Source organism: Frigoribacterium sp. AC394 (genome assembly GCF_979258095.1).
On record NZ_OZ409834.1, the window covers coordinates 1,942,219 to 1,998,328 of the forward strand.

General features: G+C 72.2%; 53 protein-coding genes, 3 tRNA genes and 2 pseudogenes. 29 read left to right on the plus strand and 29 right to left on the minus strand.

Features of this window, described 5'->3' with window-relative positions:
- Nucleotides 1–448: 448 nt before the first annotated feature.
- Complete coding sequence (locus tag ACZZY9_RS08975) at nt 449–814, plus strand: substrate-binding domain-containing protein (protein ID WP_463463833.1); 366 nt, start codon at nt 449–451, stop codon at nt 812–814.
- Nucleotides 815–925: 111 nt separating this feature from the next.
- Here the strand turns inward: ACZZY9_RS08975 and ACZZY9_RS08980 are convergent, their stop codons facing one another.
- The 3 genes from ACZZY9_RS08980 to ACZZY9_RS08990 form a co-directional block, all read right to left on the minus strand.
- A complete protein-coding gene (locus ACZZY9_RS08980; protein WP_192061182.1) occupies nt 926–1,423 on the minus strand; it encodes a CarD family transcriptional regulator in 498 nt (165 codons plus the stop codon).
- Between the two features lie 4 nt (nt 1,424–1,427).
- Nucleotides 1,428–1,763: a histone-like nucleoid-structuring protein Lsr2 gene (locus ACZZY9_RS08985; protein ID WP_463463834.1), complete on the minus strand. Its 336-nt coding sequence runs from the start codon at nt 1,761–1,763 to the stop codon at nt 1,428–1,430.
- A gap of 183 nt (nt 1,764–1,946) precedes the next feature.
- The gene (locus ACZZY9_RS08990) at nt 1,947–2,948 is read right to left on the minus strand and encodes an AraC family transcriptional regulator (protein WP_463463835.1); all 1,002 of its coding nucleotides are present in this window, start codon (nt 2,946–2,948) and stop codon (nt 1,947–1,949) included.
- Between the two features lie 277 nt (nt 2,949–3,225).
- On the opposite strand from ACZZY9_RS08990, the gene ACZZY9_RS08995 reads away from it, so the two are divergent.
- Both ACZZY9_RS08995 and ACZZY9_RS09000 read left to right on the plus strand, forming a co-directional pair.
- Entirely contained in the window at nt 3,226–3,999 is a 774-nt protein-coding gene (locus ACZZY9_RS08995) for a glucosamine-6-phosphate deaminase (protein ID WP_463463836.1), read from the plus strand.
- Complete coding sequence (locus ACZZY9_RS09000) at nt 3,996–5,213, plus strand: N-acetylglucosamine-6-phosphate deacetylase (RefSeq protein ID WP_463463837.1); 1,218 nt, start codon at nt 3,996–3,998, stop codon at nt 5,211–5,213. Before ACZZY9_RS08995 ends, ACZZY9_RS09000 begins: the two co-directional genes overlap by 4 nt.
- Before the next feature lie 160 nt (nt 5,214–5,373).
- On the opposite strand, the gene ACZZY9_RS09005 is transcribed toward ACZZY9_RS09000, so the two are convergent.
- Nucleotides 5,374–6,396, minus strand: coding sequence for a LacI family DNA-binding transcriptional regulator (locus ACZZY9_RS09005; RefSeq protein ID WP_463463838.1), 1,023 nt, complete (start codon nt 6,394–6,396; stop codon nt 5,374–5,376).
- 164 nt (nt 6,397–6,560) lie between these two features.
- Between ACZZY9_RS09005 and ACZZY9_RS09010 the strand changes: the two genes are divergently transcribed.
- From ACZZY9_RS09010 to ACZZY9_RS09040, 7 genes and pseudogenes are all read left to right on the plus strand, one after another.
- Nucleotides 6,561–7,817, plus strand: a complete 1,257-nt coding sequence (locus ACZZY9_RS09010) for a sugar ABC transporter substrate-binding protein (protein WP_463463839.1) — start codon at nt 6,561–6,563, stop codon at nt 7,815–7,817.
- Nucleotides 7,818–7,903: 86 nt separating this feature from the next.
- Entirely contained in the window at nt 7,904–8,878 is a 975-nt protein-coding gene (locus tag ACZZY9_RS09015) for a carbohydrate ABC transporter permease (RefSeq protein WP_243215684.1), read from the plus strand.
- A gap of 116 nt (nt 8,879–8,994) precedes the next feature.
- The gene (locus ACZZY9_RS09020; RefSeq protein WP_243215687.1) at nt 8,995–9,756 is read left to right on the plus strand and encodes a carbohydrate ABC transporter permease; all 762 of its coding nucleotides are present in this window, start codon (nt 8,995–8,997) and stop codon (nt 9,754–9,756) included.
- A 4-nt stretch (nt 9,757–9,760) separates the two neighbouring features.
- A complete protein-coding gene (locus ACZZY9_RS09025; protein WP_463463840.1) occupies nt 9,761–11,749 on the plus strand; it encodes a glycoside hydrolase family 127 protein in 1,989 nt (662 codons plus the stop codon).
- A gap of 66 nt (nt 11,750–11,815) precedes the next feature.
- Nucleotides 11,816–11,911 (plus strand): annotated as a pseudogene (locus tag ACZZY9_RS09030) (DivIVA domain-containing protein); the annotation flags it as partial.
- A pseudogene (locus tag ACZZY9_RS09035) lies at nt 11,909–12,067 on the plus strand (DivIVA domain-containing protein); the annotation flags it as partial. The pseudogenes ACZZY9_RS09030 and ACZZY9_RS09035, both read left to right, overlap by 3 nt.
- A gap of 103 nt (nt 12,068–12,170) precedes the next feature.
- A complete protein-coding gene (locus tag ACZZY9_RS09040; protein ID WP_463463841.1) occupies nt 12,171–12,758 on the plus strand; it encodes a YdeI/OmpD-associated family protein in 588 nt (195 codons plus the stop codon).
- A gap of 265 nt (nt 12,759–13,023) precedes the next feature.
- Here ACZZY9_RS09040 and ACZZY9_RS09045 read toward each other — a convergent pair whose 3' ends face one another.
- From ACZZY9_RS09045 to ACZZY9_RS09055, 3 genes are all read right to left on the minus strand, one after another.
- Nucleotides 13,024–13,494: a MaoC family dehydratase gene (locus ACZZY9_RS09045; protein ID WP_463463842.1), complete on the minus strand. Its 471-nt coding sequence runs from the start codon at nt 13,492–13,494 to the stop codon at nt 13,024–13,026.
- A gap of 81 nt (nt 13,495–13,575) precedes the next feature.
- On the minus strand, nt 13,576–14,901 hold the full coding sequence (locus tag ACZZY9_RS09050; RefSeq protein ID WP_463463843.1) for an MATE family efflux transporter: 1,326 nt from the start codon (nt 14,899–14,901) through the stop codon (nt 13,576–13,578).
- 1 nt (nt 14,902) lies between these two features.
- Nucleotides 14,903–16,168 carry a uracil-xanthine permease family protein gene (locus tag ACZZY9_RS09055; RefSeq protein WP_192061172.1) on the minus strand — a complete coding sequence of 422 codons (1,266 nt, stop codon included), beginning with the start codon at nt 16,166–16,168 and terminating at the stop codon, nt 14,903–14,905.
- A 41-nt stretch (nt 16,169–16,209) separates the two neighbouring features.
- On the opposite strand from ACZZY9_RS09055, the gene ACZZY9_RS09060 reads away from it, so the two are divergent.
- Nucleotides 16,210–18,174 carry a M13 family metallopeptidase gene (locus ACZZY9_RS09060; RefSeq protein WP_463463844.1) on the plus strand — a complete coding sequence of 655 codons (1,965 nt, stop codon included), beginning with the start codon at nt 16,210–16,212 and terminating at the stop codon, nt 18,172–18,174.
- A gap of 441 nt (nt 18,175–18,615) precedes the next feature.
- Here the strand turns inward: ACZZY9_RS09060 and ACZZY9_RS09065 are convergent, their stop codons facing one another.
- Complete coding sequence (locus tag ACZZY9_RS09065; protein WP_463463845.1) at nt 18,616–19,890, minus strand: glutamyl-tRNA reductase; 1,275 nt, start codon at nt 19,888–19,890, stop codon at nt 18,616–18,618.
- 159 nt (nt 19,891–20,049) lie between these two features.
- On the opposite strand from ACZZY9_RS09065, the gene ACZZY9_RS09070 reads away from it, so the two are divergent.
- The 12 genes from ACZZY9_RS09070 (at nt 20,050) to hemL (ending at nt 31,054) form a co-directional block, all read left to right on the plus strand.
- Nucleotides 20,050–21,057 (plus strand): NADP-dependent oxidoreductase, encoded by a 1,008-nt coding sequence (locus tag ACZZY9_RS09070; RefSeq protein WP_463463846.1) that lies wholly within the window; start codon nt 20,050–20,052, stop codon nt 21,055–21,057.
- A 103-nt stretch (nt 21,058–21,160) separates the two neighbouring features.
- Nucleotides 21,161–22,261 (plus strand): uroporphyrinogen decarboxylase, encoded by a 1,101-nt coding sequence (hemE, locus tag ACZZY9_RS09075; protein WP_374231402.1) that lies wholly within the window; start codon nt 21,161–21,163, stop codon nt 22,259–22,261.
- A gap of 44 nt (nt 22,262–22,305) precedes the next feature.
- Nucleotides 22,306–23,769: a protoporphyrinogen/coproporphyrinogen oxidase gene (locus tag ACZZY9_RS09080; protein WP_463463847.1), complete on the plus strand. Its 1,464-nt coding sequence runs from the start codon at nt 22,306–22,308 to the stop codon at nt 23,767–23,769.
- Nucleotides 23,770–23,820: 51 nt separating this feature from the next.
- Entirely contained in the window at nt 23,821–24,099 is a 279-nt protein-coding gene (locus ACZZY9_RS09085) for a hypothetical protein (protein ID WP_463463848.1), read from the plus strand.
- Nucleotides 24,096–24,557, plus strand: coding sequence for a phage holin family protein (locus ACZZY9_RS09090; protein WP_192061166.1), 462 nt, complete (start codon nt 24,096–24,098; stop codon nt 24,555–24,557). The genes ACZZY9_RS09085 and ACZZY9_RS09090 overlap by 4 nt, the downstream gene beginning before the upstream one ends.
- Nucleotides 24,558–24,604: 47 nt before the next feature.
- Nucleotides 24,605–24,832 carry a DUF3618 domain-containing protein gene (locus ACZZY9_RS09095; RefSeq protein WP_192061165.1) on the plus strand — a complete coding sequence of 76 codons (228 nt, stop codon included), beginning with the start codon at nt 24,605–24,607 and terminating at the stop codon, nt 24,830–24,832.
- Nucleotides 24,833–24,931: 99 nt separating this feature from the next.
- Complete coding sequence (hemQ, locus tag ACZZY9_RS09100) at nt 24,932–25,714, plus strand: hydrogen peroxide-dependent heme synthase (RefSeq protein ID WP_192061164.1); 783 nt, start codon at nt 24,932–24,934, stop codon at nt 25,712–25,714.
- Nucleotides 25,711–26,934 (plus strand): ferrochelatase, encoded by a 1,224-nt coding sequence (locus ACZZY9_RS09105; protein WP_243215011.1) that lies wholly within the window; start codon nt 25,711–25,713, stop codon nt 26,932–26,934. Before hemQ ends, ACZZY9_RS09105 begins: the two co-directional genes overlap by 4 nt.
- Nucleotides 26,935–26,938: 4 nt before the next feature.
- Nucleotides 26,939–27,925 carry a hydroxymethylbilane synthase gene (hemC, locus tag ACZZY9_RS09110; RefSeq protein WP_463463849.1) on the plus strand — a complete coding sequence of 329 codons (987 nt, stop codon included), beginning with the start codon at nt 26,939–26,941 and terminating at the stop codon, nt 27,923–27,925.
- Nucleotides 27,922–28,704, plus strand: coding sequence for a uroporphyrinogen-III synthase (locus ACZZY9_RS09115; protein ID WP_243215013.1), 783 nt, complete (start codon nt 27,922–27,924; stop codon nt 28,702–28,704). Before hemC ends, ACZZY9_RS09115 begins: the two co-directional genes overlap by 4 nt.
- Nucleotides 28,704–29,693: a porphobilinogen synthase gene (gene hemB / locus ACZZY9_RS09120; RefSeq protein WP_243215014.1), complete on the plus strand. Its 990-nt coding sequence runs from the start codon at nt 28,704–28,706 to the stop codon at nt 29,691–29,693. The genes ACZZY9_RS09115 and hemB overlap by 1 nt, the downstream gene beginning before the upstream one ends.
- A gap of 5 nt (nt 29,694–29,698) precedes the next feature.
- Nucleotides 29,699–31,054 (plus strand): glutamate-1-semialdehyde 2,1-aminomutase, encoded by a 1,356-nt coding sequence (gene hemL / locus ACZZY9_RS09125; protein ID WP_463464661.1) that lies wholly within the window; start codon nt 29,699–29,701, stop codon nt 31,052–31,054.
- Nucleotides 31,055–31,212: 158 nt separating this feature from the next.
- Here the strand turns inward: hemL and ACZZY9_RS09130 are convergent, their stop codons facing one another.
- The 7 genes from ACZZY9_RS09130 to ACZZY9_RS09160 form a co-directional block, all read right to left on the minus strand.
- Nucleotides 31,213–32,046 (minus strand): ABC transporter ATP-binding protein, encoded by an 834-nt coding sequence (locus ACZZY9_RS09130; protein WP_463463850.1) that lies wholly within the window; start codon nt 32,044–32,046, stop codon nt 31,213–31,215.
- Nucleotides 32,043–32,732, minus strand: a complete 690-nt coding sequence (locus ACZZY9_RS09135; protein WP_192061159.1) for a GntR family transcriptional regulator — start codon at nt 32,730–32,732, stop codon at nt 32,043–32,045. The genes ACZZY9_RS09130 and ACZZY9_RS09135 overlap by 4 nt, the downstream gene beginning before the upstream one ends.
- A gap of 152 nt (nt 32,733–32,884) precedes the next feature.
- Nucleotides 32,885–33,574, minus strand: a complete 690-nt coding sequence (locus ACZZY9_RS09140; RefSeq protein WP_463463851.1) for a GntR family transcriptional regulator — start codon at nt 33,572–33,574, stop codon at nt 32,885–32,887.
- 135 nt (nt 33,575–33,709) lie between these two features.
- Nucleotides 33,710–34,783, minus strand: coding sequence for an acrylyl-CoA reductase family protein (locus ACZZY9_RS09145; RefSeq protein ID WP_463463852.1), 1,074 nt, complete (start codon nt 34,781–34,783; stop codon nt 33,710–33,712).
- Nucleotides 34,784–34,793: 10 nt separating this feature from the next.
- Entirely contained in the window at nt 34,794–36,242 is a 1,449-nt protein-coding gene (locus tag ACZZY9_RS09150) for an SPFH domain-containing protein (RefSeq protein WP_463463853.1), read from the minus strand.
- 58 nt (nt 36,243–36,300) lie between these two features.
- Complete coding sequence (locus tag ACZZY9_RS09155) at nt 36,301–36,792, minus strand: NfeD family protein (RefSeq protein WP_243215020.1); 492 nt, start codon at nt 36,790–36,792, stop codon at nt 36,301–36,303.
- 96 nt (nt 36,793–36,888) lie between these two features.
- Nucleotides 36,889–37,914: a 6-phosphofructokinase gene (locus tag ACZZY9_RS09160; RefSeq protein WP_243215021.1), complete on the minus strand. Its 1,026-nt coding sequence runs from the start codon at nt 37,912–37,914 to the stop codon at nt 36,889–36,891.
- Nucleotides 37,915–37,991: 77 nt separating this feature from the next.
- Between ACZZY9_RS09160 and ACZZY9_RS09165 the strand changes: the two genes are divergently transcribed.
- Complete coding sequence (locus ACZZY9_RS09165) at nt 37,992–38,600, plus strand: hypothetical protein (RefSeq protein ID WP_463463854.1); 609 nt, start codon at nt 37,992–37,994, stop codon at nt 38,598–38,600.
- 93 nt (nt 38,601–38,693) lie between these two features.
- Here ACZZY9_RS09165 and ACZZY9_RS09170 read toward each other — a convergent pair whose 3' ends face one another.
- Both ACZZY9_RS09170 and trhO read right to left on the minus strand, forming a co-directional pair.
- The gene (locus ACZZY9_RS09170) at nt 38,694–39,179 is read right to left on the minus strand and encodes a pyridoxamine 5'-phosphate oxidase family protein (RefSeq protein ID WP_192061153.1); all 486 of its coding nucleotides are present in this window, start codon (nt 39,177–39,179) and stop codon (nt 38,694–38,696) included.
- Complete coding sequence (trhO, locus tag ACZZY9_RS09175) at nt 39,176–40,069, minus strand: oxygen-dependent tRNA uridine(34) hydroxylase TrhO (RefSeq protein WP_463463855.1); 894 nt, start codon at nt 40,067–40,069, stop codon at nt 39,176–39,178. Before trhO ends, ACZZY9_RS09170 begins: the two co-directional genes overlap by 4 nt.
- Nucleotides 40,070–40,179: 110 nt before the next feature.
- Between trhO and ACZZY9_RS09180 the strand changes: the two genes are divergently transcribed.
- The gene (locus tag ACZZY9_RS09180) at nt 40,180–40,866 is read left to right on the plus strand and encodes a GntR family transcriptional regulator (RefSeq protein ID WP_463463856.1); all 687 of its coding nucleotides are present in this window, start codon (nt 40,180–40,182) and stop codon (nt 40,864–40,866) included.
- 12 nt (nt 40,867–40,878) lie between these two features.
- On the opposite strand, the gene ACZZY9_RS09185 is transcribed toward ACZZY9_RS09180, so the two are convergent.
- From ACZZY9_RS09185 to ACZZY9_RS09205, 5 genes are all read right to left on the minus strand, one after another.
- Entirely contained in the window at nt 40,879–41,547 is a 669-nt protein-coding gene (locus ACZZY9_RS09185) for a sugar transferase (protein WP_463463857.1), read from the minus strand.
- Entirely contained in the window at nt 41,544–42,230 is a 687-nt protein-coding gene (locus ACZZY9_RS09190; protein WP_463463858.1) for a GntR family transcriptional regulator, read from the minus strand. Before ACZZY9_RS09190 ends, ACZZY9_RS09185 begins: the two co-directional genes overlap by 4 nt.
- A 117-nt stretch (nt 42,231–42,347) precedes the next feature.
- Nucleotides 42,348–43,625 carry a Na+/H+ antiporter NhaA gene (gene nhaA / locus ACZZY9_RS09195; RefSeq protein ID WP_463463859.1) on the minus strand — a complete coding sequence of 426 codons (1,278 nt, stop codon included), beginning with the start codon at nt 43,623–43,625 and terminating at the stop codon, nt 42,348–42,350.
- Nucleotides 43,626–43,691: 66 nt separating this feature from the next.
- Nucleotides 43,692–43,862 (minus strand): hypothetical protein, encoded by a 171-nt coding sequence (locus ACZZY9_RS09200; protein WP_192061149.1) that lies wholly within the window; start codon nt 43,860–43,862, stop codon nt 43,692–43,694.
- A gap of 40 nt (nt 43,863–43,902) precedes the next feature.
- Nucleotides 43,903–44,694, minus strand: coding sequence for an NAD-dependent epimerase/dehydratase family protein (locus tag ACZZY9_RS09205; RefSeq protein ID WP_463463860.1), 792 nt, complete (start codon nt 44,692–44,694; stop codon nt 43,903–43,905).
- A 126-nt stretch (nt 44,695–44,820) separates the two neighbouring features.
- Between ACZZY9_RS09205 and ACZZY9_RS09210 the strand changes: the two genes are divergently transcribed.
- Nucleotides 44,821–45,768, plus strand: a complete 948-nt coding sequence (locus ACZZY9_RS09210) for a DNA-3-methyladenine glycosylase family protein (RefSeq protein WP_463463861.1) — start codon at nt 44,821–44,823, stop codon at nt 45,766–45,768.
- 37 nt (nt 45,769–45,805) lie between these two features.
- On the opposite strand, the gene ACZZY9_RS09215 is transcribed toward ACZZY9_RS09210, so the two are convergent.
- Nucleotides 45,806–46,252 carry a MarR family winged helix-turn-helix transcriptional regulator gene (locus tag ACZZY9_RS09215; protein ID WP_463463862.1) on the minus strand — a complete coding sequence of 149 codons (447 nt, stop codon included), beginning with the start codon at nt 46,250–46,252 and terminating at the stop codon, nt 45,806–45,808.
- A gap of 81 nt (nt 46,253–46,333) precedes the next feature.
- On the opposite strand from ACZZY9_RS09215, the gene ACZZY9_RS09220 reads away from it, so the two are divergent.
- Entirely contained in the window at nt 46,334–49,864 is a 3,531-nt protein-coding gene (locus tag ACZZY9_RS09220) for a proline dehydrogenase family protein (RefSeq protein ID WP_463463863.1), read from the plus strand.
- 668 nt (nt 49,865–50,532) lie between these two features.
- Here the strand turns inward: ACZZY9_RS09220 and ACZZY9_RS09225 are convergent.
- Nucleotides 50,533–50,970, minus strand: a complete 438-nt coding sequence (locus ACZZY9_RS09225) for an Lrp/AsnC family transcriptional regulator (RefSeq protein ID WP_192061143.1) — start codon at nt 50,968–50,970, stop codon at nt 50,533–50,535.
- A 124-nt stretch (nt 50,971–51,094) separates the two neighbouring features.
- On the opposite strand from ACZZY9_RS09225, the gene ddaH reads away from it, so the two are divergent.
- Complete coding sequence (ddaH, locus tag ACZZY9_RS09230) at nt 51,095–51,949, plus strand: dimethylargininase (protein WP_463464662.1); 855 nt, start codon at nt 51,095–51,097, stop codon at nt 51,947–51,949.
- A gap of 37 nt (nt 51,950–51,986) precedes the next feature.
- On the opposite strand, the gene ACZZY9_RS09235 is transcribed toward ddaH, so the two are convergent.
- The 4 genes from ACZZY9_RS09235 to ACZZY9_RS09250 form a co-directional block, all read right to left on the minus strand.
- The gene (locus tag ACZZY9_RS09235; protein WP_463463864.1) at nt 51,987–53,510 is read right to left on the minus strand and encodes a glycosyltransferase family 39 protein; all 1,524 of its coding nucleotides are present in this window, start codon (nt 53,508–53,510) and stop codon (nt 51,987–51,989) included.
- 118 nt (nt 53,511–53,628) lie between these two features.
- Nucleotides 53,629–53,701 (minus strand) — tRNA-Phe (locus tag ACZZY9_RS09240).
- Nucleotides 53,702–53,779: 78 nt separating this feature from the next.
- Nucleotides 53,780–53,856: transfer RNA gene (locus ACZZY9_RS09245), tRNA-Asp, on the minus strand.
- A gap of 49 nt (nt 53,857–53,905) precedes the next feature.
- A tRNA-Glu gene (locus tag ACZZY9_RS09250) sits at nt 53,906–53,978 on the minus strand.
- A gap of 234 nt (nt 53,979–54,212) precedes the next feature.
- On the opposite strand from ACZZY9_RS09250, the gene ACZZY9_RS09255 reads away from it, so the two are divergent.
- On the plus strand, nt 54,213–55,517 hold the full coding sequence (locus ACZZY9_RS09255) for a peptidoglycan DD-metalloendopeptidase family protein (RefSeq protein ID WP_463463865.1): 1,305 nt from the start codon (nt 54,213–54,215) through the stop codon (nt 55,515–55,517).
- A 70-nt stretch (nt 55,518–55,587) separates the two neighbouring features.
- Here ACZZY9_RS09255 and ppa read toward each other — a convergent pair whose 3' ends face one another.
- Nucleotides 55,588–56,079, minus strand: coding sequence for an inorganic diphosphatase (ppa, locus tag ACZZY9_RS09260; protein ID WP_055799285.1), 492 nt, complete (start codon nt 56,077–56,079; stop codon nt 55,588–55,590).
- Nucleotides 56,080–56,110: the final 31 nt, after the last annotated feature.

Below are 56,110 nucleotides of genomic sequence, written 5' to 3' on the forward strand. Positions count from 1 at the left end.
TCCGCGACCCGGTCAACGTGGCCATGCTCGACGGGCTCGCCGACGTCACGGGCCCGGCCGACAACTCGCTGCTGCTGCTGACCGAGACCGGACCGGAGCAGTCGCGACTGATCGACGCGCCCGTCGACGCCGTGGTGCTCTTCGGCTGCAGTCTGCGGCTCGACGAGTCGGTGGCCGTCGTGCGTCGTCGGGGCATCCCCGTCGTGTCGATCGAGGCGCGGGCGATGGAGGGGGTGCTCGACATCGGTCTCGACAACGTCGACGCGTCTCGCGCCCTCGCCCGGCACCTGCACGACCTCGGTCACCGCGACGTCGCCGTGGTCGCGCTCCAGCTCGGCCCCACGCGCATCCTCGGGCCGATCACCGACGAGCGCATCGCGACGGGGACGACGCACACCGCGCTGCAGCGCCTCCAGGGGGTCCGCGAGGTCTTCCCCGGGCCCGCGGCGTGGTCACGGCGGGCAGCTGGACGTCGGAGGGGCACCGGGCCGGTCGGGCGCTGCTCGACGTCGCCCCCGACCAGCGCCCCACGGCGATCGTCGCCCAGAGCGATCTGCTCGCGTCGGGGGTCATCGCCGCGGCGTCCGAGCTCGGACTCGAGGTGCCGCGCGACCTCAGCGTCGTCGGCTTCGACGGCATCAGGTTGGACGATCCCCGCGCAGCCGACCTGACGACGATGCGGCAGCCCGCGGTCGAGAAGGGGCGTGCGGCGGGCCGGGCGCTGCTCGACCTGCTGGCCGGCGCACCCGCCGAGTCGACGACGTTCACGAGCGTGTTCCATCGCGGGTCGACCACGGCGCCGCCGCGTCGCTGACCGGCGCCGCGCCTCCTGCAGGTTCCGCCTCGGGATGCCCGGGGATGAGGAGAGGGGCGCCGCGCCGCTGGGATCAGCGGTGCGACGCCCCTCTTCGCAGGACGCGGCGTGTCAGCCGGCGGGGGTGGCGAGCACGCCCTCGAGGGCCTTGTCGGCCTCTTCGGAGGTCGTGTTCAGCGCCAGAGCCAGCTCGGAGACGAGGATCTGCCGAGCGCGACCGAGCATGCTCTTCTCGCCGGCGGAGATGCCCTTGTCTTGATCGCGACGCCAGACGTCGCGGACGACCTCGGCGACCTTGTAGACGTCACCGCTCGTCATCTTCTCCTGGTTGCTCTTGTAGCGACGCGACCAGTTGCCGGCCTCTTCGACCTCGGAGGTGCGGAGCACGTCGTAGACGCGCTCGACACCGGCCTGGTCGATGACCTCGCGCACACCGATGTCGGTGGCGTTGCCGGTGGGGATCTGGATGACCAGCTCGCTCGTGTGCACGCGCAGCGACATGTACTCGGTGGGCGAGCCCTTGATGTTCTTGGTGGTCAGGTCGGTGATCGTGACGGCGCCGTGGTGCGGGTAGACCAGCGTCGTGCCGACTTCGTATGTCGTAGTCACCGTTCTAGTGCGCAGCGTCGTAAGCGTCGCGGACGGTGGCGGCGATGCGGCCGCGGTCGGACACGTCGTGCCCGTTCGCCTTCGCCCATTCGCGGATCTTCTGCAGATCGTCGGAGTTCGACTTGGTCGGGCCGGTGCGGGCCGGGGTCTTTCGCCCGGTCTTGCGCGCCGCTCCGACGAAGGGGGCCAGAGCCTCGGTGAGCTCGTCGACGTGCGCGTCGCTCAGGTCGATCTCGTACGAGACGCCGTCGAGCGACAACGAGACGGTCTTGCCCTCGCCGTCGGCGATGGGGGTGCCGTCGAGGTCGTCGACGAGCTGGATGAGTGTTTTCTGGGCCAACGGAGTCTCCTGAAAAAACAATGAAAAAGCGTCGCGGATAAACGCGCGACGGCGTGCTAAGGGTCAAGTGTAATTCATGGTTCTCCGTATGACATCCCTATCCCGCTCCGCAGGCCGCTGACGCACCTCCTAATCGTTTATGCGCACGCATTCATGCGAGGGTGAGGAAAGCGATTCTCGACGTCACCAGCGGCTGAGCGTGTCTCGCGGGTACTCGCCGAAGCGCGCCGCGTAGGCCGCGGAGAAACGCCCCAGATTGCCGAAGCCCCAACGGCGCGCGATGCCGGCCACGAAGTCGGAGCCGGGGTCTGCCGCGAGGAGGTCCTGACGCGCCCGGTCGAGGCGCACGTGGCGGAGGTAGGTCGTGGGGCTCGATCCGAGGTGCTGGCTCATCAGCTGCTGCAATGTGCGGGTGTGCACTCCGGCCGCCGCCGCGATGTCGCCCGCGGTGATCGGCTGGTCGGCGAAGGCGTGAACGTACTCGGCGGCCTGGCGGAGCTTCCGGGTGTGCTCGGTGCGGAGCGCCTCGGGGACGTCGACGGCCTGCCACGGGAAGAGGTCGAGCAGGGCCCGGGCCAGCGACGCCTGCGCCGAGTGCCGGGCGAGAGGGGGTGTCGCGGGCGCGACGATCAGAGGCGTCGCGGCGCCGAGCGCGGCCTGCCAGGCGGAGAGGGCCGGCGCGTCGGGGACGGCGGCGTAGTCGAAGACGATGCGCTGCGGCGGACCGCCGTGTCGCTCGGTCGCGACGTCTTCGAGGAACGACGCCCCGAAGTGCACGATGCCGTGCCGGTGCGGCGTCATCGTGAACGAGTACGACGTCTCGCTCGGCGTCAGGAAGGGCCGCGAACCGTCGCTGCTGAGCTGGCCGCCCGGGTGGTCGATGGTGACCGCGCCCGAACGGAACCACGACACGATGTAGTCCTTCGACCAGGGGATGACCCCTTGGATGTGCGCGAGGAACGTCCCGCTCTGCAGGCTGAGACGCGAGTCGCCCGCCGACGCGAATCGGTACGAGAAGGGCATCTCCGCACGTCGGGCGCGGAATTCGCGACCTTCGAGACTGGTCTCGAGACCGGCCCGCGCCTCCTCGAGATCCTCTCCCGACATCTGGAATCGATCGAAGCCGCCCGTCGGCGGAGAGGGCTCGGCGGCGGAGGCGTCGTGGGGCGTGTACGTGCTGGTCATGGGTGTCTCCTGGTCCTGAGCCTTCGGCAGCGCGCGCTGGTGGGGCGTGCGGCTGCATGTATCAGGACGAGGCTGGAGGCGTCATCGTCACGAACACGCAGGGCGTGAGCTCATCCCTCCACGGTCGCGCATCCGGGGCGAGTCCGCGCGCCCCCAAAACGCGGGTCGCCGATGCTAGCGTCGTCTGCGGCGCGAGATCGCGTGCGGGTCCGTGCGCCAGGACCCACCCCACGCCTCCACCCCTGCCTCAGCCCTCGCTTCGAAAGGCCCGACCGCCATGGCCGAAGTCGTCATCGTCACCGACGCGGAGGCCGCGGGCCGTCTCGCCGCCGACGCGATCCTCCGTCGCTTCGCGCGCATCGATCGACCCGTGCTCGGGGTCGCCACCGGCTCGACCCCGCTCACGACCTACCGAGCGCTCGCGTCGGCCGGCGCCGACCTGAGCGGGGTGCGCTGCTTCGCGCTCGACGAGTACGTCGGCCTGCCCGACGGACACCCCGAGAGCTACCGCGCCGTGCTCGAACGCGAGGCCGTCGAACCGCTCGGGCTCGACCCGGCCCTGCTCGCCGTGCCCGACGCGTCGCCCGCGACCCTCGCCACGGCCGGGGAGCGCTACGAGGCGGCCATCACCGCCGCCGGCGGCGTCGACGTGCAGCTGCTCGGCATCGGCACCGACGGGCACATCGGCTTCAACGAACCCGGCTCGAGCCTCGCGAGCCGCACCCGGGTCAAGACCCTGACCGCCCAGACCCGCGAGGACAACGCGCGCTTCTTCGACTCGATCGACCAGGTGCCGCTGCACTGCCTCACGCAGGGCCTCGGGACGATCCGCGACGCGCGCCACCTCGTGCTCCTCGCGTTCGGGGCGAACAAGGCGGCCGCGGTGTCCGCCGCCGTCGAGGGCCCGGTCAGCAGCGGCGTGCCCGGCTCGCTGATCCAGCTGCACCCGAGCGTCACGGTGCTGGTCGACGAAGCGGCGGCGAGCGAGCTGCAGCACGCCGACTACTACCGCCTCGCCTACGAGAACAAGCCCGAGTGGCAGGAGCTGTGACCGCTTACGCGAGTGCCGACGCCGGTGCGGGTGCGCTGTTCGTGCACGACGCCGTTCTGATCGACTCGGCGGGGCGACGGCCGGGCTGGCTCCGCACCGAGGGCGGGGTCGTCGTCGAGGTGGGGGTCGGGGCTGGGGCTCGGGCTGGGGCCGGGGCTGGGGCCGGTGCCGGTGTCGGGTCGCGCGCCGAGCCGCCGGCCGGCGTCCGCACGATCGATGCGCGGGGCCGGGTCGTCACCCCCGGTTTCATCGACCTCCACGGGCACGGCGCGGCCGGGATCTCGTACGACGACGACGCCGACCTCGCACCCGCCCTCGCGCACCACCGCAGGCACGGCACGACGCGGCAGGTGCTGAGCCTCGTCTCGGCGCCGATCGACCGGCAGGAGGCGGCGCTCCGGCGGGTCGCGGCGCTCGCGGCGTCGGACCCCCTCGTGCTCGGCTCGCACCTCGAGGGCCCCTATCTCGCGCCGACGCGCAAGGGCGCGCACGACGAGACGGTGCTCACGACGCCGACCGCCGAGTCGATCGACCGCCTGCTCGCCGCGGCGGCCGGGTCGTTGCGGATGGTCACGATCGCGCCCGAGCTCGACGGTGCCGCCGACGCCCGGAGTCGTCTCGTCGAGGCGGGGGTCGTCGTCGCCGTCGGGCACACCGCGGCCGACTACGACTGCGCCCTCGACGCCTTCCGCCGGGGCGCTCGCGCGCTCACCCACGCCTTCAACACCATGCCCCCGCTGCTGCATCGCGAGCCCGGGCCCGTGCTGGCGGCCGTCGATGCCGACGCCGTGCTCGAGCTCATCGTCGACGGCGTGCACCTGCACCCGGCCGTGACCCGCGCGGCTTTCCGCCTCGCCCCGGGGCGCGTGGCGCTCGTGACGGACGCGATGAGCGCCACGGGCAGCGCCGACGGCGCGTACCGCCTCGGCGGGCTCGACGTCGTCGTCTCGGACGGGGAGGCGCGGCTCGCCGACTCGGGCGCGCTCGCCGGGTCGGTGCTCACGCAGGACGTCGCTCTGCGCCTCGCCGTCGAGTCGGGCGTCGACCCGGTCGCGGCGGTAACCGCGCTCACACGCACCCCGGCCGATCTGCTCGGCCGCGGCGATCTCGGGCGCTTCGAGGTCGGTGCCCGGGGGGACCTCGTCGTGCTCGGCGCCGACTGGACGCCCGACGTGGTCGTGGCCGAGGGCGCGGTGCTGTTCTCGGTGCCGTGAGGGTGCGGCGGGTCGCCGTCATCGGTGGCGGGTCAGCGCTGACCCGCCGCGAGTGACAGGAACCCGCCGAACCTCCCGCGGGTGCGTGCGCAGGGGGCGGGTGCGTGCGCAGGGCGCGGGTGCGTGCGCAGGATGCGCGGGTCGGGTGCAGACCGTCGAGTCACGCCGAGTCGCGCACCACGAGTCGCACCGGCCCCGCCACCACGCCGGGCGACGGCGCCCCGCCGATCGCGTCGACGAGGTGCTGCGCCGCCGCCCGCCCGAGCTGCTCGAGCGACATGTCGACGCTCGTGAGGGTCGGGCGCGACTCGCGCACGAGGAGGTCCCAGTTGTCGAACCCGATCACGGCGACGTCGTCGGGCACCCCGACGCCCTCGTCGCGCAGCGTGTCGATGACCCCGCGGGCGATGTGGTCGCTGCCGCCGATGATCGCGTCGACCGCTTCGCCGCCCCGGACGAGGAGGCGCGCGCAGTCACGCCCCCACCCCTCGCCCCACTGCCCGAACAGCGACGTGCCGCCCACGAGCTCGAGCCCGGCCGCCTCGACGGCCTGCTGCACCCCGGCGGCCCGGTCACGTGCCGCGGCGTACGAGGCCTCGCCGTTGACGAGGGCGATGCGCGTGCGACCCGTCGCCAGCAGGTGCTCGGCGGCGAGGCGGCCGGCCTGCACGTTGTCGGGCGTGAACGACGCGTCGGCGGGGTCGGTCGACGGCGCGTAGACGTACACGACGGGCACATTGGCCATCAGGGGCACGGGTGGTCTCGGGTTCGTCGTCCGCCCGACGATCAGCAGGCCGTCGACGCGCCGGGTCAGCAGCGTCTGCAGGTGCAGCTGCTCGCGCAGGGCGTCGTCGCGGGCGTCGGCCAGCAGCACCGAGAGCGAGCCCGAGCCGAAGGCGTCCTCCGCCCCGAGCAGCACCGGCAGCACGAACCGGTTGTCGAGGTCGCTGGTGACCATGCCGATGGTGCCGGTGCGCGGCGAGTTGAGCGCCTGGGCGAAGAAGTTGGGGGTGAACGACAGCGCGGCCGCGGCCTCCTGCACCTTGACCCGCGTGCTCTCGCGCACCTGGGCGCGACCGTTCAGGGCCTTCGAGGCCGTCGCCACGGAGACCCCGGCGGCACGCGCCACGTCGGCGAGCGTGACCGTCGATGCGGGGCCTCTGCCACCTGCTGCGTTGGACATGTTCCGAAAATAGTTCACAAAGTCGTTGACGAGCAACCAGGCCGCGTGTAACTTCACTCCCGAAACCAGTTTCGGTCTCACGTTCTCGACGACGAGCACCCGCGCCGCACCTCCGGCCCGGCTCTCTGACGGAGCACCCGCAGCAGTTCAGAGAGGAACCTCCTGTGATCTCCCCCTTCCACAGCAAGAAGGCCGCCGTCGCGCTCGTCGGGCTCGCAGCGGTCTCGCTCGCCCTCACCGGCTGCTCCGGTGGCGGCTCGTCCGCCGGCGGCGACGCGGCCACCGGCACCTACACCTTCTGGGACCCGTACCCCCAGTTCGACGGCGCGTCCGACTGGACGAAGCTCGTCGAGTCGTGCGGCACCGAGGCCGGCGTCACCATCGAGCGGACCGGCTACGACACCTCCGACCTGACGAGCAAGGCGCTCCTCGCCGGTCAACAGGGCAACAGCCCCGACCTGCTGCTCGTCGACAACCCGGTGGTCTCCACCCTCGCCGAGGCGGGTCTGCTGACCGACACCGACGAGACCGGCGCCGACACGGCCGACATCGAGGAGAACATCCTCGCCGCGGGTCAGGTCGACGGGAAGACCTACGGCGTTCCGATCGGGGCCAACACCCTGGCGCTCTACTACAACAAGGCGATCCTCGACGAGGCGGGCGTCGACCCGGCGTCGATCACCGACTGGGACTCCCTGACGAGCGCCCTCGAGAAGGTCACGGCGGTCGGCAAGAAGGGCATCACGTTCTCGGCCATCGGCACCGAGGAGGGCAGCTTCCAGTTCCTCCCCTGGTACTGGGGCAGCGGGGCCGACCTGACCGAGCTCGACTCCGACGACGCCGTCTCGGCCCTCGACCTCTGGACCGGCTGGCTCGAGAAGGGGTACGCCCCCAACTCGGTGATCAACAACACCCAGACCACGACGTGGCAGGAGTTCATGACCGGCGAGTACGCGTTCGGCGAGAACGGCACCTGGCAGCTCGCGGGCATCAAGGCGTCCGACATCGACTACGGCATCATCTCGATCCCCTCGAAGGACGGCGGCGCGGCCCCCGCACCGACCGGCGGCGAGTTCCTGACCGTGCCGGTGCAGAGCGACGACGCCCGCTACGAGGTCAGCGAGAAGATCCAGGCCTGCCTCACGAGCACCGACAACCTCGTCGCGACCGACACGACCCTGTCGTACGTCGCCCCGACGAAGGACGCCCAAGAGGCGCAGCTCGCCGCCGATCCCGACCTCGAGCCCTGGGTCACCGCGGTCGGCGAGGCCAAGGGGCGCACCAGCGACGACCTCGGCACGGACTACCCGAAGATCTCGGAGCAGCTCTGGAAGGCCGTGCAGAACAGCCTCAGCGGGTCGGCGAGCCCCGAAGAGGCCCTGAAGGAGGCGCAGACCGCTGCGTCCTCCGCCACCGAGTAGCACGCCGCCGCCGCGCAGCACCGGCAGCACCCGCAGCACCGCACCACCGCACCACCCCGACACCGCCGAACGACGACAGGAGCACCATGAGCACCGACACGATGGAACGTCGTGAGGCCGTGTCCCCGGCGGGGACGGGCGGCACGCCCGCCCCCGCCGGCCCCACCCGACGGCGCCGCCCCGACACGGGGCAGCTGGCCGCCTGGGCGTTCCTCGCCCCGGTCGTCGCCTACCTCGCCGTCTTCTACGTCTGGCCGCTGGTCCGCAACGTCGACCTGTCGACGCACGACTACACGGTCCGCTCGTTCATCGACGGGAACGCGCCCTTCATCGGGTTCGAGAACTTCGCCGACGTCTTCACCAGCCCGACCTTCGGGCCGGCGCTGATCAACACGCTGCTGTTCACCGGCATCTCGATCGCGTTCCAGTTCTCGATCGGCATGGCGCTCGCGGTGTTCTTCTTCCAGAGGTTCCCGCTCTCGGCGACGCTCCGGGCGCTGTTCCTCGTGCCGTGGCTCCTCCCCCTGATCGTCAGCGCCTCGACCTGGTCGTGGATGCTCAACAGCGAGAGCGGCGTCGTCAACTCGGTGATCCGCACCCTCGGCGGCGACCAGGTGAACTGGCTCACCTCGCCGCAGTGGGCTCTGACCAGCGTCATCATCGCCAACATCTGGATCGGGATCCCGTTCAACCTCGTGATCCTCTACAGCGGGCTGCAGAACATCTCGGGCGACATCTACGAGGCCGCCGCCCTCGACGGCGCGAACGCCTGGCAGGTCTTCTGGCGCATCACGTTCCCGCTGCTGCGGCCGGTGTCGGCCATCACGATCCTGCTCGGCCTCGTCTACACGCTGAAGGTCTTCGACATCATCTGGATCATGACGCGGGGCGGCCCCGGCGACGCCTCCACCACCTTCGCCATCTGGTCGTACCAGCTCGGCTTCGGCTCCACCCTCCCCTCCTTCGGACCGGCCGCGGCCGTCGGCAACCTGCTGATCGTCATGGCCCTCGTCTGCGGCTTCGTCTACCTGCGCGTGCAGAGGAAGCAGGACCAGTCATGACCACCGCCGTCCGCCCCGCCGCGGCCCCCCGATCGGAGGCGCGCCGCGCCTCCTCGGGGAGAGCCGGTCGTCGCAGTCTCGCCACCACCGTGATCGGCGTCGTCCTCACCGCGATCATGCTGTTCCCGATCTACTGGATGATCAACGTCTCGCTCACCCCGACCGCGCAGATGCGGCAGAGCCCGCCGTCGTGGTTCCCCGCCGCGCCGACGCTCGACGGCTACCGGGCCGTGGTCGCCGACCAGCTGCCGTACCTCGGCACGAGTCTGCTGGTGGGGATCGGCACCGTGGTCGTGACGATCGCGCTCGCCGCGCCTGCCGCGTACTCGCTCGCGAAGCTGCGACCCCGGGGAGGAGGCGCGCTGAGCTTCGTCCTGCTGGTCGCGCAGATGATCCCCCAGGTGATCATGGCCATGGGCTTCTACGCGATCTACCTCAACCTCGGGATCCTCGACGAGTGGTGGGGGCTGGTCATCGCCGACTCGACGCTCGCCGTGCCGTTCGGGGTGCTGATCTTCACCGCCTTCATGCGGGGGATCCCCGACGAGCTGATGAGCGCCGCGAAGCTCGACGGCGCCGGCGCCTGGCGCACCTTCATCTCGATCGTGCTGCCCGTCAGCCGCAACTCGGCGGTCACCGTCGGACTCTTCGCGTTCCTCTGGGCCTGGTCGGACTTCGTCTTCTCGTCGACGCTCAACAGCGGCGGCGACGCGCAGACGATCACCCTCGGCATCTACCGCTACATCGGCAACAACAACCAGGAGTGGAACTCGATCATGGCCACCGCCGTCGTCGCCTCCATCCCCGCCACCGTCCTGCTCGTCGTCGCCCAGCGCTACGTGGCCGCCGGCGTCACCGCAGGCGCCGTGAAGGACTGACGACATGACCGCCACCCACCCCTCGAGGAGCACTCCCGTGACCACCGTCCAGACCTCGACGTCCGCCCTCGGCGGCCCCGTCGCCCCGCGCAGCTCGGCGCTGACCCCCCTCGACTCGAGCGAGATCCGTCTGACCGGCGGCTACTGGTTCGAGAAGCAGCAGCTCAACGCCCACGTGGTGCTGCGGCACTGCGAGGACTGGATGGAGCGCATCGGCTGGACGGCCAACTTCGACCGGGCGGCGTCGAGCGGGACCGGCTGGGAGCACTCCGGCATCGAGTTCGTCGACAGCGAGGTCTACAAGCTGCTGGAGGGCATGGCGTGGGAGCTCGGCCGGTCGCACGACGCCGATCTGGCGGCCCGCTACGACCGACTCGTCTCGCGCGTCGCCGCGGCGCAGGACGACGACGGCTACCTGCACACCAGCTTCGGCCGCCCCTGGCAGCCGGCGCGCTACTCGAACCTCGAGTGGGGGCACGAGCTCTACAGCTTCGGGCACCTGATCCAGGCGGCCGTCGCGGCGGCGCGCTCCGGTCTCGACAGCGCGCTCGTCGACGTCGCGCGTCGCCTGGCCGATCACCTCTGGGAGGCGTTCGGGCCGGAGGGGCGGGTCGCCGTCTGCGGGCACCCCGAGATCGAGGTCGCCCTGGTCGAGCTGGGTCGGGCTCTCGACGAGCCCCGTCACGTCGAGCTCGCCCGCCTCTTCGTCGAGCGTCGCGGCCACGGGCTGCTCGCACCGATCGAGTACGGGCCGGAGTACTTCCAGGACGACGTGCCGGTGCGCGAAGCGGACGTGCTGCGGGGTCACGCGGTCAGGGCGCTCTATCTGGCCGCCGGTGCGCTCGACGTCGCGGTCGAGACGGGTGACGCCGAGCTCGCCGACGCCGTCCGCCGTCAGTGGGAGGCGACCGTCGCGCGACGCACCCACGTGACCGGCGGCATGGGCTCGCACCATCAGGACGAGTCGTACGGCGCCGACTTCGAGCTGCCGCCCGACCGCGCGTACTCCGAGACCTGCGCGGGCATCGCGTCGAACATGCTGTCGTGGCGGCTGCTGCTGCAGGACGCCGACCCCCGGTACGCCGACCTGATCGAGCGCACGCTGCTGAACAACGTGATGGCCTCGCCCCGTGACGACGGCCGCGCGTTCTTCTACACGAACACGCTGCACCAGCGCACCGACGGCGTCGCGCCCGACGAGGCCGCGTTGAACGCGCGCGCCCTCTCGAGTCTCCGGGCCCCCTGGTTCGAGGTGTCGTGCTGCCCGACGAACGTGGCGCGCACGCTGGCGAGCGTCGAGTCGACCTTCGCGACGACGACGCCCGGCGGGCTGCAGCTGCACCAGTACGGCGACTACGACGTCGACACCGCGCTCGCCGACGGCACGGTCGTCGCGGTCTCGGTGCGGAGCGGCTACCCGTACGCGGGCGACGTGACCGTCACCTGGCGCGAGGACACGGGGCGCGAGGTCGAGCTCGACCTGCGCATCCCGTCGTGGGCCGGGTCGGCGCGGGTCGGGCGTGGTGGTGGGGTCGGCGAGGCCGCGGACGTCGCCGCGGACGGCGGGGCCGCCGACGTCGCCGCGGACGTGCGCGTCGGGCGCACGACGACCGTCTCCGGGCGGTTCCGCGCCGGCGACGTCGTGACCGTCGAGTTCCCGCTCGAGGCGCGCTGGGTCACCCCCGACCCGCGCATCGACGCGGTCCGAGGGCAGGTCGCCGTGCAGCGGGGCCCGCTGGTGCTCGTGCTCGAGTCGACCGATCTGCCGAGCGGAGACGTGAACGACGTCGTGGTCGACACCGGCGCGACCCTGGAGACCACCGCGACCGGCGCCTCCGTCGACATCGCCCGATTCGCGGACGAGACGGTCGACTGGCCCTACGGGGAGTCCGGCGGGCGGGTCGTGCCCCTGGGCCGGGTCGACCTCGTGCCCTACGCCTCGTGGGCGAACCGCGGGCCCTCGACGATGCGCGTCTGGCTGCCCACGGCCTGACCCCCGGGCCGCGAGCGTGGCAGGCCGCGACCCGTGGGAGTATCGAGGCACGAACGAGGGGGAGACATGCTCGCACAGGACGTCGTCGCGACGAGATTCACACCGACCCGATTCCGGGAGGGCTACGACCAGGATCAGGTCGACGATCTGCTCGACAAGATCACCGCGACGTTCGCGGCCGTCGAGCAGGGGCGCGGCCCGGGCCCCCTCACCGCCGACGAGGTCGTCGCGGCGAGGTTCCAGCCGACGAAGTTCCGAGAGGGGTACGACCAGGATCAGGTCGACGCGTTCCTCGACCAGGTCGTCACCGCCCTGCGCGCCGTCGAATCGCCCGCCGCCGATTGACCACGGAGCCGAGGAGGCGCGGGTCGGGGAGGCGCGGGTCGCCACTCGCCGACGGACCCGGCCCCGAGAGGGAGACATGAGCGACGACCGCCTCACCGTGCCCGACGCCGCCGCCTGGCGTGCCTGGCTCGACGCCCACGAGTCGACCTCGGACGGCGTGCGTCTCGTGCTCGCGAAGAAGGGCACGTCGAGCCCCACGTCGCTCACCTACGCCGAGGCGCTCGACGAGGCGCTCTGCAGCGGCTGGATCGATGGGCGCCGCAACGCCATCGACGAGGCGACCTTCCAGCAGCACTTCACTCCGCGTCGAGCACGCTCGATCTGGTCGGTGCGCAACGTCGACCACGTCGCCCGCCTCGTCGACTCGGGCCGGATGCGCCCGCGGGGCCAAGCCGAGATCGACCGGGCCAAGGCCGACGGACGCTGGGATCGCGCCTACGCGGGCCAGGCGGACATGGAGCCGCCCGCCGACCTGGCGGCCGCGATCGCGGACTCGACCCGCGCCTCCCGGGCGTTCGCCGGGCTGAGCCGGTCGGCCCGCTACTCGGTCATGCACCCGGTGCTGACGGCGGCCACCGAGGAGGCGCGGGTCGGCCGCATCGCCCGCGCCGTCGCCCGGCTCGAGGCCGGCGTCGAGCCGCCCGGCGTCGCCCCGGCCGACTGACGCCCACCCTGGTCGGAAGACGCCCTTCCCGGCGCGGCGAAGGGCGCTTTCCGCCCACCGTGTCCCGGGCGGGTCTGACGTTGGTCGGAAGACGCCCTTCAGCGCCTCACGAAGGGCGCCTTCTGCCCACCGTGGGCCGGGACGCCTGGACGCCGTGTGGCCGGGCTGCGGCTCTGACGTTGGTCGGAAGACGCCCTTCAGCGCCTCACGAAGGGCGCCTTCTGCCCACCGTGCCCACGAGAGGGAGGCGGGCCGGCGCCCACCGCTACCCGCGGCGACGGATCAGGTTCATCATCACCTGCGACATGACGACCTCGTCGCGCTGATTCAGCATCTCGATGCGGGTGCGGACGATGCCGCGGTCGGGTTTGGTCCGCGATGCCCGGGCCTCGAGCACCGTGAACCGCGCGCGCAGCAGATCACCGGGGCGGACGGGCAGGTGCCAGCGCAGCTCGTCGACGCCGGGAGACGCGAGGCTGGTCCGCTCGTTCAGGAAGTTGTCGACCATCAGCCGCATCATCACGGCTGTCGTGTGCCAGCCGCTGGCGATCAGCCCGCCGAAGGGGCCGTCGGCAGCTCCGAGGGGATCCAGGTGCATGGTGTGCGGGTCGAAGTCGGCCGCGAAGCCCACGATGGAGCTCTCGGTCACCTCGACGGGGCCGTACGTCCCACCGTCGCCGGGCCGGTAGTCGTCGAAGTGGCGGTCACGCAGCGGGGTCTCGTCGAAGGAAGGCACGAGAGGAGACGCTACACATCGCGCAGTCTCCTGGTCGGGGGCTGGACGGACGTGCGGAGGGCCCCGCTGCTGCGGAGGTGCTCAGCGCGCCCCGACCACCATCCAGCGCGACCCCGCCGCCCGCACCCCGAGCGTGACGGCGCGGATGCCGATGTAGCCCAGTCCGAACGCGAGCCACAACGCCACGGTCGATCCCGCTCCGTCGCCCACGGCGCGTTCGACCGGCACGAGGATCGCCAGGTACACGACCACGTTCACGATCCCGGCCAGGGCGAGGTACCGGGCGTCGCCCGCGCCGAGCAGCACCCCGTCGAGCACGAAGACGAACCCGGCCAGCGGGATGCCGACGGCCATCGCGAGCACCACGTCGGGCAGCAGCGCCCGCACGCCCTCGTCGGTCGTGAACACCGGCCCGAGCACGCCCGACAGCGCCGCGACGAGCCCGCCGAGCAGCACCCCGCCGCCGACCCCGAACACCATCAGCCGCCGGGTGACGGCACGAACGCGGTCGCGGTCGCCGGCGCCGAGCGAGTGCCCGATCATCGCCTGCCCGGCGATCGCCAGGGCGTCGAGCGCGAACGCGAGCGTGCTGAACAGCGTCAACGCGATCTGGATCGTCGCCAACCCCGTCACCCCCGAGGAGGCGGCGGTCGCCACGGTCGCGATCATCGCGACCCGAAGACTCGCGTTCCGCACCAGCAGCCACGCGCCCGACCGGGCGGTGCGTCCGACCCCCGCGAGCCCCGGGCGCAGGTCGGTGCCGACGGCGCGGGCCGCCCGCACGGCGATGACGACGTAGACGGCCGCCATGCCCCACTGCGCCACGACCGTGCCGGCCGCCGAGCCGGCGACGCCCCAGCCGAGACCGTAGATGAACACGACGTTCAGGCCCGCGTTCGCGGCGAACCCTACGCCGGCCACGATCAGCGGGGTGCGGGTGTCCTGCAGTCCACGCAGCAGACCCGTCGCGGCGATCACGATCAGCATGCCCGGCAGCCCGATCATCGACACCGTGAGGTAGGTCGTCGCGGCGGCCTCGACGGCCGGCTCCGTGCCGAACAGCCCCACGAGCGCGGGTGCCGTGAACGCCCCCACGACGGCGAGCACCACGCCGAGCAGCAGCGCGAACCAGAGCCCGTCGACGCCGGCCCGGATGGCACCGGCGCGGTCACCGGCGCCGAGCCTCCTCGCCACCGTCGGCGTCGTCGCGTACGCCAGGAAGATCAGCAGCCCGAGCGCGGTCTGCAGGATGACCCCGGCGACCCCCAGCCCCGCCAGCGGCACCGACCCGAGATGCCCGATCAGGGCCGTGTCGGTCAGCAGGAACAGCGGTTCGGCGATCAGCGCGCCGAGCGCCGGCAGGGCGAGGCGGACGATCTCGCGATCGAGGGGGTTCCGGAGGCGCACCTCAGTCGGTGCCGCGGGCGCGGCCGACCAGCGTCATCAGGTGGTAGACGACGATGGCCGCGACCGTCCCGAGGATGATGCCGCCGAACGTGGCGCCGCCGAGCGACAGCGTGAAGTCCGCGATGCCCATGATGAGGGCGATGCCGGCGGTCAGCTGGTTCTTCGGGCGGCTGAAGTCGACCTTGTTCTCGACCCAGATGCGGATGCCGATCACGCCGATCAGACCGTAGAGGGCGGTGGTCACGCCGCCGAGCACGCCCGGGGGGATCGTGAAGATGACGGCGCCGATCTTCGGCGACAGCCCCAGCAGGATCGCGACGATGCCGGCGACCCAGTAGGCCGCGGTCGAGAACACGCGCGTGGCGCTCATCACGCCGATGTTCTCGCCGTAGGTCGTGGTGGCCGACCCGCCGCCGAGCCCGGCGAGCACCGTGCTGAGACCGTCGGCGAACAGTGCGCGACCGGTCAGCGGGTCGAGGTTGCGCTTGGTGAGCTGGCCGACGCCCTTCACGTGCCCCACGTTCTCGGCGATCAGCGCGAGCACGACCGGCAGGAACCCGAGGTAGACGGGCAGCGCCGACAGGTCGAAGGCCGGGGCGGTGAACGTCGGCAGACCGACCCACGGGGCGTCGCGCACGGCGTCGAAGCTCACCTCGCCGAGCAGGACGGCCGCGACGTAGCCGACCACCACGCCGACGAAGATCGAGAGGCGACCGAGCAGGCCTCGGAACAGAACGGCGCTCAACACGACCGCGGCCAAGGTGATGACCGCGGTGAGCGGGGCGAGCGCGAAGTTGTCGCGGGCCGCCGGCGCGAGGTTGAAGCCGATCAGGGCGACGATCGCGCCGCTGACGACCGGGGGCAGCAGCGAGTCGATCCAGCGGGTGCCCGCGAGATTCACCACCACGCCGATGATCGCGAGCAGCGCCCCGACGACGATGATGCCGCTCAGCGCCAGCGGGATGCCGCCGACCTCCTTCGCCGCCGCGATCGGTGCGAGGAACGCGAACGACGACCCGAGATAGCTCGGCAGCCGGTTCTTCGTGATGATGAGGAACAGCAGCGTGCCGATGCCCGAGAAGAGCAGCGTCGTGCTCGGCGGGAACCCGGTGAGGATCGGCACCAGGAACGTCGCGCCGAACATCGCGACGACGTGCTGACCGCCCAGGCCGATGGTGCGCGGCCAGGTGAGCCGCTCCTCCGGCGCCACGATCTCGGTGGAGTCCACCGTCTTTCCGTCACCGTGCAGAGACCAGGGGAGTGCCATGCTCAGAACTGTAGCGGCGGCGCGGCCGTAGGCTGACGGCCATGACCAGCGACGCCCTCTCCTCCGGAATCCTGACCGACGAGCTCGACCCGGGGGTGCGTCCTCAGGACGACCTCTTCCGTCACGTGAACGGGCGGTGGATCGCCCGCACCGAGATCCCCGAGGACAAGGCGCGCTACGGCTCGTTCTACGTGCTCGCCGAGGAGGCCGAGGCGGCCGTCCGCGACATCATCCACGAGTCCCAGGACGCCGAGCCCGGCACCGAGGCCCGCAAGGTCGGCGACCTCTACACGAGCTTCCTCGACGAGCAGCGGGTCGAGGCGCTCGGCGCCGAGCCCATCCGCCCCCTGCTCGACCCCGTCGACGACGTGACCGACGTCGACGGCCTCCTACGCCTCCTGGGCTCGTTCGAGAAGCAGGGGCTCGCGAGCTTCGTGCAGCTCTTCGTCGACAACGACCCGGGCGACCCCGAGCGCTACGTCCTGTTCGTCGAGCAGGGCGGTCTGGGGCTGCCCGACGAGTCGTACTACCGAGACGAGAAGTCCGAGTCGATCCGCACCGCCTACGTCGCCTTCGTCGCCCGCATGCTCGAGCTCGCCGGCTTCGACGAGGCCCACGACCGCGCCGCCCGCATCATGGCGCTCGAGACCGAGCTGGCCTCGCACCACTGGGACAACGTCGCCACCCGCGACAGCGACGCCACCTACAACCTGCTGCCCTGGGCGGGGTTCGAGGCGCTCGCCGACGGCGTCGACCTGACCGTCTGGCGCGACGCCGTGGGCGCGCCCGAGCGCGTGTTCGACGAGGTCGTCGTCCGGGAGCCGTCGTTCGTGACCGGTCTGGCGTCGCTGCTGACCGGAGCGCGCCTCCTCGACTGGCAGGACTGGCTGCGCTGGCAGATCGTCCGCTCGTCGGCGGCGTACCTGTCGAGCCCGTTCGTCGAGGCGAACTTCGGCTTCTACGGCCGCACCCTCACCGGCGCACCCGTGCAGCGCGCCCGCTGGAAGCGCGGCGTCTCGCTCGTCGAGGGCGCCATGGGCGAGGCCGTCGGGCGCATCTACGTCGAGCGCCACTTCGCGCCCGCGGCCAAGACCGCCATGGACGTGCTCGTCGCGCACCTCGTCGAGGCGTACCGGCAGAGCATCACCGAGCTCGAGTGGATGACGGAGGAGACCCGCGGCCGCGCGCTCGAGAAGCTCGAGAAGTTCACCCCCAAGATCGGGTTCCCCGACACCTGGCGCGACTACTCGGCCCTCGAGGTCGACCCGGCCGATCTGGTCGGCAACGTGCGGGCGACCGCCGCCGTCGGCTTCGACCGCGAGCTGGGCAAGATCGGTCAGCCGCTCGACCGCGGCGAGTGGTTCATGACGCCGCAGACCATCAACGCGTACTACAACCCCGGCATGAACGAGATCGTGTTCCCCGCCGCCATCCTGCAGTTCCCGTTCTTCGACGAGACCCGCGACGCCGCCGCCAACTACGGCGCGATCGGCGCGGTCATCGGGCACGAGATCGGCCACGGCTTCGACGACCAGGGCTCGAAGTACGACGGCGACGGACGGCTCCGCGACTGGTGGACGGCCGCCGACCGCGAGGCGTTCGAGAAGCTCACCGCCTCGCTGATCGCCCAGTACGACGCGCTGGCCCCCGCCCAGGTGCCCGACCACCACGTCAACGGCGCCCTCACCATCGGCGAGAACATCGGCGACCTCGGCGGGCTGTCGATCGCCTACAAGGCCTACCTGCTGTCGCTCGAGGGGGCCGAGCCGCCGGTGATCGACGGTCTGACCGGGGCCCAGCGGTTCTTCCTCAGCTGGGCGCAGGCGTGGCAGATCACCCTGCGCGACGAGGAGGCCGTGCGCCTGCTGTCGATCGACCCGCACTCGCCGAACGAGTTCCGCTGCAACCAGATCGTGCGCAACATCGACGAGTTCTACGCCGCGTTCGACGTCTCGCCGACCGACGCGGCCTGGCTGCCGCCGGAGGAGCGCGTCACGATCTGGTGACCGTGGTGCCGGTGCCGGTGCCGGTGCCGGTGCCGGTGCCGGTGGTCGGCGGTCGGCGGTCGGCCGAGGAGGCGCGGGTCGTCATCACGACGCCACCAGATGGACATGACACCACCTTTTCTCGTGGCGTCGTGCGCATCTCGTGGCGTCGTAGGTGGCGCGCTGGTCAGCCGGCGCCGTGCGGGGGCGACGCGCGGTCAGCCGGCGTCGCGCGGGGGTGGTGCGCTGGTCGGCTGGCGTCGTGCGGGGGGCGACGCGCCGGTCGGCTGGCGTCGTGCGGGGGGCGACGCGCCGGCGGTCGGCCGAGGAGGCGCGGGTCGTCATCACGACGCCACCAGATGAACATGACGCCACCTTTTCTCGTGGCGTCGTGTCCATCTTCTGGCGTCGTGCGGGGGTGACGCGCTGTTCAGCTGACGTCGCGCGGGGGTGACGCGCTGGTCAGCTGGCGTCGCCGACGGCGCGCAGGTGCGGGGCCGGGGCGGCGGCCGCGCGCGTCTCGGTGAGGCCGAACAGCGCCTCGAGCCCGTCGCGGAACTCCTCGCCGCGGCCCTCGCGGGCCAGCTCTCGCGCCCGCACCGACGGGGTGTGGAGCAGCACGCCGGCCAGGTGACGCAGCGCGGCCTCGGTGCGGTCGGACGAGTCGCCGCGCGACCGTGCCCGCTCGATCTCGGAGTCGAGCAGGTCGAAGACGTGCTTGCGCAAAGCGACGACCGCGGGGGTCAGCGACTGCTCGGCGGCGACGGCCTGGAACTCGGCGGCGGCCGTCGACACGAGCGCGCGGGCGTCGTCGGCGGCGGTGAGCTCGGCGAGCGGAGCGTGCAGGCTGATCGTCTCGAGGTCGAGCAGCTCGACGCCCTCGATCTCGGTGACCAGCGGGTCGACGTTGCGCGGCAGACCGAGGTCGATGACGAGTCGGCGTGCCCCCGGGGTGACGACGTCGGGGGTGACCACGGGCTGGGTGGTCGAGGTGCAGGTGATGAGGACATCGCACCACTCGATGGCGGTCGCGAGGTCGTCGTAGGGGGTCGCGTCGTGCTTCAGCCCGAACCAGGAGGCGCGACCCGACGACGAGTAGACGGCCAGTCGGTCGGCGCCCCGGTCGCGCAGTGCGGCGACCGTGGTGGCCGCGTACTGGCCGGTGCCCACGATCAGCACCCGGGCGTGGGCCCAGTCCGTGACGCGCGAGGAGGCCAGCTCGAGGGCGAGGCGGACGAGCGAGCGACCCGCGCCTCCGACGTTCGTGCGGTTCTTGACGCCCCGCGAGGTGTGCGACGCCTTCTGGAAGAGGCGTTCGAGGTCGGACGACGTCGTGCCGCCCTCGCGGGCCCGCTCGAGGGCGCGACGCACCTGACCCGAGATCTCGTCTTCGCCGATGACGACCGACTCGAGGCCGGAGCTGACGGCGAACAGGTGCTCGACGACCTCGTCGCCGGTGATGACCCGCACGCTGTCGCGGAGGTCGTCGGCCGTGACGTCGCTCGCGTCGCTCATGGTGGCGATGGTGGCCTCGACCGCGACGGCGCTGCCGGCGGTGAGGGGCTCGTCGACGTCGAGGTAGGCCTCGAAGCGGTTGCAGGTCGCGAGCACGACGGCGCCGTTGACGAAGTCGCTGCCGTCGACCAGTGTGCCGACCGCGGAGGGTGCGCCGATGCTCAACTTCTCGAGGAGGTCGAAGCTGGCGTTCCGATGGGACGCCGTCAGGCAGATGAGCACCGATCAAGAGTAACGCCCCCGGGCGCATTCGGCTGGGTGATGGCTCGACGTCGAGCGGAAGCGCGGGGTGATGCTGAGGCACGGGAATGCTCAGCCGGTGTTGCGCATTGCAACACGAGGCCCCGCCGACCACCCGCTCGGCCCGACGACAGGAGAATCATGACCATCAGCACCCAGTGGCAGCTCATCGCCCGCCCCCAGGGCGAGCCCACCCCCGACGACGTGCGCCGTGTCGAGGTGACGCTGCCCGAGCTCGGCGAGGGCGAGGTCCGGGTGCAGAACGAGTTCCTCTCCGTCGACCCCTACATGCGCGGTCGGATGAACGACGTGAAGTCGTACGTGCCGCCTTTCGCCCTGAACGAGACGATGACCGGCGGCGCCATCGGCCGCGTGGTCGAGTCCCGCTCGGGCGACCTGCCCGTCGGCGCGGTCGTGCAGCACGACCTCGGCTGGCGCGACGTGGCCCAGGGAGGCGCTGGCTCGTTCCGTGCCGTGCAGCCCGTCGACGGAGTGCCGCTGTCGGCCTACCTCGGCGTGCTCGGTCTCACCGGGCTGACCGCCTACGTCGGTCTCACGGAGATCGCCGGCATCCGCGAGGGCGACGTCGTCTTCGTCTCGGGAGCCGCCGGCGCCGTGGGCACCATGGTCGGCCAGATCGCCCGTCTCAAGGGCGCCTCGCGCGTGATCGGCAGCGCCGGATCCGCCGAGAAGGTCGAGCTGCTCACCTCGAAGTACGGCTTCGACGCGGCCTTCAACTACAAGGACGGCGACGTCACCGAGCTGCTGCGCGAGGCGGCGCCCGACGGCATCGACCTCTACTTCGACAACGTCGGAGGCGACCACCTCTCGGCCGCCCTCGACTCGTTCCGCGACGGCGGGCGCGCGGCGCTCTGCGGCTCGATCGCGAACTACAACTCGACCGGCGCCCCGGTCGGCATCACCGGCCTGACCAACATGGTCACGCGCGGCCTGATGATGAAGGGCTTCACGCTCGGGAACTACCGTCACGTCGCTCCGGCCTTCCAGGCCGAGATGGGCCCGTGGCTGGCGGACGGCGACGTCGTCCACGACGAGACCGTGGTCGAGGGCATCGACCAGGCCTTCGAGGCGTTCACCGGCCTGATGCGCGGTGCCAACGTCGGGAAGATGGTCGTCAAGGTCGGCTGACCCGCGCCTCCTCGGCCGACCCGCGCCTCCTCGGCTCCGCGGTCGTCGAGGTGACGCGACGAGGGGTCCGTCGCCCAGGCGAGACCCCCGTCGCGTCACCTCGATGCGATGCCCAGCGGGCGATGCGAGAATCTTCCGCGTGACTTCCTCCGCCTTGCCCGACCAGCACCCGCTCGCGACCGGTCTCACCGCCGACTCCCGGCTGGTGCGGGCCCTGCGGGGCGACCGACCCGAGACCCTGCCCGTGTGGTTCATGCGGCAGGCCGGGCGCTCGCTGCCCGAGTACCGCGAGCTGCGCGTCGGCACCAAGATGCTCGACGCCTGCCTGACGCCCGACCTCGCCAGCGAGATCACGCTGCAGCCGGTGCGCCGGCACGGGGTCGACGCGGGCATCTTCTTCAGCGACATCGTCGTGCCGATCAAGCTCGCCGGGGTCTCGGTCGACATCGTGCCCGGGCGCGGCCCCGTGCTCGAGACGCCGATCCGCACCGCGGCCGACGTCGCCGCCCTCCGACCCCTCGACGACGAGGCCCTTGCGCCGATCGCCGCGGGCGTCGCCCAGACCGTCGCCGAGCTGGGCAGCACGCCGCTGATCGGATTCGCCGGGGCGCCCTTCACCCTCGCCGCGTACCTCGTCGAGGGCGGTCCGTCGAAAGACCACATCCGCGCGCGCACCCTGATGCACAGCGATCCCGACACCTGGGAGGCGCTGCTCACCTGGGCGGCGGACGTCACCGGGGCGTTCCTCCGCGCCCAGGTGCTCGCGGGTGCCAGCGCCGCCCAGCTGTTCGACTCGTGGGTCGGGTCGCTCTCGCTCGCCGACTACACGGCGAACGTGGCGCGTCACTCGGCCCGCGCGCTGTCGCACGTGGCCGACCTCGGCGTGCCGCGCATCCACTTCGGCGTCGGCAGCGGCGAGGTGCTGACCGCCATGCGCGACGTCGGCGTCGACGCGATGGGCGTCGACTGGCGCATCCCGCTCGACGAGGCATCCCGGCGGCTCGGCGGCGGCACGCCCCTGCAGGGCAACATCGACCCCGCTCTGCTGCAGGCGCCCTGGCCCGTGCTCGAGGCCCACGTGCGCGACGTCGTCGAACGCGGTCGCGCCGCCCCGGCCCATGTGCTGAACCTCGGCCACGGGGTCAACCCCGACACCGATCCCGACGTGCTGAGCCGCATCGTCGAGCTGGCGCACACGCTCTAGCCGGTCCGCTCTCGCAAGTCCGCTCTCGTAGAAGGGGCACGATCGTGTCCGACCCGCTCCGCACCTCCTCGGCCGGGATCGACCCGGTGCCCGCTGCCGGCACCGCTGCTGCCGGTGCCGCTGCGACCGGTGCGGCTGCGACCGGTGGGTCGCCGGCCGACGCGGTCGTCGTCGGGGGCGGCGTCGCGGGGCTGGTCGTCGCGCGCGAGCTGGCCCGCGGCGGTGCGAGCGTGCTGCTGCTCGAGGCGTCCGACCGTCTCGGCGGCGAGGTCGGTCGGCACACCGTCGCGGGGATCGACCTCGACTCGGGCGCCGAGAGCTTCGCCACCCGCGGCGGCACGGTGGCCGCGTACCTCGACGAGCTCGGTCTCGCCGACGACGTCGTGCTGCCCGACGGCCGCGGCGCCTGGGTGCACGAGGCCGACGGACAGGCCTTCCCGCTGCCCCGCACGGGTCTGCTCGGGATCCCCGGAGACCTCACGGACCCCGACGTGCTGCAGGTGATCGGCGTCGAGGGCGCCGCGCTCGCCGAGCGACTCGACGCGCAGCCGGCCGAGGTGGGCGCCGACGAGACGACGGTCGGCCCGTTCATCCGGGCGCGGATGGGCGACGCCGTGCTCGACCGCCTGGTCACGCCCATCGTCGGAGGCGTGCACTCGCGTCACCCCGACGACCTCCTCGTCGACCGCGTCTCGCCAGGGCTCCGCCGGGCGCTGCTGCGGGAGGGCTCGCTGGCCGCGGCCGTGCTCAGCCTCCGCGCGCTGGCCCCCGCCGGCTCGGCCGTCGCCGGTCTCCGCGGGGGCAACGCCCGCCTGGTCGACGCCCTGGTCGCCGACCTCGAGCGACTCGGCGTCGAGATGCGACTCGGTGCGGTGGTGTCGGCGCTCGACGCGTCGTCCGTCACCGTCGACGGCGAGCGACTCGTCGCCGACGCCGTGGTGCTGGCCGTGGGCGACGGTGCGGGGCGGGCTCTGGCGGGTCGCGCCTCCTCGGCTGCCGGTCTGATCACGCTCGTGACGCTCGTCATCCGCGAGCCGGCGCTCGACACCGGGCCGCGGGGCACGGGGGTACTCGTCGCCCCCGGCGCCCTCGACGTGCGGGCGAAGGCCCTCACGCACGCGACGGTCAAATGGCCCTGGCTCGCCGACCTCGCCGGCGGGCGGCACGTGCTCCGTCTCAGCTACGACTCGCCCGTCGTCGAGCCCGGCACGCCCGACGCCGAGCTGCGGGCCGTCGCGATCGCCGACGCCGCGGTGCTGCTCGGCGTGCCGATCGACCCCGACGCCGTCGAGGGCTGGGCGCGGGTCGCCTGGGACGCCCCGCTCGCCGCACCCGTCACGGACGCCGAGGAGGCGCGGGTCGCCCCCGTCGCCCCCCTCGACGGCGTGCATCGGGTCGGCGGTGCCGTGGCCGGTCGTGGTCTCGCCGCGGTCATCGCGCAGTCCCGGGCGACCGCCGCCGCACTGCTCAGCGGCGGGGTCGGGCAACTCGCGGCGCGCTCGGACTAGATTGGGGACTCGCGCGGCCGTCTGCCGTGCGCAGACCACGAATGGAGCGACATGCGAGGCAAATTGATCTTCGTCGCCGGAGGAGCCCTCGGCTTCGTACTGGGCGCCCGGGCCGGGCGAGACCGCTACGACCAGATCTCGACGACGTCGTCCAAGCTCTGGCACAGCCGCGCGGTGCAGCGTCAGGTCGCCAAGGCGGAGGACTTCGCCGGCGCGAAGACCGCCGACCTCGTCGACGCCGGGGTCAACGGCGCGAAGCTCGTGATCGTGCGGGCCTTCGGCGGGGGCAAGAAGAAGCAGAAGTCGACGACCACCGGTAAGACCCGATGACCGATTCCACCCGAAGCGACCGGATCCGGCACGACTCCGGTTCACGGACGCGCTCGCGGTCGCTCTTCACCCTGCTGCACGACGTCCCCACGCTCGTCACCGATCTCGTCAAGGGCGAGATCGCGCTGCTCAAGAGCGAGATCATGGCGACGCTCAAGGCGTTCGGCCTCGGGGCCGGCTTCGTCGTCGGCGCTCTCGTGCTGGTCTTCGCGGCGCTGGGTGTGCTGCTGACCGCGATCGTGCTGCTGATCGCCATCTGGCTGCCGGGCTGGCTCTCGGCGCTGATCGTGGCCGTGGCCCTGCTGATCGGCGCGGCCATCCTCGGCTGGGTCGGCTACAAGAAGATCAAGGTCGGCCTGCCGGTCGTCCCCGAGAAGACCCTCGCCAGCCTCCAGCGCGACCTGCGTGCCATCAAGGGCGTCGGCACCATCCCGCGCACGCGCCTCGACGAGTCCTGACGCGCTCCCTCCTTCTCCGCACCTCCTCTGCACCGATCGGAACCATCGTGAGCGACACGAACGACATCCAGGGTCACATCGACAAGACGCGCGCCGAGCTGGCCGCCACGTTGAACGAGATCGAAGACAAGCTGAACGTGCCCAAGCAGCTGGGTGCCGCGGGCCAGCGTGCGAAGGCCTCGTACGAGCACGACAAGTGGCCCTGGCTGGCCGGTGCCGGTGTCGTGGCGTTGACCGTCGGCGGCATCCTGGTCGCCGTCGTCAAGCGCCGATAGCCCCTCCCCGGAGGCCCCTCCGCGAAGGGTTCTCCACGGTTCTCTCGAACTGGAAGTACCTGGTTGGGCTCCCAGCCGGGAGAGGGGGAGAATAGCCGCATGAGTACCAGCGCCGACGGGTCGGCACCCGTGTTGCCGACGTCAGATTCACCCGCCGCCCCCTCACCCGAGGCGCCGTCGCCGGCCCCGACCGACGCGTCGTCGTCGGCCGGTGGGGGCGAGCGTCTCGGCTACACCCTGTGGGCCGTCCTCCGACGCGACCTCCAGAACCCGTTCGCACCCGACGAGGCCGACGCCGAGGCGCTCGACGCGGTCGTCGCATCGCTGGCCGCCGACGGGGTCGTCGTCCGGGGGTTCTACGACGTCAGCGCCCTGCGCGCCGACGCCGACATCATGATCTGGCTGCACGGCGAGGTGCCCGAGGCGATCCAGTCGGCCTACCGGCGGCTGCTGCGTACCGACGCCCTCGGTGGTCTCCTCCCGACCTGGAACGCCATGGGCATGCACCGCGATGCCGAGTTCTCGCGCAACCACAGCCCCGCCTTCATGCGCGGCAAAGAGCCCGAGACGTGGCTGACGGTCTACCCGTTCGTCCGCAGCTACGAGTGGTACCTGCTGCCCGAGGCCGAGCGCCGTCAGATGCTGGCCGATCACGGCAAGCAGGGCTCCGAGCACCGCGCGGTGCTGACCAACACCGTCGCGAGCTTCTCGCTCGGCGACTACGAGTGGATCCTCGCCCTCGAGGCACCCGAGCTCGTGCAGCTCGTCGACCTGATGCGCGACCTGCGCTACACCGAAGCCCGCCGTCACGTCCGTGAAGAGATCCCGTTCTTCACCGGCCGACGGATCACCACCACCGAGATCATCGAGGTTCTGTCGTGACCGACACCAGCGGAATCACCAACGGCGAGCTCGTGCGCAACGCCACCCCGGCGGCCGAGCGCGGACCCGAGCACGTCTCCGAGCCGACCGACTACGACGCGATCCTGCTGGCCGGCTTCGGCGGGCCCGAGGGCCAGGACGACGTCATCCCGTTCCTCCGCAACGTCACCCGGGGTCGCGGCATCCCCGAAGAGCGGCTCGAAGAGGTCGCGACGCACTACCGCCACTTCGGCGGCGTCAGCCCCATCAACCAGCACAACCGCGAGCTCAAGGCCGCCCTCGAGGCCGAGCTCGAGCGTCGTGGCATCGACCTGCCCGTCGTCTGGGGAAACCGCAACTGGGATCCCTACATGGCCGACGCGGTGCGCGAGGCCGACAGCCGCGGGTTCCGCAAGCTGATCGCCGTCGCGACCAGCGCCTACTCGTCGTACAGCTCGTGCCGCCAGTACCGCGAGGACTTCGCGATGGCGCTCGACGAGACCGGTCTCGCCGACACCATGCAGATCGACAAGGTGCGTCAGTTCTTCGACCACCCCGGCTTCGTCCAGCCGTTCATCGACGGTGTGCGCGACGCCCTGCTGAAGGCCCGCGCCGAGATCGACGGCCTCGACCTGTCGAGCGAGATCCAGGTGCTGTTCGCGACGCACTCGATCCCGTCGACCGACGCCGCGAAGAGCGGCCCGCAGTCGCGCGGCTTCGACGACGACGGCGCCTACGCCGCGCAGCACAAGGCAGTGGCCGAGGTCGTCATGGCGGCCGCCGAGGCTGCGCTCGAGCTCGAGATCCCCGAGGGCGGCGGCAGCACCGTGCCGTGGCAGCTCGTCTACCAGTCGCGCAGCGGCCCGCCGTCGATGCCGTGGCTCGAGCCCGACATCAACGACGCGATCGACGACCTCGCCGGTGGCCCGACGCGCGCCGTCGTGATCGTGCCGCTCGGCTTCGTCAGCGACCACATGGAGGTCATGTGGGATCTCGACAACGAGGCCCTCGAGACGAGCGAGAAGAACGGCTTCTGGGCCGTGCGCACGCCGACCCCCGGCATCGACCCGAACTACGTGACGGGCCTGGTCGACCTCGTGCTCGAACGCCGTGACGGCGTGCCGGTCGAAGACCGCCCGCACGTAACCGATCTCGGCCCCTGGTACGACGTCTGCCGCCCCGGGTGCTGCGAGAACGTCCGTCTCGGCTTCAAGCCCGCCCTCTCGGGTCTGGTGCCCTAGAGCTGTGACGACACTTCGCATCGGAACCCGCGGCAGCGCACTCGCCGTCGCCCAGTCGACCACGATCGCCGAGCGGCTCGCCCGCGAGACGGGCGCCGACGTCGAGCTCATCCGCATCAAGACCGAGGGCGACCGCACCCAGGCGACGGGCGAGTCGCTCGCCAGCCTCGGGGGCACGGGCGTCTTCGCCAGCGCACTGCGCTCGGCGCTCCTGGTCGACGAGTGCGACGTGGTCGTCCACAGCCTGAAAGACCTGCCGACCGCCTCGCACCCCGGGCTCGTCATCGGCGCGACACCCGGTCGTGCCGACGCCCGCGACGCGCTCTGCGCCCGTGACGGCTTGACCCTCGAGACCCTGCCGCAGGGCTCCCGGGTCGGCACGGGGTCACCGCGTCGCGCCGCCCAGCTGCTGGCACGACGACCGGATCTCGAGGTCGTCGACATCCGCGGCAACGTCGACACGCGCCTCCGCCGGGTCGGAGACGATCTCGACGCCGTCCTGCTGTCCGCCGCCGGTCTGGGGCGTCTCGGGCGCCTCGACGCCGCGACCGACCTGCTCGGTCTCGGCTGGTGGCCCACCGCCCCCGGCCAGGGCTCGCTGGCCGTCGAGGTCCGCGAGGGCGACCCCGACGAGACCCTCGCCCGCGGCCTCGCCGCGATCGACGACCGCGACACGCGTCTGGTCGTCTCGGCCGAGCGTCAGGTGCTGGCGCGGCTCGAGGCGGGGTGCGCCGCGCCGATCGGCGCCTCGGCCGTGGTGGACGCCGGTCTGCTGCTCCTGAGCGCCACGGTCTACAGCCCCGAGGGCGCCGGCACGGTCAGCTCGTCGCACGCCGTCTCGCTCGACGACGGTCCGCTCGAGACGCAGCTGGTCGACGTCGCCGAGGTCGCCGGCCGCGTCGTCGACGAGCTGCTCGAGCTCGGGGCGGCCGAGCTAGCCCCGATCGGCGGCGGGCCCTCCGGCGGAGACCCGGTGGGGAGCGCCTCGTGACGGCCGAGCGGCCGCTCAAGGGCACCCGCGTCCTCGTGCCCCGAGGCGGCAAGTGGGGCGACGGTGTGGCCGCGGCGCTCCGTGCGCACGGCGCCGCCCCGGTCATCGCCCCGATGATCAACTTCGCACCGGCCGAGACGCCCGAGCTGCTCGCGGCGGCCCTGGCACGACTCGAGGCCGGCGTCTACGACTGGCTCGTCGTGACGAGCGCCACCACGGTCGACGTCCTCGTCGGCAACGGCATCCGGCCCCCGGCCTCGACCCGCATCGCCGCCGTGGGCGAGACGACGGCCGCGGCCCTGACGCTGTCGGGGTACCGCGTGGACTTCGTGCCCGAGGGCGACAACTCGGCCCGGGGCCTCGTCAAGGAGTGGCCCCGAGACGACGTCCAGGGTCGCGTGCTCGTGCCCCAGTCCGACCTGGCCGAGCCGACCCTCGTCGCCGGTCTCTCCGAGCGCGGCTTCGACGCCGAGTTCGTCGCCGCCTACCGCACCGTCGGCGTCGAGGTCTCCGAGCCCGTCGCGACCGGCGTCCGCTCGGGCGACATCGGCGTCATCCTCATCACCTCGGGCAGCGTCGCCCGGCAGATCGCGGCGCAGCTCGCCCCGCTGCCCGCCAGCACACTCGTCGCCTGCATCGGGCCGCGCACGGCGTTCGACGCCCGCGCCGCCGGCTTGCCGGTGCACCTGATCGCCGAGACCCGCTCGGCGGCCGCCCTCGTCCAGGCCGTGGTCGACCACGCCCTCGACGGACGCCACTCCGATCCCGAGAAAGACTGATGTCAGAGTTCCCCCGCGTGCGCCCCCGCCGGCTGCGCGCCACCCCCGCCCTCCGCCGCCTGACGGCCGAGACGCGCCTCCACCCGTCCGACCTCGTGCTGCCCATGTTCGTGCGAGAGGGCATCGACTCGCCCGCCGAGATCTCGTCCATGCCGGGTGTCGTGCACCACAGCCTGAGCAGCCTCCCGCATGCGGTCGCCGCGGCCGCCGAGGCCGGTGTCGGCGGCGTCATGCTGTTCGGCGTGCCGCTCGAGAAGGACGCCGTGGGCTCGGGGGCCACCGACCCCGAGGGCATCCTCAACGTCGCGACCCGGGTCGCCGTCGACGCGGCGCAGGGCGCCCTCGTCGTGCAGACCGACCTCTGCCTCGACGAGTTCACCGACCACGGCCACTGCGGCGTCCTCGCGGCGGACGGCTCGGTCGACAACGACGCGACGCTCGAGCGCTACGACGCGATGGCCGTCGTGCAGGCCGAGGCGGGCTCGCAGCTGATCGGCATGAGCGGCATGATGGACGGCCAGATCGGCTCGGCCCGTGACGCCCTCGACGAGGCCGGATTCTCGAACACCGCGTTGCTGGCGTACTCGGCGAAGTACGCCTCGGCGTTCTACGGGCCGTTCCGCGAGGCGGTCCAGTCGACGCTCGTGGGCGACCGCCGCACGTACCAGCTCGACGCGGCGAACGGCCGCGAGGGCCTCCGCGAGGTCGACCTCGACATCGCCGAGGGCGCCGACATCGTCATGGTGAAGCCGGCCATGAGCTACCTCGACGTGCTCGCCGAGACCGCCGCCACGAGCACCGTCCCGGTCTGGGCGTACCAGATCAGCGGCGAGTACGCGATGATCCAGGCCGCCGCCGCCAACGGCTGGATCGACCTCGACGCCGCGTCGTACGAGAGCGTGCTGTCGATCAAGCGCGCCGGGGCCGACGCGATCCTGACGTACTGGGCGACCGAACTGGCCACGCGCCTCCGGGAAGGACGCATCTGATGGGCATCGACCGCGACGACCGCACCAACGACGGCTTCTTCGCCCGAGCGAAGCGCTCCATCCCCGGCGGGGTGAACTCGCCTGTCCGCGCCTACGGCTCGGTCGGGGGCACACCCCGGTTCCTGGTGGGTGCGAAGGGGGCCTACGTCACCGACACCGAGGGTCGCGAGTACGTCGACCTGGTTGCGTCGTGGGGCCCGGCCATCCTCGGCCACACGCACCCCGAGGTGCTCGAGGCCGTGCAGAAGGCCGCCGCGCGCGGCCTGTCGTTCGGGGCGTCGACGCCGGGTGAGACCGAGCTCGCCGAGCTCGTGCGCGAACGGGTCTCCGTGGGCGACGCCCGGCCGATCGGCAAGATCCGCATGGTGTCGACCGGCACCGAGGCGACCATGACGGCCATCCGGCTCGCCCGCGGTTTCACGGGTCGCGACCTGCTGGTGAAGTTCGCCGGTCACTACCACGGCCACTCCGACTCGCTTCTCGCCGAGGCCGGCTCGGGTGTCGCGACGCTCTCGATGCCCGGCTCGGCCGGCATCACCGAGGCGACCGCGGCGCAGACCCTGGTGCTGCCGTACAACGACCTCGACGCCGTCCGCCAGGCGTTCGCCGAGCACGGACCGCGGATCGCCGCCGTCATCGTCGAGGCCGCCGCGGCCAACATGGGCGTGCTCGCCCCGCGACGGGGGTTCAACCGCAGTCTCTCCGAGATCACCCGCAGCAACGGCTCGCTGCTGATCGTCGACGAGGTGCTGACCGGGTTCCGGGTCGGGCCCGCCGGCTGGTGGGGTCTCGAGGCCGCCGACGTCGTCCCCGACGGCAGCGGGTGGGAGCCCGACCTCGTCACCTTCGGCAAGGTCATCGGCGGGGGCATGCCGTTGGCGGCGCTCGGCGGACGTGCCGACGTGATGGACTACCTCGCCCCTCTCGGCCCCGTCTACCAGGCCGGCACGTTGAGCGGCAACCCGGTCGCCGTGGCGGCCGGCACGGCGACGCTCCGACTGGCGACTCCCGAGGTCTACGCGACGCTCGACTCGGTCGCCGACCGGCTGTCGGTCGCCGTCTCGGAGGCCCTGTCGGCCGAGGGCGTCGAGCACACCGTGCAGCGCGCCGGTTCGCTCTTCTCGTTCGCCTTCACACCCGACGCCCCGCGAGACTACGACGACGTGCGCGCCCAGCAGACCTGGCGCTACCCGCCGTTCTTCCACGCGATGCTCGACGCCGGGGTGAACCTGCCGCCGTCGGTGTACGAGGCCTGGTTCGTCACGGCGGCGCACGACGAGACTGCGGTGTCACGCATCCTCGACGCGCTGCCCGCAGCCGCCAAGGCCGCCGCGGCCGCGGCCGCGCCCGCCGCCGACTAGCCGCCGGGCCTCTGATCGAAGTGACCCGAAGGGGGCGTCGGCACCGGCCGAGGGCTCGATTCGGGTCACCTCGATCGGGCTGGGCGCCCGCGGCCCCGACTCGTTCATCGAAGTGACCCAGAAGGGGGCATCGGCACCGGCCGAGGGCCCGTTTCGGGTCACCTCGATGCGGCCGGGCGGCCCCGACGGGTGCGCGCAGACCAGCGGCCGGCGACGCGCTCGATCACCAGCGGGTGGTCGAACGCCGCCGAGACGAGCTCCGAGGTCAGCACGTCGTCGGCCGGCCCCTGCGCGAAGACGCGTCCGTCGCGCAGCAGCACCGCATGACTCGTGCTGGCCGGCAGGTCCTCGAGATGATGCGTCACCGTCACCGAGGCGACGTCGGGGTGGCTCGCCCGCACCTCGTCGAGGGTGTCGAGCAGGTGCTCGCGCGCGGCGACGTCGAGACCCGTCGCGGGCTCGTCCAGCAGCAGCAGCGCGGGCGACGCGAGCAGCGCGCGGGCGATCAGGGCGCGACCCCGCTCTCCTTGCGACAGCACCGACCAGCGGGCCATGGAGCGGGCCCCGAGTCCGACGGAGGCGGTCAGCGATCGCGCCCGCGCCTCCTCGGCGGGTGTCGGCGACCAGCGGGCGACGGGGTCGCTGCTGCCGGTGAGCCCGGTCAGCACCACCTCGAGCACCGTGTTGTCGCGCAGCATGCGATGCCGCGGGTCGACGTGGCCGATGCGTCGGCGCAGCTCGCTCAGGTCGACGCGACCGAGCCGTCGTCCCAGCACGTCGACCGTGCCCGAGGTGGGGTGGCCGAGGGCGCCGCAGAGGGTGAGCAGCGTCGTCTTGCCTGCTCCGTTCGGGCCGATGAGGGCCCAGTGCTCGGCGGCCCGCACGCGCAGCGAGACACCGGCGAGCAGATCGCGACCCGCACGGGCGACCCGGACGTCGGCCACGTCGAGCACCACCGGTGCGGTGCTCGACGTGATCGACGTCGGCGTCACGAGAGGTAGACGCCCGCCTCGCGGACCTGCTCGTGGAACTCGGCCAGACGCTCGGGCTGCGTGCGGACCGCCTCGGCCGCGGCCTGAGCGTCACCCTCGGCCACCGCGTCGCGCAGCGTCTTCGTGAATGCGAGGGCGGCGTCGAAGTCGAACAGACCCTGCGACGACGGGCGGCGGATGAGGAGAAGGAGGCGCGGGCCGGTGTTCGCCCACAGTCGCGCCAACGAGGTGCTCGCGCTGGCCTCGAGCAGCAGCTCGTTGAAGCGGACGAGCGCGCGGTCGTCTTCGGGCTTCTTCGCCGCGAACGCCTTCGCGCGGGCGTCGAGGATCTTCAGGGCCTCGGTGCGCTGAGCGGCACCCAGACGCGCGACACCGCGCTCGACGAAGAGCGCCCAGACGGCGTAACCGACATCGATGGTGTCGACGAACTCGTCGAAGGTGGGGTGCACGATGCGCGTGTACCGGTTCGCCTCGATGTCGACGAGCGCCTGGTCGGCGAGCTTCGCGATGGCCTCGCGGACGGGCGTGCGCGAGACGCCGAGCCAGGCGACCAGCTGGTCGTCGTTCAGTCGTTCGCCGAACTCGAGGGTGCCGTCGATGATCGCGTCGAACATCTTGTCGTAGACGACGTCGCGCAGCAGGCGGCGGGGGGCGGGCGGCTGGTCGGTGAGCGTGGGGATCGGCATCGGGCACTCCTGGGTCGGGCGGAGGGTGGGAGGTGCGGGCCGACTTCCCTGCGTCGGCCCGCACATGAGGCGGTGCTGTGGTGCGGTGCTGCGGTGGTGCGGTCTTGCGGTCTTACGGTCTTGCTGTGCTGCGGCTCAGTGTCCGAGCGGGGTCACGACGGGGTCGAGAGAAGGGCCCCGTCGACCTCGACGGCCTCGAGGTGGCGGAGGTTCGCCTCGTTCAACGGGATGAACGCGGCGATGGCGAGGTCGATGTCGCGTCGGCGGACGGCCTCGCGGATGCGGTTCAGGAAGTCCGTCGTGAGCTCCCACTGCCAGTGGTTGAGCACGGGCTTCGACATGAACATGACCCGCGCGTTGACGAGGCGCTCGGCGCTGTCGAGCAGCGGGTTGCCGACCTTCGTGCGGAGGTACGCCGGCACGGCCTGGAAGTCGCCGAGGCCGCCGACGTCGCGGGCGTGGAGGCGACCGAGGGCCGTGTCGACCAGGTCGGTGAACTCGTCGACGTCGGAGTCGGAGAGCAGCGGGATCGCCCATCGCGCGGTCAACTCGTTCAGCCCGGCGTACACCTGCAGCGCATGCCGATAGAGATCGAAGTCGGGCATCGCGATGCGCGTGTAGCGGTTGGCCTCCATCTCGACGAGGCCGTAGTCGACCAGCTTGGCGATCGCCTCGCGGATGGGCGTGCGCGAGACGCCGAGCCAGGTGACCAGCTCGTCGTCGTTGAGGCGCTCGCCGGGCTGCAGCGTTCCGTCTTCGATCGCGGACAGCATCTTGTCGAACACGACGTCACGGAGGAGGCGGCGGGGGGCCGGGTTCTCGGGGCCGGTGGGGATGGGCATGTATCAGACCTTCAATGCGCGAGGAAGTATCGATTATCCGGTACTTTACTCGACCGCTGCGAAACATGTCGAGGCCCCACGCTCAAGGCCCCGCCCTAGGGGCCGACCCGCGGGGTTCCGCCGGAGACCGTCGTGTCAGGCGCCCACGCGCACGACCGTGCGTCCGCGCACGCGCCCGGCGACGATCTCGGGGCCGAGGGCGACGACCTCATCGAGGGTCGTCTCGGTGGTCAGCGAGTCGAGCAGCTCGAGGTCGAGGTCGGTCGCGAGCCGCGACCACGCCTCCTGGCGGAGTGCCAGGGGGGCCTCAACCGAGTCGATGCCGGCCAGGGTGACCGACCGCAGGATGAACGGCAGCACCGTCGTCGTGAGGTCCGAGCCCTGAGCGAGGCCGCAGGCCGTGACCGTGCCGCCCCAGGCGGTCTCGGCGAGCACGCTCGCGAGGGTCGTGCTGCCGACCGAGTCGACGGCGCCGGCCCAGCGGGGGCGTCGAAGCGGCTTCCCCTGCTCGCCGAGCTCGGCGCGGTCGATGACGGACGAGGCGCCCAGCGACCGCAGGTACGGCCCCAGCTCGTCGGCCCGACCCGAGGAGGCGGTGACCGAGTACCCGAGGCGACTCAAGATCGCGACGGCGACCGATCCGACGCCTCCGGCGGCGCCGGTGACGACGATGTCGCCGTCGCCCGGTCGCACGTCGCGCTCGAGACGGAGCACGCTGAGCATCGCGGTCAGACCGGCCGTGCCGATCGCTGCCGCACGCCGGGCGTCGATGCCGTCGGGCACGGCCACGAGCGTGGCGGTGTCGACGACGGCGCGTTCGGCGAAGCCGCCGTCTCGCGTCTCGCCGAGACCTGCGCCCGTGGCGACCACCAGGTCGCCGACCGCGAACGACGAGGTCGACGAGGCGGATGAAGGTCCGCCGCTCGAGACCGGCCCGCCGCTCGAGACCGGCCCGCCGCTCGAGACCGGTCCGCCGCTCGAGACCGGCCCGACGGCCGCGATCGTCCCGACGAGATCGATGCCCGGTACGAGCGGGCTGACCCGTGCGACACCCGGGTCGCCCGCGAGGGCGAGGCCGTCTTTGTAGTTCAGGCCCGACCAGAGGACGTCGACGACGACCTGGCCGGGCTCGAGGCCGTCGCCGTCGGGCCCGGGCCCCACCTCTCGGAGAGACGCGGGATGACCCTTCTCGACGACGACGGCTCGCATGGGCGTCAGGCTACGCGGAGTCGCGCGGCGTGGTGCTGCGCGGCGTGGTGCCGAGAGGCGACGTGCCGACGGTCTGGTCGGACGCCGCACCGGCACGCCCGCCCAGGAACCCGCCCAGGGCGCCGACGAGGTCGAGACCCGTCGTGGCCTTGACGACGTCCTGCAGCTGGGTCATGTTGTTCGCCACCGACTTGGTGAGCTCGTTCGCCCCGTCCGTCGACACGACGGTGAGGGTGTCGATGTTGCTCATCGGCGCCGCCATCTCGCGGGCGATGTCGGGCAGGCGCGAGATGACCTGCGACGCGAGCGCCGCCTGGCCGAACTTGCCCTGCGCCTCGGCGAGGGCGTCGACGGCCTCGGCCTCGGCCAGACCCTTCGCCTTGATGGCCGCGGCCTCGGCGCGACCGGCGGCCTCGACGGCTGCGGCCTCGTTCTCGGCGGCGGCGCGGGCGGCGTCGGCGAGCTGCGTGCGGCGGAACGCCTCGGCCTCGACGGCGGCGTTGGCGGCGTCGCGCTCGGCCTCGGCGTTCTGGACGGCGGCGTACGCGGCGGCCTCGGCGGGCTGACGCACGTCGATGTTCAGGCGCTCCTGGTTGACCTTGGCCTGCTCGGCGACGGCGATGCTCTCCTGCTCGGCGACCAGCTTGTCCTGCGTGGCACGGGCCAGCTCGCCGGCGGCGGATGCCTCGGCGTTGGCGCGATCGGTCTCGGCCTTGATCTGCGCCTGGCGCACGTCGAGCTGCAGCTGACGCTCGGCGGTCTGCTGCGTGTTGCCGATGCGGGCCAGGGCGGCGATGCGCTCTGCCTCCGCCTCGGCGACGTCGGCGTTCTGCTTGGCGACGGCGGCCTCGGCGCGACCGCGGTCGGCGAGGTAGGTGCTGCCCGGGGTCTCGATCTCGCGGATGTTCATCGTCTCGATCTGCAGACCGAGCTCGGCGAGCTCGCCCTTCGTCTCGTTGACGGCGTCGGCCGCGAGGCGCGAGAAGTTCTTGACCAGGTCGTCGACCGGCTGCCCGCCGATCAGACCGCGGATCGAGCCCTCGAGCGACTGCTGCACGATGACCGGCAGCTGCTGCTGCTGCAGCAGGTAGCGCTGCGCGGCGCGGCGCACGCCGTCTTCGGTGCCGGTGACCTTGAAGTTGACCGTGGCCTTGACCGCGGTGCGGATGTAGTTGGCGTCGATCGCCTGGACCTCGACGGGGGTCTGGTACTGCTCGAGGCTGAGCTTGAAGCCCTCTTGGAAGATGGGCCAGACGAACGTGCGGCCCCCGATGATGACCTTCTGCGGGCTCGAGATGCCCCCGCCCTCGGAGCGCTCGGCACCACGGCCGACGACGATCAGCGCCTCGTTCGGCGGGACGCGGCGCACGCGGCTGGCGATGAACGACAGCAGCGCGATGGCGATGACGACCGCGACGACGATGGCGACGACGCTGGTGTTGCCGGAGATGAAGTCCACAGGGCTTCTCGTTTCTCTTTCGGTGGTGCAGGGCGGTTGTCAGGGGGGCCGGGGGAGCCTAGGAGGCGCGGGTCGGCTCGGAGTCGTCGCGCACGACCTCGACGCGCGGCCCGGACTCGGCCACCACGCGGATGCGTGTGCCGCGCTCGATGCGCACGTCGCTGACGGCGAGACGCCGTTCGAGTTCGCGGACGCCGTCGAGCCGGACCTCGCCGCCGGTCGGCGTGATGGTCTCGGTGGCGGTGCCGACGAAGCCGACGGGCGACCAGTGGCCGCCGGTCTCGCGTCTGGTCACGCGGCGGATGACGATCTGGATCAGCACGAGCGCGACGAGCGCCATCGCGACGGCGATGGCGTACGTCCACCCCGAGGGCAGACCGCTCTGCAGCGTGACGATGCCGGCCAGGCCGAAGATGGCGAGGGCCGCACCGACGGCGACGCCCGAGACGAGGCCGTCGCCGATGTCGAAGACGTCGAGCAGATCGCCCACGACGATGCTGACCAGGAGGACGACGAGCCCCACCGACCCGACGACGATGAACGTGACCATGCATCGAGACTGTCAGATGACGACGCCTCGCGTCTCGCCTGCGCGGGGGAATGTGGACGGATCCGTCCGTGTGGAGGCGACCCGCGCCTCCTCGGCTCAGCCGAAGAGGATCGCGGCCTCGTCGTAGCGGTGCTGCGGCACGGTCTTCAGGCTGTCGAGCGCCTCCTCGAACGAGACGTGCACGATGTCCGTGCCGCGCAGGGCGACCATGCGCCCCCAGCGCCCCTCCTGCACGGCGTCGCTCGCCGCGAGACCGAGACGCGTCGCGAGCACTCGGTCGTACGACGTCGGGGTGCCGCCGCGCTGGATGTGCCCCAGCGTCGTCGCGCGCGTCTCGATGCCGGTGCGCTCCTCGATGATCGGGGCGAGGCGCTCGCCGATGCCGCCGAGACGCGGGCGGCCGAAGGCGTCGAGACCGCGCTCGGAGTGCACGTCGGTGCCCTGGTCGGGCACGAAGCCCTCGGCGACGACCACCAGAGGTGCGCGCCCTCGGTCGTAGGCGGACTTCACCCACGCGACGATCTGGTCCATGCTCGTCGCCTGCTCGGGGATGAGGATCGCGTGCGCACCCGACGCCATGCCCGAGTGCAGCGCGATCCAGCCGACGTGGCGGCCCATGACCTCGGCCACCATGCAGCGGCTGTGCGACTCGCCCGTGGTGCGGAGGCGGTCCATCGCATCGGTCGCGATCTGCACGGCCGTGTCGAAGCCGAAGGTGTAGTCGGTGGCGCCGAGGTCGTTGTCGACCGTCTTCGGCACGCCGACGATCTTGAGGCCGGCGTCGGTCAGGCGCTTCGCGGCCGCGAGGGTGCCCTCGCCGCCGATCGCGATCATGGCGTCGATGCCGTGGCGCTCCATGTTCTCGGTGATCCGCGCCACGCCGCCGTCGCCCTCGAAGGGGTTCGTGCGGCTCGTGCCGAGGATCGTGCCGCCTTGCTTCGCGATGCCCTGGATGTCCTTGCGGGCGAGAGGCACGATGTCGGCGTCGACCACCCCCCGCCAGCCGTCGCGGAACCCGACGAACTCCTGCCCGTGGATCTGCGTGCCCTTGAGGACGGCTCCGCGGATGACGGCGTTGAGTCCAGGGCAGTCGCCGCCGCTGGTGAGGATTCCGATTCTCATCGTGATGCTCCATCGCAAGGTCGGGCCCGGCCCGGAGGGCCGAGGTCGATCCCATCATGGCGTACTACCGTGGATGCATGACCGACCAGTCCACGCCGCGACCCCCGTCGCCGTGGGCGCGCTTCACCCGACCCGCACCCGGTGAGGATCGCGCGATCCCCCTCGCCGCGCCTCCTCGGCCGGTGAACACCCTGCCGGAGGCACGGGTCGCGTCGACCGCGCCGGTCGCCCCGCAGACCTGGTCGCCCGAGGCGCCCGAGCGCACGCCGTCCGGTCAGGGCGCGGCCGGGTCCGCTGCGGAGGGCACGCCGGCCCCCGATCACCGGGCCCGCGACGCCGACTTCGACTCGTACTTCGCGCCCGCGGACGACGACGTCTGGGACGCTCCGCGGCCTCGGCACGAGGACCCGGGGCACGGCCTGGCCGTCGCGTCGGTCGTCTTCGGCGTCTTCTTCGCGCCGCTCGGCATCGTGCTGGGGCTGGTCGCCGCCCACCGGTCGTCGCACGCCGGCTTCTCGCGTCGGCTGGCCCTGACCGGCGTCGCGATCGGCGGCGTCGTGCTGATCGCGAGCATCGTCTACGGCGTCAGCGCCCTCGACTACCTCGCACGGCTGTCGGCGACCTGCGCCCAGCTCGGCTCGGGCGAGTACGTCGACCCGGCCGGGCGCGAGGTCACCTGCGGCTGAGAGGCCCTCAGCCGGGTCGCCCTCAGCCGGGTCGCCCCCAGCCGGGCCGCGCGCAGCCGGGTCGGACCCGGAGTCGCGCGCAGCCCAGTCGCCTCAGAGGCGGACGGTGCCCGTGTCGGCGATGTTCTCGGGGTGACCGCCGGTGATCGCTGCCTTCGCGTACTTCAGCATCGTGATCGCCTTGGGCTCGTTGCTCACCCAGTACTCGGCCGTCTCGACGTCGACCTCGAGCAGCGCGACGGTCGGGTCGTCTCGACCCTGGTCGAACCATGCCTCGGCCGCGGTGGTCCACAGCTCGTCGATGATCTCGGCGTCCTTGACGACGGTCGCCTTGCCCGAGAGCGACAGGTAGCCCTTGCCGGTCTCGACCGCGACGTTGACCTGAGGGTGCGCGCGCACGTCGTCCGTCTTGGGTGACGGGTCGGGCGTGAAGAAGTAGACCTTGCCGTCGAACTCGCGGTCGACGATGGCCAGGGGCCGACTGACCAGGTGCTGGCTGCTGCCCTGGGTCGTGAGGATGCCGATGCGGCCCTTGTCGAGCACCTCGGAGATGCGCTTGATGTCGTTCGTGTCCGTCATGGCTGCGACGGTACGCCGGAGGCGCGGTGCGAGTCACAGTGAACCGCGCCTCCTCGTCCGCAGGCGTCGCAGACCACCAGCTGCTCGCGGCACTGCACGTCGCTGCAGTTCTGCATCCGCTTCGTGGCGTCTCCGCATCGCACGCAGCGGCCGAGCACCGCGGTGTGGTCGGAGAAGTCGACCGAGCCGCGCCCGTCGAAGACGTAGAGCGAGCCGTCCCAGACGCCGTCGTCGCCGAAGCGCTCGCCGTAGCGGACCACCCCGCCCTCCAGCTGGTACACGCGGGAGAACCCGCGGCTCGTCATCAACGAGCTGAGCACCTCGCAGCGGACCCCGCCGGTGCAGTACGTCACGATCGGCTCGTCCTTCAGGTGGTCGTAGCGCCCGCTCTCGATCTCGGCGACGAACTCGCGCGTCGTGGCGACGTCGGGCACGACCGCGTCGCGGAACCGCCCGATGCGCGACTCGAACTCGTTGCGGCCGTCGAAGAAGGTCACCTGCTCGCGGTCCATCAGCTCGTGGAGGTCGTCGGGGCTGAGGCGGGTGCCGCCGCCGACGACGCCCTGCTCGTCGACGCGCAGCTCGTCGGGGGCGCCGAAGGTGACGATCTCTTCGCGGACCTTGACCGACAGCTTGGGGAAGTCGTGACCGGTGCCCTCGCTCCACTTCGCGTCGACGCCCGCGAAGGGGGCGTACTCGCGCGTGGTCCGCAGGTAGCGCTTGACGTCGGCGAGCTCGCCGCCGACCGTGGCGTTGATGCCGTGCGGCGAGAGCACGATGCGGCCGGTCAGGTCGAGCGAGCGGCAGAGCTCGCGCTGCCAGAGGCGGATGGCCTCGGGGTCGGCGAGCGGGGTGAAGACGTAGAACAGCAGGATCTTGGGGACGGCCACCGGACGAGTGTAGCCATCGGTAGTCAGGGGCTGGATGATAAATGCACTATTCTGGGATGTGGCACGACAGGTCGACCGGTCGGTGCCGCCACCCACCATGAGGAGGATCGATGCCCATCCCGACGACCCCGTCGCCCACCCTCTGCCGGCGTCTCCACCGCGACGAGGTCTTCGAGCTCGTCCTCGAGGCGATCGTGTCGGGGCAGCTCGGCGAGGGCGAACGCCTGCACGACACCGATCTCGAAGACTGGCTCGGCGTCTCGCGCACACCCATCCGCATGGCGCTCGCCCGCTTGGAAGACCTCTCTCTCGTCGAGACGGTGCCCAAGCGGTACACGCGGGTCAGCACCGCGCGCCCGTGGCTCGTCCGGCCTCTGCTGTCGACGCTCTGCTCGCTCGCCGATCTCGCGCTCGCCGAGGCGATCGCCGACGACGCGGCCCGGGTCGCGGTGGCGGCGGCGCTCGACGGTCCGCTGCCGGTGGACGAGGAGGCGCGGGTCGCATCGCCGACCGCGCCCCCGGTCATCGAGGCGCTCGTCTCCGCCGCCGAGGCGATGGCCACGGCGTCGTCGAACCGGCGGCTCGCTCAGCTGATGGGCCATTTCGGCCCCACGGTGCTGTTCCATGCCCGCTTCATCGGCGACGATCTCGACGAGGCGGGGCTGTCGGCGGCGCTGGCCGCCCTCGGCGCCGCCGTGGCCCGTGCCGACCTCGACGCCTCACGCGTCGCCCTCGCCGAGATCGCGTCGGCGCCGGTGCTGCTCTCGGTCGTGCGTGCCGGCAGAGCGGCGGCGTGACGACCGGTGGTGTCAGTAGGCGCCGACGGGGCGGATGACCGCTCGGACCGTCCGCGCCAGGACGACGGCGTCCGTCGCCGGAGTCCAGTCGTGGACGTACGAGAGATCGAGGTCGAGCCCGTCGTCCCATGGGAGGTCGGAGCGGCCGCCGACCTGCCACGGGCCGGTCAGGCCGGGCAGCACGAGCAGTCTCTGACGCGCCCGGTCGCAGTACCGGTCGACCTCGCGGAAGAGCGCGGGTCGTGGCCCGACGAGGCTCATGTCGCCTCGGAGGATGTTCCAGAGCTGGGGCAGCTCGTCGATCGAGTAGAGGCGCAGCACGCGACCCACCCTGGTGATGCGCGGGTCGTCGCGCAGCTTGAAGAGCGGGCCGCCGGCCTCGTTGCGGGCGACGAGATCGGCCAGGCGGGTCTCGGCGTCGACGTGCATGGTGCGGAACTTCAGCATCGTGAACGCCTCGCCGTCGAGCCCGGCGCGCACCTGCCGGTAGAGGACGGGCCCGCGACTGTCGAGTCGCAGGGCGAGGGCCGTGACGAGAGCCAGGGGCAGCAGGGCGACGATGAGCAGGGCGGCCACCACGACGTCGACGACGCGCTTCGTCACCCGGTGGGGTCGGCGTCGGACGGGCGGCAGCTCGATGCGGATGCTCTCGGCGTGCGGGCGGAGGGGCGTCGACGTCACCGGGTCACCCGCCGGGTCTCGGGCAGGGGCGGGATGTCGTCGAGCCCGGCGACCGCGGGCCCGAGGGCGTCGCGACCGAGCAGCCCCGTGAGAGCGTCGCCCGCCTCGACCCACCGGCGATCGACGAGCGTCGCGACGAACGCGTCGAACGACGGGCGCAGGGCCGGGTGGTGCAGGTCGATCGACACGTGGCGGGAGAGGAACGCCGCGCGGTGGTCGAGGGGCTCGGCGGCCTTGCGGGTGAGGGGGTTCTCGGCGCGGTCGACGAAGACCGTCGTCTCTCGGACGACGTCGGCGCAGGTGGCGCCGTCGGCCGTCATCGCCTCGACGACGCGGTCGGCGATCTCGGCCGTCTCGTCGGTCGGGGCGTGCGCTGCAGAGCGGATGGCGTCGCCGTGCAGGATGCCGATCAGCTCGAACGTGTCGAGCAGATCGGCGACCGTGACCGATGAGATCCGGGTGTACCGGTTGGCCTCGATGTCGACGAGGCCCTGCGTCGCGAGACGCGCCAGCGCCTCCTTGACGGGTGTCTTCGAGACGCCGAGCCACGCGGCGATGTCGTCTTCGAACAGGCGCTCGCCCGGGTGCAGCGTGCCGTCGAGAATGGCGTCGAGCACCGATTCGAACGTCAGGTCACGCAGCAGTCGCCGGGGGCGGCGTGTGGAGCGGTCGGGAACTGGCATGCTGCCTCCAAGGTCGGAAGCAAAACATATCATCTGTCATTCTTTTAAGCCAGACCCGATATTCCGGTGTCGGCGGACCGCGCCGGCCGAGGGGCGCTCGGCGGGGTCCGCCCGGCCTCAGCCGGGCTGCCGCGCGTGCCAGCGGCCGCGCACGACGAGGATGCCCGCGCCGATCAAGGCGGCCACCAGCGAGCCCACCAGCACGCCGACCTTCACCACGTCGTCCTGCGCGCTGCCGGTGCCGTAGGCGAGCTCGCCGACGAGGAGCGACACCGTGAACCCGATCCCGGCGACGAACGACAGACCCAGCACGTCGGACCAGCGGAGGGTCGGGTCGAGCCGGATGCCCGGCAGGCGCGTCACGAGGAGCGACGCGCCGGTGATCCCGATCGACTTGCCGACGACCAGGGCGACGATGATCCCGAGGGCGACGCTGTCCGTCAACGACTCGGTGAGGCCGCTGACGCCGCCCACCGAGACCCCGGCCGAGAAGAACGCGAAGATCGGCACGGCCAGACCCGACGAGATCGGGCTCCAGCGCTCGGCGAAGTGGTGCGTCAGCGGGTGGCGTTCCTCTCGGCCGTCGGCCTTGACGTGCGTGACACCGGCCCGCTTCGTCGCGACCGCCGGCACCAGGAGGCCCAGGACGACGCCGGCGATGGTGGCGTGCACACCCGAGGCGTGCACGAGGGCCCATGCGGTGACGCCCAGGGGGATCAGCAGCCACCACGAGCGCACCCCGCGGCGCACGAGCACCGCGAACGCGATCAGCGGCAGGACCGCGAGCAGGAGCGGGACGAAGGCGATGCCGGCCGTGTAGAACACGGCGATGATCGTGATCGCGATGAGGTCGTCGACGACGGCGAGGGTGAGGAGGAACGTCCGCAGAGCGGGTGGGAGGTTCTTGCCGACGACGGCGATCACCGCGACGGCGAAGGCGATGTCGGTCGCCGCCGGGATGGCCCAGCCCTGCAGGGCGTCCGGTCCGGCGTTCAGGTTGATCAGCGTGAAGATGACGGCGGGCAGGATGACGCCGCCGACGGCCGCCGCGATCGGGAGGGCGGCGACCTTCGGGTCGCGGAGCGAACCCGCCACGAACTCCTGCTTGAGCTCGAGGCCGACGACGAAGAAGAAGATCGCCAGCAGGCCGTCCGCGGCCCAGGTGCCCACGCTGAGGTTCAGGTGGAGCGCCTCGGGGCCGAAGCGGAGGTCCCGGACCTCCGAGTAGAAGCCGCCGGCCGGGCTGTTGGCGATGACGAGTGCGAGCACGGTGGCCACGAGCAGCAGCAGCCCGCCCGTGGTGTCGCGGCTGACGAAGCGGGAGATGCGCTGCGCGCGGGATGCGCCTCCGGGGGCCTGCTGGGGGGAGGGGTGGGCGGACGGAGCGTCGGACATGCGTGACCTCGGGGTCGGTGGAGCGAGAAGGGGATGCGTGTCACCCGGCCTGGAGGTCGGGTGGTCTCAGCGCCGTGGCGGCGGGCAGCCGGCTATCTCGCCGTGGGCGTTGCTGCCCCACAGGCTCATCCACCCGTTCGTGCCGCACGTGCGCTTCGTCAGCACGCGGGCCTTCGGGAACGACTGCGCACGGACCGTCACGCGACGTCGCACGTGTCGGATCCGGGCGTGGCTCATGGGCTCCAGGGTACTTCGTCCGGTGCGATGCTCGCCTGAGCTACCGGCGCATCCTGTCCGTCGAGAACTCCGGGGTCGCGAAGTCGCCGCCCTGGGGCACGCTCGGGTCGATCGGCGCGACGGGGCCACGCTGCCCCGCGTCGTCGAGGGGCGCGAAGCCCACGGCGGCGCCGGCGTCGAGGCTCCACCAGCGCTCCGCATTGGCCGACACCGCGTAGAACACCGCGGTGTGCTCCGCCGTGGTCATCGCGGCGACGAACGCGCGAAGCCCGTCGGCCGGGCTGAGCCAGGTGCGCTGCGTGCGCGGGGAGTCGGGCCGCTCTTCGTAGGTGCCGATCCGCACGGAGATCGTGCTGAGATCGAACTTGTCGGCGTACAACCGGCACAGGGCCTCGCCCGCCACCTTCGAGACGCCGTAGAAGCCGTCGGGTCGCGGCGGCATCGAGGGATCGACGAGGGTGCCGGCGGGGTAGGACCCGGTCAGACGGTTGCTGCTCGCGTAGACCACACGCGGAACCCCGGCCCGCCGCGCGGCCTCGAGCACGTGATACGTGCCCACGATGTTGACGTCGGCCAGGTCGTGGAAGTCGGCCTCGTCGGGGATGCCCCCGAGGTGGATGACGCCGTCGGCCCCCGCGAACGACTCGACCAGCGCCTCCAGATCGGCCAGCTCGGCGATCACGACGTGGTCGCGCGCCCCCACCGGCGCCATCGGCGCGCGATCGGTCGAGACGAGCTCGACCCCCTGCTCGTGGAGCGCGACCCGGAGGGCGGAGCCGATCGTGCCCGCCGCGCCCGTGATCACCCAGCGACTGCCTGCGATGTCCGTCATGATCGGATGCTATTGCCCGCCGGTGTCATCCCGGGTCAAGCGCCGCACGCTCGAGGCGTCGACCGTCAAATGCCTCTTTGGGGGTCGGTCGCTGCGGGTGTCGGGGGCGGCGTCTACCATCGCCGCATGCCCGATCCCGCCCCGACGCCCGACCAGGCCGGGGCTCCGATCGAGACGACGTACCGTCCGAGCGAGCACGTCGACGTGCGGGCGACGCTCCGACCGCTGTCACGCGGTTCGGGCGACCCCGCGTTCCGGGTGGTCGGCGGCGCCCTGTGGCGTGCCGTGCGGGCGCCGACCGGCCCCGCGACGCTCCGCCTCGAGTCGACGACCGACGGCATCCGCGCCCACGCCTGGGGCCCGGGCGCCGACTGGGTCGTCGAGGCCGTCCCCGAGATGCTCGGTCGCGGCGACGACTGGTCGGGTCTCGACGTCGCCGACAACGCGTTCCTGCGCGATGCCCGCCACCGCCTCCCCGGGCTCCGCCTGACGCGCACCAACCAGGTCGTGCAGATGCTCGTGCCCGCCGTGCTCGAGCAGAAGGTGACGAGTCGCGAGGCCTGGCGGGCCTGGCGCGACCTCGTGCGCCGACACGGCGAGCCGGCGCCCGGGCCCGCGCCCGACGGGCTCGTCGTGCCGCCCGACGCCGCGGGGTGGCGGCGGATCCCGAGCTGGGAGTGGCACCGCGCCGGGGTCGGCCCGCAGCGATCCGACACCGTGATGCGGGTCTGCGCCGTCGCGCCGTCGCTCGAGAAGACGCTGACGCTCGGTCGCGGCGGACCGGAGGTCGAGAGGCGGCTGCGATCGATCCCCGGCATCGGCGTGTGGACGGCCGCCGAGACGATGCAGCGGGCCCACGGCGACGCCGACAGCCCGAGCGTCGGCGACTACCACCTCCCGGCGCTCGTCGGCTGGGCCCTGATCGGGAGACCCGTCGACGACGACGGCATGCTCGAACTGCTCGAACCGTGGCGCGGTCACCGCGAGCGGGTCATGCGGCTCATCTCGGCCAGCGGGTTCTCGAAGCCGAAGTTCGGCCCGCGGATGACCATCCAGGACCACCGGTTCCACTGACGCCCCGCCGGGCGCGCGGGCAGGTCGACGCAGCGGCTCAGGCCGCCGGGCGGCCCGTCGGCGCGTCGGGCGACGCGTCGCCGCCGATCGCGTCGAGCACCCGATGGGAGAACGAGTGCAGCGCCGCGGCGTCCTGCCCGAGGGCCGCGACGAAGTACTCGCCGATGGCGGCGGTGTGACCGCGGGTCGCCGTCAGCATGGCGCGGCGGCCGTCGGCGGTGAGCTCGACCCAGGTGCCCCGGCCGTCCGTCGAGCAGTCCGACCGGCGCACGAGGTCGCGTCGTTCCATCCGCGTGACCTGATGGCTGACCCGGCTCTTCTCCCAGCCGATCTGCTCGGCGATGTCACGGACCCGGAGGCGCCGGTCGGCACTGCGACCGAGCCCCACCAGGATCTCGTACTCGGCCGCCGACACGCCCGACTGCGTGTGCAGTCGGAAGCTCCAGCGCGCGATCGAGACGTCGACGCATGGCGTAGAACGCATCCCAGACGGCCCACTCGTCGTCGGTCAGTTCGTGGGCCATTCGCCCAGTGTAGAGACGGTGGTCCGGCATATCCTCGGGCCATGTCCGATGTGAACGCCGCCGAACTCACGCAGCAGACCGTCGAGACCGCCGGGCGGTGGCGCCGGGCCGTGAGAGACGCCCCGGCCGAGGCGTCGGCGACCCGTCTCGCCCGCGTCGCGCGAGACGCCGAGGGCCTCGAGTTCACCGCCGCGTTCGTCGACGGCGTCGTGCTCGTCGACGACCACGCCGTCGCGGCACGTCGCCTCGACCAGCTCAGCCGGGCGATGCCCGACTCCCTGCCCTGGCACCTGCGGGCCGCCGTCTCGACCGGGGGCGGATTCGGCCCCCTCGCGCCGCGGGCCGTGATGCCCGTCGCACGCCGGGCGTTCCGGCGCCTGGTCGAGCACCTCGTCGTCGACGAGAGCCCCGACAAGCTCGGCGCGCACCTGTCCGCCCTCGCGTCCGACGGCTCGCGACCGAACCTCGCCCCGCTCGGCGAGCCCGTCATCGGCCCGGCCGGGGCCGACCGCCGCCTCGCGCGGCTGCGCGACCTGGTCGCCCGCGACGACGTGCACCACGTCTCGGTCTCGCTGCGCGACGTCGGCGGCCCCTTCGGCCCGTGGGCCCTCGACGAGACCGCCGCGGCCCTGGTCGCCCGGCTGACCCCGGTCTACGAGCTCGCGCTCGCCGGCCGGGCGCCGACGCTGATCGACCTCGACATGGGGCGGCGCGGTGAACTCGACCTGACCGTCGACGTCTTCACGCGCCTCCTCGACCAGCCCTCGCTGCGCCGCCTCGAGGCCGGGATCGCGCTGCAGGCCTACCTGCCCGACGCCCTGGCGACACTCGAGCTGCTCACCGACTGGGCACGGCAGCGGGTCGCCGACGGCGGGGCCCCGATCCGCATCCGACTCGTCAAGGGCGCGAACCTCGCCGCCGAGGCCGTCGACGCGTCCCGTCACGCGCGCCCCGCGCCGACCCTGCCCACGAAGGCCGCGACCGACGCGTCGTACCGGCGTCTGCTCGAGCACGCCCTGAGACCCGAGAACGCCGCGGTGGCGCACGTCGGCGTCGCGACGCACAGTCTGCTCGACCTCGCCCACGCCTGGACCCTCGCGCAGCGGCACGACGTCGTACCCCACGTCGTCTTCGAGGCCGTGCACGGGCTGGCGCCGGCGCAGACCCGCGCGGTCGCCGCCGAGGTCGGCGGCATGGCGATCTACACGCCCATCGCACCGCCGGAGGAGTTCGACGCCGCGATCGGCGGACTGGTGCGGGGGCTCATCGGCGGCCCCGTCGGCGTCGACCCGGCCGACGGGCCCGGGTTCGAGCGCGAGGTCGCCGCCTACCGTCGGTCGGTCGCGCCCGCGGCCGCGGCGGGGGCCGAGAGCGCGCCCGCCGGCGACTCCGCGGCGGGTGGGCCCGCTGATCCGACCTCCGGCGTCGAGTCGGGCACCGGGTTCGTCAACACCCCCGACGCCGACCCGGCACTCGACCTCGCTCGGGCCTGGGGTCGGCGCATCCTCGTCGCCGCGCAGACGTCCGAGCTCGGTCTCGCGCAGATCGACGGCGCACGGGTGCCCGATCACAGTCGGCTCGAGGAGACCGTCGCCCGCACCGTCCAGGCCGGAGTCGCCTGGGGCCGCCGCGACCACGCCGAGCGCGCCGCGCTGCTCGACGCCGTCGCCGCCCGGCTCGACTCCCACCGAGCCCGCCTGATCGAGGTGCAGATAAGCGAGACGGGCGCGACGCTCAGTGAGGCGGCACTCGACGTCGGCGCGGCGGTCGACGCCGCCCGGTGGCACGCGGTGCTCGCCCGCGGTCTGGGCGACGTCCGCGGGGCCCGCTACGCGCCTCCTCGGCTCACCGTCGTCGTGCCGACGGCCGACTCCGCCGTCTCGACCCTGGTCGGCTCGGTGTCCGCGGCGCTCGCGGCGGGCAGCGGCGTCGTCGTCCGCCCCGCGCCCGAGGCGTGCCGCACCGCCTCGGTGGTCGCCGACCTGCTCCGCTCGGCCGGCGTGCCCGCCGAGCTCGTCGTGACGGCGATCGTCGACGACCTCGGGCTGGCGCACGATCTGCTCGTGCACCCGGCCGTCGACCGCGTCGTGCTGCACGGCCCGTTCGAGACCGCGGCGGGCGTCCGTTCCTTCCGGGGCGACCGCGAGCTCTGGGCCGAGACGCCCGGGCTCAACTCCGTCGTCGTCGCCGAGACCGCCGACCTCGACCGAGCCGCCGTCGACGTCGTGGCCGGCGCGTTCGCCCACGCCGGTCAGGCGCCCTGGGCCGCCCGGCTCGTCGTCGTCGTGGGGTCGAGGTCACGGGCCGCCGGCTTCCGTCGTCGTCTGGTCGACGCGGTCGCCGCGCTGCGGGTCGGCCGGCCCGACGCCGCCACCACCGACGTCGGGCCGCTGATCGCTCCCGCCGAGGGGCCGCTGCTCGCCGCCCTCACCGAGCTCGACCCCGGTGAATCCTGGCTCGTCGCGCCCGAACGGCTCGACGACGACGGCGTGCTGTGGCGGCCCGGCATCCGAGACGGCGTGCGCCTGGGCGGCGCCTTCACCCGCCCCATGCCGGGCGGGCCCGTGCTCGGACTCGTGCACGTCGACACCTTCGCCGAGGCGGTCGACCTCCAGAGCGCGCTCGAGCGCTCGTCGACGGCCGGGTTGCATTCGCTCGACGTCGACGAGGTCGAGCAGTGGCTCGAGGCCCTCGACGTCGGCTCGCTCGTGGTGAACCGCGCGGTCGCCGGACCCCGGGCGGGTCGGAGCCCCTCCGTCGGGCGCCGTCGGGCGTCGGTCGGGCGGACCACCGCCGCAGGAGGCGCTCACACCGTCATCGCGCAGGGCGCCTGGTCGAGAACGGCCCGGTCGCTCGAGAAGTCGTTGCAGCTCGACGGCGTCTCCGAGCGGGTGGTCCGCCTGATCGAGGCCGCCCGTGCGAACCTCTCCTTCGAGGAGTTCGACCGCATCCGCGCCGCGGCCCGCAGCGACGAACGCGCCTGGCGAGACGTCTTCGGCGCCTCGCGGGCCCTCGGCGGCCTCGAGGTCGAGCGCACCGTGCTGCGTCACCGCCCCGCGTCGGTCGTGCTGCGGCTCGCGTCGGGCGGCGACCCCGTCGATCTCGTCCGTCTCCTCGCCGCGGCCACCCGGGCGGAGGCGCGCATCGACCTCAGCACCGCCCTACCGCTGCCCGCGGCGCTCCACCTGCTGATCACGTCTCCGCAGTCGCCCGTCGCCGTGGGGGCCGTGATCGTCGAGAGCGACGAGGCCTTCTTCGACCGTGCCGCCGTCGGGTCGCTGCAGCAGATCGACGACGTCGACGACCCCGCGATCGATCTCGGCATGACTCCCTCCGCCGCCCAGCGCCGTCGTGTGGCGGACTACCGCGGGCTGCGCATCCGTCTCGTCGGCCGGGGGCGGACCGAGCTCTCGTCCGCCGTCGGGCACAGCGCCGACGTCGCCATCTGGACGGGTGAGGTCACCGACGAGGGCCGGGTCGAGCTGCTCCCCTTCGTGCACGAGCAGACGGTCACGGTCGCCGCCCACCGCGACGGGCGACCCGAGGCGGCCCTCCGCGACCTGCGGCTCTGACGCGGGTGCGGGTGCGGGCGCCGGCGCGGGCTCGGGCGCGGGCGCGGGCGCAAGTCGCGCCCGAGCCCGCGCGCTAGCTCGCGCCCGCGCGCTAGCTCGCGCCCGCGCGCTAGCTCGCGCCCGCGCGCGGGTTGGGTCGCGCCCGCGCCTCAGCCCGCGCCCCCGCCCCGCTCGCGGCTCGAGTGGTCAGAAGATGTTCTTCGTGGCCTCGCGAAGGACATCTTCTGACCACTCGACGCGGTGCGCGCGGTGCCCGGTCGGGCTCGGTGGTCAGTAGTCGCCCTTCGTGGGTTCGCGAAGGGCGCTTTCTGACCATTCAGGCGCGACGCGCAGCGATCGGCGCTCGGTCACGTGAGGTCGGGCGCGCCCGGGCTCGAGTGGTCAGAAGATGTTCTTCGTGGCCTCGCGAAAGGCATCTTCTGACCACTCGACGCGGTGCGCGCGGTTCCCGGTCGGGCTCGGTGGTCAGTAGTCGCCCTTCGTGGGTTCGCGAAGGGCGCTTTCTGACCATTCAGGCGCGACGCGCAGGGCTCGGCGCTCGGTCACGTGAGGTCGGGCGCGCCCGCGCTCGAGTGGTCAGAAGATGTTCTTCGGGGCCTCGCGAAGGGCATCTTCTGACCACTCGACGCCGCGCGCCGCGCGCGCGCCGCGCGCCGCGCCCGCCGCGCTCAGGCGGGGTGGCGGCTGATCAGCTTCGACAGGACGATCGCGCTGCGGGTGTGATCGACGTTGGGGGCGTTGCGGACGCGTTCGAGCGCCTCCTCGAGCGACGGGATGTCGCGGCTGCGCATGTGCACGATGGCGTCGGCGCTGCCCGTGACGGTGCCGGCGTCGACGACCTCGGGCACCGTGCTGAGGATCCGCTGCAGCTCCTGCGGCGACACCGTCCCCCGGCAGAACAGCTCGACGTACGCCTCGGTGCCCAGGCCGTCCACCGTCGGGTCGACCTGCACCGTGAAGCCCTTGATGACGCCGTCCGCGACGAGCCGGTCGACGCGTCGCTTCACCGCCGAGGCGCTCAGCCCCACCGACGCCCCGATGTCGCCGTAGCCGGCACGGGCGTTCTGGCGCAGCAGGTCGATGATGCCGAAGTCGAGATTGTCCACCCCGAGACCCTACGGCAACTAGTTGCGTCATCAAGGCCCACGACGCACATTCGTTGCGTCGCCGACCGGCCTCCTGCGCCCGGTGCGTGTGACACTGGCATCCGTGAGCATCACGAGCGACTCCGTGGACACCGCCGGAGACCCCCAGCCCCCGATCACCCGTCGAGCCACCCCGCGCACGGTGCTGATGTGCCGACCCGACCACTTCACCGTGAGCTACAAGATCAACCCCTGGATGGACCCCGCGGCGCCCACCGACACCGCGAAGGCGGTGGCGCAGTGGCAGGTGCTCTACGACACCTACGTCGGCCTCGGTCACGACGTGCACCTGATCGACCCGATCGACGGCCTGCCCGACATGGTCTATGCGGCGAACGGCGGATTCGTCGTCGACGGCAAGGCCTACGGCGCCCTGTTCACCTACCCCGAGCGCCAGCCCGAGGGCCCCGCCTACATGGACTGGTTCCGTGAGGCCGGCTTCGACGTCGCCGTGCCCGACGAGATCAACGAGGGCGAGGGCGACCTGCTCCTCGTCGGCGACGTCGTGCTGGCCGGCACCGGGTTCCGCACCTCGACCCGCTCGCACGATGAGGTCGCACGGGTCTTCGGACGCGAGGTCGTCGGGCTGACCCTCGTGAACCCCGCGTTCTATCACCTCGACACGGCCATCGCGGTGCTCGACCCCGAGCCCGTCGACGGTCGCCAGAACATCGCCTATCTCGAGAGCGCCTTCGACGCGGCCTCGCTCGAGGTGCTACGCGAGCGGTTCCCCGACGCGATCCTCGTCGACGAGGACGACGCCGCCATCCTGGGGCTCAACTCGTACAGCGACGGCTACAACGTCGTCATCGCCGCCCGGGCGACGGGCTTCGAGCGTCAGCTGCGCGAGCGGGGCTACAACCCGATCGGCGTCGACCTCTCCGAGCTGCTGCTGGGTGGCGGCGGGGTGAAGTGCTGCACCCTCGATCTGCGACGCTGACGGTCGACCCGACCCGCGCCTCCTCGGCGGTCGCCGCTCAGCCGCGACCGTCGGGGCGGACGAACAGGTAGACGACGCTGCGACCCGTGCGGTGCTCTTGCGCGAGGTCGTAGCCGAAGCCGCCGAGGGTGTTCAGGTCGGGGTCGTCGAGCGCATCGATCTGCAGCCGCCCGATCCACAGGCGGTCGACGTCGGTCAGGCGCTCCTGCAGCTCGGAGCGCTGCGTCTCGTCGTCGAGGCCGAGCGTCACGTCGGTGAAGCGGCCCTCGGCGGCGCCCGACCGGACGAACGCGACGTCGTCGAGCCCGTCGAACCGGTCGGGGTACGCGTAGAACGCCTGGCGGGGCCGGGTCGACACCGTGCCCGAGGCGTCGAGCACGAACGCGTCGCCGGGCCGGGCCTGCTGCTCGATGTAGCCGGCGATCTGACGCAGGTCGGCCGCACCGCCCTTGCCCGTCGGCTGTCGCTGCAGCACCCAGGTCGGGGCGGAGGCGACGACGAGCAGGGTGATCAGCGCGATGCTGACCCACCGGCGCCGGAACCCCGTGATCGCCACGCTCAGCAGCAGGCACATGCCCGGCGCCGCGAACACGACGAGGCGCGCCTGGAAGACCGGTTCGAGCGCGAGACCGGCGATCAGCAGCAGGCCCACCGGCAGCACGACCCAGAGGGCTCCGAGCAGCACGACGCTGCCCGGGGTCCGTGCCCGGTCGCGCAACCGCGTGCCGAGCAGGATGAGCAGCACCAGGCCGATCACCGCGTACGCGATCGACGTCGCGAACCACGGCTCGACGAGCACCGTCCACCAGGTGATGTCGGCCCCGGTCGAGGGGTCGTCCGAGCCGAGCAGTCGGTTGCGCTCGCTCAGCACCGTGCCGATCATCGGCGCCGTCGCCAGCAGCGCGGCCCCGGTCGAGAGCGACCAGCCGAGGAGGCGGTGGCGGGCTCCCCGACGCCGGCGCTGAGCCGGTGCCAACGCGAGGAACACGCCGTGCACCACGACCATCAGGGCGAGCGGGACGAACGTCGCGATGGACGCGGCGAGACCCGCGCCGTACGCGAGCCACCACCACCAGCTCTGACGCCGAGACGCGACGAGCACGAGCACGGTGATCCAGACGGCGAGGGCGGCGGTGAGGGCGTACGGCCGGGCCTCGATGGCCTCGAGCGTCAGGCGCGGCAGCACCGCGTAGACGACGGCGGCGAGCACGGCCGTCATGCGGCTGGTCAGCATGCGGACCAGCACGAGCACGCCCGCGGCCCCGAGACCGGTGAACAGGACCCCCGGGAGGCGCGTGGCGAACTCGCTCTCGCCCATCACGCCGATCCAGGCGTGCATCATCAGGTAGTAGACGCTGTGCACCGCGTCGCGCTGACCCAGGAACGCGATCAGGTCGGGCAGCGGCATGCGGGCGGCGATCAGGGTGGTCGCCTCGTCGCTCCAGTACGAGGGGATCCAGCTGCCGACACCGGCGACCACGAACGCCAGGAGACCGGCCAGCAGCGGGTCGAGCCAGCGGTGGCGCGGATGCGCGACGCCGGGGTCGTGGCCGATGCTCACACGACCTCGCAGCGGCCGGCGCGACGACCGCGCCCGAGGACCGGCAGTGATCCGATACCCGGCAGTGATGCGATACCCGGCTTAAAGACGACAGGCCCCGCCGAGACGGGACCTTGAGTGGCTGGACACGGCATCGATCCGTGGACCTTTCGATTTTCAGTCGAACGCTCTACCAACTGAGCTACCCAGCCGTGGGGGCCTGATCGAACAGGTGCTTCGACTCTCTGGCCCACCGGGAGGGACTGGCCCTCCAGACGAGAAACTCGCCTTGGCGACCCTGACCGGACTTGAACCGGCGACCTCCGCCGTGACAGGGCGGCGCGCTAACCAACTGCGCTACAGGGCCAAACAATTGCTACTTATACTAACCGGACTCTTGATCGTTGCCGAACCAGTGACCCCAACGGGATTCGAACCCGTGCTGCCGCCGTGAAAGGGCGGTGTCCTAGGCCACTAAACGATGGGGCCGTGTGTTCCGAAGAGCACAGAGCAACCGAGAGACGAGCATACGGACCAGGCGGCGTTAATGCAAAACGTGGTCGGTGATCGCCCGAGCGCGGCCGGCGGCTGCCACCACCGACCGGGACGTCGCTCCGGCGTGTCACCCCCCGGACGGGTCGGGCGCCGTTAGTTTCGACCTGCGCTTGAAGGTCTGAGGGGCCGCAGGCGGCGTCACCCTGTTCTCGAACGAATCGATCCTGCATGAGTCTCTTCCGCCTCCTCGGCCGCTCCGGTGCGTCGCGCCCCGCTGCCTCGACCCGTCGCCCTCGTCGCGCGACCGCCGTGGCCGTCGCCTTCGCTCTGGTCGCGGGCGTCGGCGTCGGCGTGACGAGCGGGCCCGTCGAATCGGCTCAGGCGGCGAGCTACCCGTCGTGGTCGGACGTGGAGAAGGCGCGGGGCGACGAGGCCGCGAAGGTCGCCGAGATCAAGCGGCTCGAGAAGATCCTCGACCAGATGACGAAGGACCTCGACCGGAAGAACGCCGACGCGAAGAAGAAGGGCGACATCCTGCAGAAGGCGCAGACCGCCTTCGACGAAGCGCAGTTCAAGACGCAGCAGCTGCGCGATCAGGCCGACTCGGCGGCGACCGTTGCCGCCGCCAGCGAGGAGCGCGCGGGGCAGCTCGCCGCGCAGCTCGGCCGCTCGGGCGGCAACGGCAACGACATGACCGGCACCCTGATCGCCGACCCGGGCGACGCGGGCGAGCTGCTCTACAAGCTCGGCGCGATGACCAAGCTGACCGAGCAGGCCGACGGCATCTACTCGCAGGCCACGCAGGATCGCAACACGGCGCAGTCGCTGACCGACCAGGCCGCGGTGGCCGAGGAGGCGCTGGGCGAGTTGGCCGCGAAGGCCCAGGCCGCGCTCGAGGTCGCCAACGAGGCCGCCAAGGCCGCCGCCGACTCGCTCGCCGAGCAGCAGGAGAACGGCGCCCGCCTCCAGGCCCAGCTGACCTCGCTCAAGACGAACACGAAGACGACCGAGAAGCAGTTCCTGAAGGGCGAGGCCGAGCGCAAGAAGAAGGAGGCCGAGGCCGCGGCCCGCGCCGCCCGTCTCGGCAGCCCGACCTCGGGCACCCCGGTGGGCGTCACGTCGAGCTTCGGCTGGACGCGGCCGTCGGGCGGGAACGTCGTGAGCGGATTCGGCATGCGCGTGAACCCGGTCACCGGCGCCTACATCCTGCACGCGGGCACCGACCTGGCCGCCGCCTGCAACACCCCGATCTTCGCCGCCACGGCCGGCACCGTCGTCTACGCCGGCTGGTACGGCGGCTACGGCAATTACGTGCTGATCGATCACGGCAACGGCATCACGACGGCCTACGGTCACCAGCCCGACGGCGGCATCATGGTCGGCGTCGGCCAGCGGGTCGCGCTCGGCCAGCAGATCGGGCACGTCGGCTCGACCGGCAACTCGACGGGCTGCCACCTGCACTTCGAGACCCGTATCAACGGCACGGCCGCCAACCCGGTCGCCTTCATGGCGCAGCGCGGCATCACGCTGTAGCGGGGAGACGAAAGAGAAGGGGCCCTGCGCGTGATCGCGCGGGGCCCCTTCTGCGTGCTGCGGGCGGAGGTCAGTGACCCTCGTCGGCCAGCTTCTTGATGCCGGCCTCGACGATGGCCTCGGCCTCGGCGGCGTCGCCCCAGCCCTCGGTCTTGACCCACTTGCCGGGCTCGAGGTCCTTGTAGTGCTCGAAGAAGTGCTCGATCTCCTTGCGGAGGTACTCGGGCACGTCCGAGATGTCCTGGATGTGCTCCCAGCGCGGGTCCTTCGCGGGCACCGCGATGACCTTGGCGTCGCTGCCGCCGTCGTCGGTCATGTTGAACACGCCCACGGGGCGCACCTTCACGCCCACACCCGGGAACAGCGGGTAGTCGAGCAGCACCAGCACGTCGACGGGGTCGCCGTCGAGCCCGAGGGTGTTCTCGAAGAACCCGTAGTCGGTCGGGTAGACGAAGCCCGTGAAGAGCACGCGGTCGAGGTAGACGCGACCGGTCTCGTGGTCGACCTCGTACTTGTTGCGGCTTCCCTTGGGGATCTCGATCACGGCGTCGTACGCGGCCATGGGTGCTCCTGGTTCAGTTCGGGGGGCGTGC

What these genes read in the sequence shown, in the direction of transcription:
- ACZZY9_RS08990 (WP_463463835.1), bottom strand. Translation starts at nt 2,948, where the DNA reads ATGACCAGCACGTACACGCCCCACGACGCCTCCGCCGCCGAGCCCTCT.
- ACZZY9_RS08995 (WP_463463836.1), top strand. Translation starts at nt 3,226, where the DNA reads ATGGCCGAAGTCGTCATCGTCACCGACGCGGAGGCCGCGGGCCGTCTC.
- ACZZY9_RS09005 (WP_463463838.1), bottom strand. Translation starts at nt 6,396, where the DNA reads ATGTCCAACGCAGCAGGTGGCAGAGGCCCCGCATCGACGGTCACGCTC.
- ACZZY9_RS09015 (WP_243215684.1), top strand. Translation starts at nt 7,904, where the DNA reads ATGAGCACCGACACGATGGAACGTCGTGAGGCCGTGTCCCCGGCGGGG.
- ACZZY9_RS09020 (WP_243215687.1), top strand. Translation starts at nt 8,995, where the DNA reads ATGCTGTTCCCGATCTACTGGATGATCAACGTCTCGCTCACCCCGACC.
- ACZZY9_RS09025 (WP_463463840.1), top strand. Translation starts at nt 9,761, where the DNA reads ATGACCGCCACCCACCCCTCGAGGAGCACTCCCGTGACCACCGTCCAG.
- ACZZY9_RS09040 (WP_463463841.1), top strand. Translation starts at nt 12,171, where the DNA reads ATGAGCGACGACCGCCTCACCGTGCCCGACGCCGCCGCCTGGCGTGCC.
- ACZZY9_RS09055 (WP_192061172.1), bottom strand. Translation starts at nt 16,168, where the DNA reads ATGGCACTCCCCTGGTCTCTGCACGGTGACGGAAAGACGGTGGACTCC.
- ACZZY9_RS09060 (WP_463463844.1), top strand. Translation starts at nt 16,210, where the DNA reads ATGACCAGCGACGCCCTCTCCTCCGGAATCCTGACCGACGAGCTCGAC.
- ACZZY9_RS09070 (WP_463463846.1), top strand. Translation starts at nt 20,050, where the DNA reads ATGACCATCAGCACCCAGTGGCAGCTCATCGCCCGCCCCCAGGGCGAG.
- hemE (WP_374231402.1), top strand. Translation starts at nt 21,161, where the DNA reads ATGCGATGCCCAGCGGGCGATGCGAGAATCTTCCGCGTGACTTCCTCC.
- ACZZY9_RS09085 (WP_463463848.1), top strand. Translation starts at nt 23,821, where the DNA reads ATGCGAGGCAAATTGATCTTCGTCGCCGGAGGAGCCCTCGGCTTCGTA.
- ACZZY9_RS09090 (WP_192061166.1), top strand. Translation starts at nt 24,096, where the DNA reads ATGACCGATTCCACCCGAAGCGACCGGATCCGGCACGACTCCGGTTCA.
- hemQ (WP_192061164.1), top strand. Translation starts at nt 24,932, where the DNA reads ATGAGTACCAGCGCCGACGGGTCGGCACCCGTGTTGCCGACGTCAGAT.
- hemB (WP_243215014.1), top strand. Translation starts at nt 28,704, where the DNA reads ATGTCAGAGTTCCCCCGCGTGCGCCCCCGCCGGCTGCGCGCCACCCCC.
- ACZZY9_RS09135 (WP_192061159.1), bottom strand. Translation starts at nt 32,732, where the DNA reads ATGCCGATCCCCACGCTCACCGACCAGCCGCCCGCCCCCCGCCGCCTG.
- ACZZY9_RS09140 (WP_463463851.1), bottom strand. Translation starts at nt 33,574, where the DNA reads ATGCCCATCCCCACCGGCCCCGAGAACCCGGCCCCCCGCCGCCTCCTC.
- ACZZY9_RS09145 (WP_463463852.1), bottom strand. Translation starts at nt 34,783, where the DNA reads ATGCGAGCCGTCGTCGTCGAGAAGGGTCATCCCGCGTCTCTCCGAGAG.
- ACZZY9_RS09155 (WP_243215020.1), bottom strand. Translation starts at nt 36,792, where the DNA reads ATGGTCACGTTCATCGTCGTCGGGTCGGTGGGGCTCGTCGTCCTCCTG.
- ACZZY9_RS09160 (WP_243215021.1), bottom strand. Translation starts at nt 37,914, where the DNA reads ATGAGAATCGGAATCCTCACCAGCGGCGGCGACTGCCCTGGACTCAAC.
- ACZZY9_RS09165 (WP_463463854.1), top strand. Translation starts at nt 37,992, where the DNA reads ATGACCGACCAGTCCACGCCGCGACCCCCGTCGCCGTGGGCGCGCTTC.
- ACZZY9_RS09170 (WP_192061153.1), bottom strand. Translation starts at nt 39,179, where the DNA reads ATGACGGACACGAACGACATCAAGCGCATCTCCGAGGTGCTCGACAAG.
- ACZZY9_RS09180 (WP_463463856.1), top strand. Translation starts at nt 40,180, where the DNA reads ATGCCCATCCCGACGACCCCGTCGCCCACCCTCTGCCGGCGTCTCCAC.
- ACZZY9_RS09190 (WP_463463858.1), bottom strand. Translation starts at nt 42,230, where the DNA reads ATGCCAGTTCCCGACCGCTCCACACGCCGCCCCCGGCGACTGCTGCGT.
- nhaA (WP_463463859.1), bottom strand. Translation starts at nt 43,625, where the DNA reads ATGTCCGACGCTCCGTCCGCCCACCCCTCCCCCCAGCAGGCCCCCGGA.
- ACZZY9_RS09200 (WP_192061149.1), bottom strand. Translation starts at nt 43,862, where the DNA reads ATGAGCCACGCCCGGATCCGACACGTGCGACGTCGCGTGACGGTCCGT.
- ACZZY9_RS09205 (WP_463463860.1), bottom strand. Translation starts at nt 44,694, where the DNA reads ATGACGGACATCGCAGGCAGTCGCTGGGTGATCACGGGCGCGGCGGGC.
- ACZZY9_RS09210 (WP_463463861.1), top strand. Translation starts at nt 44,821, where the DNA reads ATGCCCGATCCCGCCCCGACGCCCGACCAGGCCGGGGCTCCGATCGAG.
- ACZZY9_RS09215 (WP_463463862.1), bottom strand. Translation starts at nt 46,252, where the DNA reads ATGCGTTCTACGCCATGCGTCGACGTCTCGATCGCGCGCTGGAGCTTC.
- ACZZY9_RS09220 (WP_463463863.1), top strand. Translation starts at nt 46,334, where the DNA reads ATGTCCGATGTGAACGCCGCCGAACTCACGCAGCAGACCGTCGAGACC.
- ACZZY9_RS09255 (WP_463463865.1), top strand. Translation starts at nt 54,213, where the DNA reads ATGAGTCTCTTCCGCCTCCTCGGCCGCTCCGGTGCGTCGCGCCCCGCT.
- ppa (WP_055799285.1), bottom strand. Translation starts at nt 56,079, where the DNA reads ATGGCCGCGTACGACGCCGTGATCGAGATCCCCAAGGGAAGCCGCAAC.